Annotated in this window: 51 protein-coding genes (2 of these 51 only partly in view); 36 read left to right on the forward strand and 15 right to left on the reverse strand. The window is 68.2% G+C overall.

Going from position 1 to position 56,687, the window contains the following annotated elements; genetic code table 11:
• The 3 genes from G6N75_RS13265 to G6N75_RS13275 all read left to right on the forward strand — a co-directional run.
• Nucleotides 1–799 carry the 3' portion of a CARDB domain-containing protein gene (locus tag G6N75_RS13265; protein ID WP_165348844.1) on the forward strand. Its footprint begins 725 nt before the window's first position, so the window shows 799 of its 1,524 coding nt (coding positions 726–1,524); its start codon lies off the left edge, out of view; the stop codon is at nucleotides 797–799.
• A 4-nt stretch (nucleotides 800–803) separates the two neighbouring features.
• Nucleotides 804–1,325, forward strand: a complete 522-nt coding sequence (locus G6N75_RS13270) for a putative molybdenum carrier protein (RefSeq protein WP_165348845.1) — start codon at nucleotides 804–806, stop codon at nucleotides 1,323–1,325.
• A gap of 78 nt (nucleotides 1,326–1,403) precedes the next feature.
• Nucleotides 1,404–3,467 carry a hypothetical protein gene (locus tag G6N75_RS13275; RefSeq protein WP_165348846.1) on the forward strand — a complete coding sequence of 688 codons (2,064 nt, stop codon included), beginning with the start codon at nucleotides 1,404–1,406 and terminating at the stop codon, nucleotides 3,465–3,467.
• Between the two features lie 32 nt (nucleotides 3,468–3,499).
• Here the strand turns inward: G6N75_RS13275 and G6N75_RS15355 are convergent, their stop codons facing one another.
• Entirely contained in the window at nucleotides 3,500–6,328 is a 2,829-nt protein-coding gene (locus tag G6N75_RS15355) for a metallophosphoesterase (protein ID WP_240901133.1), read from the reverse strand.
• A gap of 372 nt (nucleotides 6,329–6,700) precedes the next feature.
• On the opposite strand from G6N75_RS15355, the gene G6N75_RS13285 reads away from it, so the two are divergent.
• Nucleotides 6,701–8,734, forward strand: coding sequence for a tetratricopeptide repeat-containing sulfotransferase family protein (locus G6N75_RS13285; protein WP_165348847.1), 2,034 nt, complete (start codon nucleotides 6,701–6,703; stop codon nucleotides 8,732–8,734).
• Here G6N75_RS13285 and G6N75_RS13290 read toward each other — a convergent pair.
• Complete coding sequence (locus G6N75_RS13290; RefSeq protein ID WP_165348848.1) at nucleotides 8,704–9,795, reverse strand: DUF481 domain-containing protein; 1,092 nt, start codon at nucleotides 9,793–9,795, stop codon at nucleotides 8,704–8,706. The two genes, G6N75_RS13285 and G6N75_RS13290, sit on opposite strands and share 31 nt — an antisense overlap.
• A 150-nt stretch (nucleotides 9,796–9,945) precedes the next feature.
• Between G6N75_RS13290 and G6N75_RS13295 the strand changes: the two genes are divergently transcribed.
• On the forward strand, nucleotides 9,946–10,314 hold the full coding sequence (locus tag G6N75_RS13295) for a DoxX family protein (protein WP_165348849.1): 369 nt from the start codon (nucleotides 9,946–9,948) through the stop codon (nucleotides 10,312–10,314).
• A 69-nt stretch (nucleotides 10,315–10,383) separates the two neighbouring features.
• Nucleotides 10,384–11,004 (forward strand): cupin domain-containing protein, encoded by a 621-nt coding sequence (locus G6N75_RS13300; RefSeq protein WP_346765544.1) that lies wholly within the window; start codon nucleotides 10,384–10,386, stop codon nucleotides 11,002–11,004.
• 6 nt (nucleotides 11,005–11,010) lie between these two features.
• Here G6N75_RS13300 and G6N75_RS13305 read toward each other — a convergent pair whose 3' ends face one another.
• Genes G6N75_RS13305 through G6N75_RS13315 form a run of 3 tightly spaced genes read right to left on the reverse strand, consistent with a single transcriptional unit; the run spans nucleotide 11,011 to nucleotide 14,836 of the window.
• Nucleotides 11,011–11,277 (reverse strand): ChaB family protein, encoded by a 267-nt coding sequence (locus tag G6N75_RS13305; RefSeq protein ID WP_165348851.1) that lies wholly within the window; start codon nucleotides 11,275–11,277, stop codon nucleotides 11,011–11,013.
• Nucleotides 11,278–11,296: 19 nt separating this feature from the next.
• Complete coding sequence (locus tag G6N75_RS13310; RefSeq protein WP_165348852.1) at nucleotides 11,297–12,163, reverse strand: SDR family oxidoreductase; 867 nt, start codon at nucleotides 12,161–12,163, stop codon at nucleotides 11,297–11,299.
• 12 nt (nucleotides 12,164–12,175) lie between these two features.
• Nucleotides 12,176–14,836, reverse strand: coding sequence for an AMP-binding protein (locus tag G6N75_RS13315; protein ID WP_165348853.1), 2,661 nt, complete (start codon nucleotides 14,834–14,836; stop codon nucleotides 12,176–12,178).
• A gap of 402 nt (nucleotides 14,837–15,238) precedes the next feature.
• On the opposite strand from G6N75_RS13315, the gene G6N75_RS13320 reads away from it, so the two are divergent.
• The 4 genes from G6N75_RS13320 to G6N75_RS13335 are packed head-to-tail and all read left to right on the forward strand — an operon-like array spanning nucleotide 15,239 to nucleotide 20,787.
• Nucleotides 15,239–16,186, forward strand: coding sequence for a hexose kinase (locus G6N75_RS13320; protein WP_165348854.1), 948 nt, complete (start codon nucleotides 15,239–15,241; stop codon nucleotides 16,184–16,186).
• A gap of 16 nt (nucleotides 16,187–16,202) precedes the next feature.
• Nucleotides 16,203–16,787: a superoxide dismutase gene (locus tag G6N75_RS13325; protein ID WP_165348855.1), complete on the forward strand. Its 585-nt coding sequence runs from the start codon at nucleotides 16,203–16,205 to the stop codon at nucleotides 16,785–16,787.
• Nucleotides 16,784–18,361: a trehalose-phosphatase gene (gene otsB, locus G6N75_RS13330; protein ID WP_165348856.1), complete on the forward strand. Its 1,578-nt coding sequence runs from the start codon at nucleotides 16,784–16,786 to the stop codon at nucleotides 18,359–18,361. Before G6N75_RS13325 ends, otsB begins: the two co-directional genes overlap by 4 nt.
• The gene (locus tag G6N75_RS13335) at nucleotides 18,358–20,787 is read left to right on the forward strand and encodes a glycoside hydrolase family 65 protein (protein ID WP_165348857.1); all 2,430 of its coding nucleotides are present in this window, start codon (nucleotides 18,358–18,360) and stop codon (nucleotides 20,785–20,787) included. The genes otsB and G6N75_RS13335 overlap by 4 nt, the downstream gene beginning before the upstream one ends.
• A 30-nt stretch (nucleotides 20,788–20,817) precedes the next feature.
• On the opposite strand, the gene G6N75_RS13340 is transcribed toward G6N75_RS13335, so the two are convergent.
• A complete protein-coding gene (locus G6N75_RS13340; protein ID WP_165348858.1) occupies nucleotides 20,818–21,528 on the reverse strand; it encodes a Crp/Fnr family transcriptional regulator in 711 nt (236 codons plus the stop codon).
• Between the two features lie 148 nt (nucleotides 21,529–21,676).
• On the opposite strand from G6N75_RS13340, the gene ppsA reads away from it, so the two are divergent.
• The 5 genes from ppsA to G6N75_RS13365 all read left to right on the forward strand — a co-directional run bounded on the left by ppsA (nucleotide 21,677) and on the right by G6N75_RS13365 (nucleotide 30,405).
• On the forward strand, nucleotides 21,677–24,079 hold the full coding sequence (gene ppsA / locus G6N75_RS13345; protein WP_165348859.1) for a phosphoenolpyruvate synthase: 2,403 nt from the start codon (nucleotides 21,677–21,679) through the stop codon (nucleotides 24,077–24,079).
• On the forward strand, nucleotides 24,076–25,092 hold the full coding sequence (locus tag G6N75_RS13350; protein WP_240901134.1) for a hydroxyacid dehydrogenase: 1,017 nt from the start codon (nucleotides 24,076–24,078) through the stop codon (nucleotides 25,090–25,092). The genes ppsA and G6N75_RS13350 overlap by 4 nt, the downstream gene beginning before the upstream one ends.
• A gap of 6 nt (nucleotides 25,093–25,098) precedes the next feature.
• Nucleotides 25,099–27,768, forward strand: a complete 2,670-nt coding sequence (locus G6N75_RS13355) for a cation-transporting P-type ATPase (RefSeq protein WP_165348860.1) — start codon at nucleotides 25,099–25,101, stop codon at nucleotides 27,766–27,768.
• Nucleotides 27,769–27,855: 87 nt separating this feature from the next.
• Nucleotides 27,856–29,541, forward strand: a complete 1,686-nt coding sequence (locus G6N75_RS13360) for a PAS domain-containing protein (protein ID WP_165348861.1) — start codon at nucleotides 27,856–27,858, stop codon at nucleotides 29,539–29,541.
• Nucleotides 29,542–29,631: 90 nt separating this feature from the next.
• Nucleotides 29,632–30,405, forward strand: a complete 774-nt coding sequence (locus G6N75_RS13365; protein WP_165348862.1) for a BON domain-containing protein — start codon at nucleotides 29,632–29,634, stop codon at nucleotides 30,403–30,405.
• 17 nt (nucleotides 30,406–30,422) lie between these two features.
• Here G6N75_RS13365 and G6N75_RS13370 read toward each other — a convergent pair whose 3' ends face one another.
• Both G6N75_RS13370 and G6N75_RS13375 read right to left on the reverse strand, forming a co-directional pair.
• Nucleotides 30,423–30,851, reverse strand: coding sequence for a CBS domain-containing protein (locus tag G6N75_RS13370; RefSeq protein ID WP_165348863.1), 429 nt, complete (start codon nucleotides 30,849–30,851; stop codon nucleotides 30,423–30,425).
• A 124-nt stretch (nucleotides 30,852–30,975) separates the two neighbouring features.
• Nucleotides 30,976–31,626, reverse strand: a complete 651-nt coding sequence (locus G6N75_RS13375) for a response regulator transcription factor (RefSeq protein WP_165348864.1) — start codon at nucleotides 31,624–31,626, stop codon at nucleotides 30,976–30,978.
• 183 nt (nucleotides 31,627–31,809) lie between these two features.
• On the opposite strand from G6N75_RS13375, the gene atpD reads away from it, so the two are divergent.
• The 11 genes from atpD to G6N75_RS13430 all read left to right on the forward strand — a co-directional run bounded on the left by atpD (nucleotide 31,810) and on the right by G6N75_RS13430 (nucleotide 39,918).
• Nucleotides 31,810–33,207 carry a F0F1 ATP synthase subunit beta gene (gene atpD, locus G6N75_RS13380; protein WP_165348865.1) on the forward strand — a complete coding sequence of 466 codons (1,398 nt, stop codon included), beginning with the start codon at nucleotides 31,810–31,812 and terminating at the stop codon, nucleotides 33,205–33,207.
• Entirely contained in the window at nucleotides 33,197–33,619 is a 423-nt protein-coding gene (locus G6N75_RS13385; RefSeq protein ID WP_206203125.1) for a F0F1 ATP synthase subunit epsilon, read from the forward strand. Before atpD ends, G6N75_RS13385 begins: the two co-directional genes overlap by 11 nt.
• Nucleotides 33,612–33,911: an AtpZ/AtpI family protein gene (locus G6N75_RS13390; protein ID WP_240901135.1), complete on the forward strand. Its 300-nt coding sequence runs from the start codon at nucleotides 33,612–33,614 to the stop codon at nucleotides 33,909–33,911. The genes G6N75_RS13385 and G6N75_RS13390 overlap by 8 nt, the downstream gene beginning before the upstream one ends.
• Nucleotides 33,904–34,200, forward strand: a complete 297-nt coding sequence (locus tag G6N75_RS13395; protein ID WP_165348867.1) for an ATP synthase subunit I — start codon at nucleotides 33,904–33,906, stop codon at nucleotides 34,198–34,200. Before G6N75_RS13390 ends, G6N75_RS13395 begins: the two co-directional genes overlap by 8 nt.
• Nucleotides 34,197–34,874, forward strand: coding sequence for a F0F1 ATP synthase subunit A (locus G6N75_RS13400; RefSeq protein WP_165348868.1), 678 nt, complete (start codon nucleotides 34,197–34,199; stop codon nucleotides 34,872–34,874). Before G6N75_RS13395 ends, G6N75_RS13400 begins: the two co-directional genes overlap by 4 nt.
• A gap of 16 nt (nucleotides 34,875–34,890) precedes the next feature.
• Nucleotides 34,891–35,160 carry a F0F1 ATP synthase subunit C gene (locus G6N75_RS13405; RefSeq protein ID WP_165348869.1) on the forward strand — a complete coding sequence of 90 codons (270 nt, stop codon included), beginning with the start codon at nucleotides 34,891–34,893 and terminating at the stop codon, nucleotides 35,158–35,160.
• Nucleotides 35,161–35,162: 2 nt separating this feature from the next.
• Entirely contained in the window at nucleotides 35,163–35,924 is a 762-nt protein-coding gene (gene atpF, locus G6N75_RS13410) for a F0F1 ATP synthase subunit B (protein ID WP_165348870.1), read from the forward strand.
• Nucleotides 35,921–37,450: an alternate F1F0 ATPase, F1 subunit alpha gene (locus G6N75_RS13415; RefSeq protein ID WP_165348871.1), complete on the forward strand. Its 1,530-nt coding sequence runs from the start codon at nucleotides 35,921–35,923 to the stop codon at nucleotides 37,448–37,450. The genes atpF and G6N75_RS13415 overlap by 4 nt, the downstream gene beginning before the upstream one ends.
• A 2-nt stretch (nucleotides 37,451–37,452) precedes the next feature.
• Nucleotides 37,453–38,373: a F0F1 ATP synthase subunit gamma gene (locus G6N75_RS13420; RefSeq protein ID WP_165348872.1), complete on the forward strand. Its 921-nt coding sequence runs from the start codon at nucleotides 37,453–37,455 to the stop codon at nucleotides 38,371–38,373.
• The gene (locus G6N75_RS13425) at nucleotides 38,370–39,107 is read left to right on the forward strand and encodes a DUF72 domain-containing protein (protein WP_165348873.1); all 738 of its coding nucleotides are present in this window, start codon (nucleotides 38,370–38,372) and stop codon (nucleotides 39,105–39,107) included. The genes G6N75_RS13420 and G6N75_RS13425 overlap by 4 nt, the downstream gene beginning before the upstream one ends.
• A 166-nt stretch (nucleotides 39,108–39,273) precedes the next feature.
• Nucleotides 39,274–39,918, forward strand: coding sequence for a hypothetical protein (locus G6N75_RS13430; protein WP_165348874.1), 645 nt, complete (start codon nucleotides 39,274–39,276; stop codon nucleotides 39,916–39,918).
• Between the two features lie 68 nt (nucleotides 39,919–39,986).
• On the opposite strand, the gene G6N75_RS13435 is transcribed toward G6N75_RS13430, so the two are convergent.
• On the reverse strand, nucleotides 39,987–40,235 hold the full coding sequence (locus G6N75_RS13435; RefSeq protein ID WP_165348875.1) for a hypothetical protein: 249 nt from the start codon (nucleotides 40,233–40,235) through the stop codon (nucleotides 39,987–39,989).
• 177 nt (nucleotides 40,236–40,412) lie between these two features.
• On the opposite strand from G6N75_RS13435, the gene G6N75_RS13440 reads away from it, so the two are divergent.
• Both G6N75_RS13440 and G6N75_RS13445 read left to right on the forward strand, forming a co-directional pair.
• Complete coding sequence (locus G6N75_RS13440; RefSeq protein WP_165349173.1) at nucleotides 40,413–40,586, forward strand: DUF1328 family protein; 174 nt, start codon at nucleotides 40,413–40,415, stop codon at nucleotides 40,584–40,586.
• Nucleotides 40,587–40,620: 34 nt separating this feature from the next.
• Nucleotides 40,621–41,256: a BON domain-containing protein gene (locus G6N75_RS13445; protein ID WP_165348876.1), complete on the forward strand. Its 636-nt coding sequence runs from the start codon at nucleotides 40,621–40,623 to the stop codon at nucleotides 41,254–41,256.
• Here the strand turns inward: G6N75_RS13445 and mdoH are convergent.
• Nucleotides 41,240–43,402 (reverse strand): glucans biosynthesis glucosyltransferase MdoH, encoded by a 2,163-nt coding sequence (gene mdoH, locus G6N75_RS13450; RefSeq protein WP_165348877.1) that lies wholly within the window; start codon nucleotides 43,400–43,402, stop codon nucleotides 41,240–41,242. The genes G6N75_RS13445 and mdoH overlap by 17 nt on opposite strands.
• On the reverse strand, nucleotides 43,392–44,939 hold the full coding sequence (locus G6N75_RS13455; protein ID WP_165348878.1) for a glucan biosynthesis protein G: 1,548 nt from the start codon (nucleotides 44,937–44,939) through the stop codon (nucleotides 43,392–43,394). The genes mdoH and G6N75_RS13455 overlap by 11 nt, the downstream gene beginning before the upstream one ends.
• A gap of 193 nt (nucleotides 44,940–45,132) precedes the next feature.
• Here G6N75_RS13455 and G6N75_RS13460 point away from each other — a divergent pair, with 193 nt between their 5' ends.
• Together G6N75_RS13460 and G6N75_RS13465 are read left to right on the forward strand one after the other, a co-directional pair.
• Entirely contained in the window at nucleotides 45,133–47,112 is a 1,980-nt protein-coding gene (locus tag G6N75_RS13460) for a calcineurin-like phosphoesterase family protein (protein WP_165348879.1), read from the forward strand.
• A gap of 125 nt (nucleotides 47,113–47,237) precedes the next feature.
• The gene (locus tag G6N75_RS13465; RefSeq protein WP_206203127.1) at nucleotides 47,238–49,058 is read left to right on the forward strand and encodes an EAL domain-containing protein; all 1,821 of its coding nucleotides are present in this window, start codon (nucleotides 47,238–47,240) and stop codon (nucleotides 49,056–49,058) included.
• Here the strand turns inward: G6N75_RS13465 and G6N75_RS13470 are convergent.
• Nucleotides 49,039–49,386, reverse strand: coding sequence for a cytochrome c (locus G6N75_RS13470; RefSeq protein ID WP_165348881.1), 348 nt, complete (start codon nucleotides 49,384–49,386; stop codon nucleotides 49,039–49,041). The genes G6N75_RS13465 and G6N75_RS13470 overlap by 20 nt on opposite strands.
• 221 nt (nucleotides 49,387–49,607) lie before the next feature.
• Here G6N75_RS13470 and G6N75_RS13475 point away from each other — a divergent pair, with 221 nt between their 5' ends.
• The 5 genes from G6N75_RS13475 to G6N75_RS13495 all read left to right on the forward strand — a co-directional run bounded on the left by G6N75_RS13475 (nucleotide 49,608) and on the right by G6N75_RS13495 (nucleotide 52,758).
• The gene (locus G6N75_RS13475) at nucleotides 49,608–50,150 is read left to right on the forward strand and encodes an outer membrane beta-barrel protein (protein ID WP_165348882.1); all 543 of its coding nucleotides are present in this window, start codon (nucleotides 49,608–49,610) and stop codon (nucleotides 50,148–50,150) included.
• A 2-nt stretch (nucleotides 50,151–50,152) separates the two neighbouring features.
• Nucleotides 50,153–51,160 (forward strand): sodium-dependent bicarbonate transport family permease, encoded by a 1,008-nt coding sequence (locus tag G6N75_RS13480; RefSeq protein ID WP_165348883.1) that lies wholly within the window; start codon nucleotides 50,153–50,155, stop codon nucleotides 51,158–51,160.
• Nucleotides 51,161–51,197: 37 nt separating this feature from the next.
• Entirely contained in the window at nucleotides 51,198–51,512 is a 315-nt protein-coding gene (locus G6N75_RS13485) for a hypothetical protein (RefSeq protein WP_165348884.1), read from the forward strand.
• Nucleotides 51,513–51,614: 102 nt separating this feature from the next.
• Nucleotides 51,615–52,055 carry a universal stress protein gene (locus G6N75_RS13490; protein WP_165348885.1) on the forward strand — a complete coding sequence of 147 codons (441 nt, stop codon included), beginning with the start codon at nucleotides 51,615–51,617 and terminating at the stop codon, nucleotides 52,053–52,055.
• A 43-nt stretch (nucleotides 52,056–52,098) separates the two neighbouring features.
• Nucleotides 52,099–52,758: an outer membrane beta-barrel protein gene (locus tag G6N75_RS13495; protein ID WP_165348886.1), complete on the forward strand. Its 660-nt coding sequence runs from the start codon at nucleotides 52,099–52,101 to the stop codon at nucleotides 52,756–52,758.
• A gap of 93 nt (nucleotides 52,759–52,851) precedes the next feature.
• Here G6N75_RS13495 and hemP read toward each other — a convergent pair whose 3' ends face one another.
• From hemP to G6N75_RS13510, 3 genes are all read right to left on the reverse strand, one after another.
• Complete coding sequence (hemP, locus tag G6N75_RS15360) at nucleotides 52,852–52,962, reverse strand: hemin uptake protein HemP (protein WP_240901136.1); 111 nt, start codon at nucleotides 52,960–52,962, stop codon at nucleotides 52,852–52,854.
• Nucleotides 52,963–53,033: 71 nt separating this feature from the next.
• Nucleotides 53,034–55,190: a TonB-dependent receptor gene (locus tag G6N75_RS13505; protein WP_165348888.1), complete on the reverse strand. Its 2,157-nt coding sequence runs from the start codon at nucleotides 55,188–55,190 to the stop codon at nucleotides 53,034–53,036.
• Between the two features lie 212 nt (nucleotides 55,191–55,402).
• Entirely contained in the window at nucleotides 55,403–56,221 is an 819-nt protein-coding gene (locus G6N75_RS13510) for a DUF2470 domain-containing protein (protein WP_206203128.1), read from the reverse strand.
• A 119-nt stretch (nucleotides 56,222–56,340) separates the two neighbouring features.
• Here G6N75_RS13510 and hutW point away from each other — a divergent pair, with 119 nt between their 5' ends.
• Nucleotides 56,341–56,687 carry the beginning of a heme anaerobic degradation radical SAM methyltransferase ChuW/HutW gene (gene hutW / locus G6N75_RS13515; protein ID WP_165348889.1) on the forward strand. The gene runs 1,096 nt beyond the window's last position, so 347 of the gene's 1,443 nt are visible here — the first part of the coding sequence; the start codon lies at nucleotides 56,341–56,343; its stop codon lies beyond the right edge, outside the window.

A 56,687-nucleotide genomic window follows, 5' to 3' on the forward strand; every position in this document is an offset into this window, starting at 1 on the left:
GCACAACAACGGCGCCGGCGGCAGGCTGCAGTATCGCTTCATCGTGGACGGCAAGCCCGCCGGCGGCTTCCAGGAGGTCCAGGTGCCCGCCGGCAACAAGGCCTTCCAGATTCCCTACACGGTGGCGGCGACCGCCACGCCCAAGCCCCAGCCACAGCAGCCCCAGGGGCTGCAGAAGCAGGGCCAGGGTCCGCAGCCGCTGGGCGGGCTGCAGGTCGCTCCGGACCACGAGTTGCGCATCGAGGTGAAGACCAACCGTCAGAACTTGAGTGCCGAGGCCGACTACGCCGTGACCTGCAAGACCCTGCAGGCGACGGTCATCACTCCGACGCCGAAAGGCCAGCCCGACATCACGGCGCTGCCACCGGTGGCCATCGGGACCCAGATCGCACAATGGGCTGACGAGATCGTCCTGACGGACCAGGACGCGAGCGCCACCACCCCGCGGGGCTGCCAGTATCGTTTCGCCTACACCGCGGTCAACGCCGGCGCCGCCGATGCCGGCCCCTCTGTGGGCCGCCTGCGGGACGGACAGGGCGTGACGCTGCACCAGCAGCCGGGCATGGCCATGGCCGCCGGCGCCCAACGCAAGGTCAACGGCATGTTGACGCTGGCGCCCGGCCAACACCTGCTCGGCCTCGGCCTGGACGACGACCAGAAAGTCGCCGAGAGCAACGAGGGCAACAACGTGTTCCGGCTGTCGGTGATGGTGCCCGAGTCCTGCGGCGGTGGCGGCGGCGCGCAACGCCCCGAACCACGGCAGGTGCCGCGGCCGGCACCAAGGCCGCGACCGCAGTGAGCTAGTGGCCGGTCCCGAGGGGAAGCTCCACAGGATCGTCTCCGGCGGGCAAACCGGCGTGGACCGGGGCGCGCTGGAAGCCGCCCTGGCCGCCGGCTTTCCCTGTGGCGGCTGGTGTCCCGAGGGACGGGTGGCCGAGGACGGCGTCATCCCGGAGCGCTACCCGCTGCGGGAGCTGCGTGGCGGCGGCTACGCGGAACGGACCGTGGCGAACGTACGCGACTCGGACGGGACCCTGGTCGTCCACTTCGGTCCGGTGACCGGCGGCACGCGGCTGACGGTCGAGGCCTGCGAGCGCGTGGGACGCCCCTGCCTGCTGCTCGATGGCGCTGAACTGGATCCTGAATTGGCTGGCGAACACGCCGCCGCCTTCGTCCAGGGCAGGAACATCGAGGCGCTCAACGTGGCCGGGCCGCGGGAGAGCGGGGCCCCTGGCGCCGCGGGATTTGCCCGGAAAGTCGTGGCGGTGATGCTGGCAAGACTGGGGACCTCCCGATCCGGCGGGAGCACCCGATCCCCGGGGTAGTCCGGATTGCGCCAGGGTGCATCTTGTTCTATGACGATGAAAGAGATCGTTGCCCAGTCGAGAGGCTCGACCATGCCCATGCAACAGCACGTTATCACCTGGGCCGCCGTCGCGGGACTGGCCATGGCCGCAGCCATGCTGGCCGCCTGTGGCGACGGCGGGGGCGGGGATGGCTCGTCATCGACTTACCTGGTCGACACCCTGCTCGACGATGACACGGCCCCGCCCGGGGCGGTGACGCTGCGCTCTGCGCTGGCGGATGCCGTCAGCGGCGCCACCATCCGCTTCGATCCCGCGCTGGACGGGGGCACCATCGAACTCACCATCGTCGGCGAGGAACACACCGTCCTGAAGGGCGAAGTGATGGGCATCCGGGACGAGCCGAGCGGCCCGGTCTCCTACCTCGTCGGCTATTTCGAGCGGGATTACGGCCGCTCCGCCCTCTACGCGCGCAAGCACGTCATCATCGACGCCTCGAACCTGCCGTCGGGGATCACCATCGCCTGGACGGGCGGGATGCAGGATCCCGCACGCGTGCTGGCGGTCTACGGCGACCTCACGCTGCGCAAGGTGTCGATTACCGGCGGCGTGAACATTGCGGAGGACATTGCGACCGGCAACCCCGACGACCAGCCCTGGACGCTGGCCCGGGGCGGCGGCGTGGCCGTGTGGGGCCGGGCGCGGCTCAGCGACTGCCGGATCTACGACAACCACGTGCAGGGCGATTTCGATCCCTCGCGGGACCGGGGCGCATTCGGCGGCGGCGTGTATGCCGATATCGTGGAGATGGAGCGCTGCGTGGTGAGCGGGAACTCGGTGCTCGGCGGCGGCGCGGCCGGCGGCGGCGTGTTCTCGGTCGGCGGCCGGGAGGCGGCCTCGGACACGTCGCTGATCGAGGCGTCGGCGGTCACCGGCAACCGCATCAGCGGTCTCTTTACCTATGGCGGCGGTATCTACTCCGATGGTGGCGGGATCGGCGAGCGCAACCTGTTGCACGTGCGCAACACCACCGTGGCGCAGAACCTGGTCGAGCCGGCGCCGGGGCTGCCGCCCTTCGTGCTCGCCACCGGCTACTGGCGCGGGGGCGGGGTCTACGTCTCCAACGGCTACCTGGCGCTCGAGGGCATGACCATCGTGGAGAACGAGGTCTACGGCGTCGCCCGCACGGACGACCTCGGCAAGCGGAACCTCGCCGGCGGCGTGGCGGCCACCATCGGCAACGCCCACGGCATCGAGGATATTTTCATCGGCCACTCGATCATCGTCGGCAATACCGTGCACGAGATCGGCGGCGCCAGCTATCCCCACGACGTCTTCACCGGGTCGGCTTTCTACTTCCGCAGCCTGGGCTACAACCGCATCGGCGTGATCGATTTCAGCCAGATGCTGGTACCCGTCGGCGAGCCGACCTGGGCCTCCCTGTCACGCAAGCACTACCCGCAAGTCGGCGACGCCGACGGCGTCACGCTGGACGACGTGGTCGAACGGCCTTCCGGCGTGGCCCGCTCCAGCTTCATCCGCTCGGTCGGGGTGGATACCGGCGATTTCGCGGTGCTGCACTACCAGCCCTGGAACCTGGCCGTGGACCAGGTCCCGACCGGCCGCTACGTGCTGGACGAGATCGTCGGCGAGTACTCGGTGGCGCCCGGGGCCGTGGACAACTTCCTGGCCATCCTGCTGGCCCGGATCGAACTGAACTTCGGGCTGCCCGGCTTCGCAGGCGGCTTCACGACGGCGTTCGAGGACTTTCTCGCCGGGGTCGACCTCGACCCGGCGACCCCGGGACTGCAGCCCTACCTGGACCCGGAGGGTGATCCCATTCTCACGCTGGCCGATACCCACTGGTTCGGCCCGGCGGTGACCTGGCCGCGGGAACTGTACAACTACCCCTACATCGAGTTCTGGCACCGGCTCGATGCCGCACTGCTCGAGGCGCAGGTGCCGGGGATGGGTCCGGAAACCATCGGCGATGGCGCCTGGGACCAGCTGTTCTCGACCGGACAGCTGGCCGAAAACCCAGGCATCACGCTGCTGCTGGCGCGGCAGCAGCGCCTGGCCGCGGAACTGGCGGCGAGCGACCAGCTCGGCACGCCGCGGCCGGCCGGGGTGCTGGGTGATATCGGCGCGATCGAGGCGCCGTAGCGCCGGAACGCTACGGCAGCGCCGCACGGACGCTACGGACTGAGCGAAAAACGGTAGGCGTGACGGTCCAGCGGACGCGGCCGGCCGGCCTGGTAGGTATCCACCAGCACCTCGCCGCTCGCGGTCACCGTGAAGACCCGGAACATCGGCGTGTGCTGGGTGGCGTCCGGAATCTTGGTACGCTCCAGGGCCGGAATGTGCAGGTAATGCACACGGCCCAGCTGCTTGGAGTGCTCGACGCGGTCCATGTCCATGTGGAGGTCGCCGGAGATCACCGCCGCCAGGTTGGGCTGGGCCACGACCTCGGCGAAGGCCGGGTTGGCAACGCCCTTGTCCGGGTTTTCCGGGTAGACGCCCGCCTGGGCGCCGTGCACCACCAGGAACACCGGCCTCGGGTACGCGGCGCGCACCTGCGCCAGGACCCAGGCTACGCCCTCGTCGTTGAAGTCTCGCCCATGGTCCGGCGAGGCGTGCACCATGACCAGGGGCCCCAGGTCCCGCGTGTAGCGCGGCCCCGGGATTTCGGCCTGGCCGTTGTTCCAGCGGTTGGCGAACTCGAGAAAACGTTCCGTGGTGCTGTCGTGCTCCTCGTTGCCCATGATCGGATAGAAGGGCAGCTCGAGTTGCTCGAGCACCGCCGCGGCATTCTCGTACTGGACCAGGGTTCCCTTGTGCGCGATGTCGCCGACCCCCACCACGAAGTCCAGCCTCCCATCGGCCGCCAGCGCGTTCACGTCGCTCACGGCCGCCGCCAGGTTGGGGAATTCGGGCTCCGGCTTGGGCTCGGCGTCGCCCAGGACCGCAAAGCGCAACACCACGGGTTCGCCGGCAGGTTCCAGCACCAGCTCGGCGTACCGGTTCATCCCGGCGCCGCCCTCGCTGCCGGCATCGTAGACGTAGCCGTACACCAGGGCGCCGTCGTCCCGCCGGTAGACATTGCCGCGCACCCAGGCGCCCCGAATGCCCTCGACCTGCAGTGCCGGCGCCTGCCATCCGTCGCCCCGGTTCACGGTCGTGTAGACGGAGCGGTCCACCTGGTCGATGAACGCGACCACGATCCCGCCGTCCCAGCCGGCCGCATCCGCGCCTGCCTGCTGCGAGTCGACGGCGTGCTGCACCACCGGGAGAGCGGCGACCAAGGTGGCAGGGGAGGCGGGCGAGGTGCCCGTGATCCGGCGTTCGTAGAGCCGGCCATCGGCACGTCGATACAGCACCACGAGCGTGTCGTTTTCCGGCCGGTAGACGAGTGGGAGCACCGCTCCGAAATGATCCTCCCCCACCGCGGCACCGTCATCGAGCAGCTGCGCCTCGGTCAGCGTGTCGTCGGGCAGCAGGCGGCGATGCCAGATCGTCCCGTCCAGGCCGTAATAGGCGAGATGCACGATGCCCCCGGCGCCCAGGACGGCTTGTGGTCCCGCAGTCTCCAGGCCGTCGTGATCGAGCACGACTTCCGGGCTCCACTCGCCAGCGGTCGAGCGAATGCTGTAGCCGATGGTGTCGCCCAGGTGGAGGGCGACCATCGTGCCGTCCGGCCGCACTACCAGCGTCGCCATCTGCGCCCGCGCCGTGACACTCGTGGCCGGCTCGTCCGTGACTGCCCAGGTATCCGGCGCGTCCGCGTGACCCGAGGTGCGGAAGGCATGGTAGAAGGTCGCTTCCGTCACCTGGTGCAGGATATGGATGGTGTCGCCGACCAGTCTGGCGTCCACCGCCTCCAGGTCGCCGGTGGCCGGTCGGTTCGCGCCGTCGACTTCCTGCCAGCTGCGGCCGCCGTCGGTCGATTTCACCATCATGAAGAGGTTGTCGCTCTCGGCCGGCTCCATGATGAAGTACAGGTCGCCGTTGGCGGTGCGCCAGGGCCCGACCCGCCCGGGCGTCTCGACGAAGGTGCCGCCGAGATGCCCCGCCGGCACATCCAGGGTCACGATGGAAATCGGCGTGCCCGCCACGGCCCGGCCGGCGCTGTCCGCCAGGCGAAACTCGAACACGTCGCCGGGCTCATTGGTCACGGCGCCGTCGGCGAAGCGGCGGATGACCAGGGGCCATTCCAGCTCGGCGTGCGCCCCGGCAGCCAGTGACAGGGGCGCACATGCGGCGAGGCTGACGCCGCTGCCGCCGCCATGCGGCGCCGCGATGCCCGCCAGCAGGTCCGCCGTCGGCGCCCCGTCCTCGTAGGTGCCGGCGGCCACGACACTGACCCGCGGCGAACGCGGCTCGCCTTCGATGACGAAGGAGCGGAACTCGGCGGCGCCGGGCGCCGGGAGCAGGAAGCCGAACTCCCGCGCCGGCAGGCTCGATGGTGCCGGCAGGCTGAATTCCACCGCGTCGTCGTTGAAGTTGATCTCGAGCAGGCCCTCTTCGAGCTTCACCTCGGCCTGCTGCCATGCCCCGGCGCGCACGGCGGCCGGTTGCTCGGCGACCAGCTGCGCGGTGCCGCCCACGACCCGCACGACCCGGACGCGCCCGGCCTCGGCGTCGAGGGTCAGGCGCCAGTGATGGTCGGGATCTGCGTAGCCGAACACGAGGCTCGCGTTCCCGGGACCGGCGGGGTCGAGCCGGTACTCGGCCGCGAAGGCGAAGGCGTCCTCGACGTTCCACGGTGCCGGGTACAGGGCCAGCAGCGGCTCCTCCAGCGAGGCGGCCCGCCAGCCCGGCGGCAGCCGGCCGTCGGCGCGCAACGCGAACTCGAGTTCGAGTTCGCGCAGGGGGTAGGGGAAGTCATGGGCCTCGACCGCTGTCCAGGGGCCGCCATTGCGGCGATACTGGAGGCGCACGCAATCCTCGTCGAGGCCGTCCGGCGGCGCCGCCTCGAAACGGAGCCGGAAGGGGTCATCGGCCCGGACGGTCGCAGTCTCCGACAAGCCGGCCGACCATCCCGTGTCGGCGTTCAGTGGCGCCTCGCGTCCGGCGCGAACCCGGTAGGCAGGGGCAGGGGCAGGGGCAGGACCGACATCGGGTGCGGTCGCCATCGGCGCTGGAGCTTCGGGCCGGTCGGCGCAGGCCGCGAGACAGGCGAGGCCCGCAACCGCCAGCACGAGTGTCGAAGCTTTCATGGGCACCACGCTGTATTGCTGCAAAACACCTTAAAATACTGCGCTATTGTTACAACAGGATGATCGCCAGGCCGCCGGTTGCGGTCCCGCCCCCGGGGCCTTGAGGCCCGGTGGCGAGGCTTCCAATAGCATGGCCGATCGACCAGAATGCGCGGCTTTGCGTGACACACGATGGCGACGATGTCTTCGAATCCCATCCTGGATGATGCCAGGCAGCTGATCGCGGCCGGCCGCAGCGCCGAGGCCATGGCATTGCTGCAGGCCCACGAGGCGGACCGGGCCTGCGCCGCCCGGCTGCGCGAGCTCTGCCTGGGCGAGCGGCTGCGGGAACAGGCCATGGCGGTCAGCCGGCAGCTCGCCGCCGGGCAGGACGCGGAGGCGGCGGTGAGCCGCTCGGCGATCGCCCTGCTGCAGGGCGACCCGCAGCGCGCGCTGTTCGAGGCCGGCATCGCCATCGAGATCGATCCGCGTCTCGCCGCCGGCTACAATCATCGTGCGCGGGCGCTGCACAATTCCGGGCAGTCCCTGCAGGCGGTGTCGGTATTGCGCAAGGCCGTCGAGCTGGAGGAGAACTACCCCGAGGCGTGGGCCAACCTCGGCCTGGTCCTGCGCGCGACCGGGGCCAGGGGGGAGGCCGTCAGGGCGTACCGGCGCGCCGTGGAGCTGGCGCCCGGCTTCGTCGGCGCCGAGCTGAACCTCGGTATCTCGCTGCTGCTGATCGATCATATCGACGAGGGCCTGTTCTGCCTGCAGTCGGTCCTGAAGCGCGATCCGCACAACCAGGAGGCGCTGGTCAACGCGGGGCTGGCCCTGCACCTCAAGGGACAGCTCGACCAGGCGCGGCAGTACTTCGAGCGCGCCATTCAGCTGGATGAGAACAATCCCCTGGCCTGGTGCTATCTCGGGATCCTGCTGCACGAGTGCCACGAGCCGGCGAAGGCGCAGCAGGCCCTGGAACGGGCCGTCACCCTGAACCCTATGGAAGTCGAGGCCTGGGTCGAGCTGGCCGGCATCCACGAGAAGGCGGGCCGGCTCGACGAGACGGCCGCGGCGCTGGGGCGGGCGCTCGAGATCGATCCCGATAATCCGGCCGCGCTGCTGGAACTCGCCCGGCTCAGGCGCCGGGAGGGCCGGCTCGACGAGGCGCTCGAACTCTTGCAGCAGCTCGGTGAGCGGCCGTTGCCGGCGCGGCTGCGCCAGCAGGAACGCTTCGAGGTGGGGATCGCGCTCGACCGGGCCGGTCGCTATGACGAAGCCTTTGAGGCGTATCGCCAGGGCAACGAGTTACTGGCGCGCAATATCCGGCGGCGTGAGGTCGATCCCCGGGCCTTCGGCCGGGAGTGCGAGCGGCTGGAGCGCTGGGCAGACCGCGGCGCGCCAGGCGCGCGGCCGCAAGACGGCGATCCCGTGGACGACAGCGGCGCGGACCTGTGCTTCCTCGTCGGGTTCCAGCGCTCCGGTACGACCCTGCTCGAGACCATGCTGAATGCCCACCCCGAAGTTGTCTCGATTGATGAGCAGCCGACGCTGGAGCGGGTGATCGATACCTTGCGCGCCGGCGAACCCGGCTATCCGGAAGCGCTGGACACCCTCGACGGGCCGCGGCTGTCCGAGTTGCGCCGGCGGTACCGGGCCGAGACTGAACGCTACCTCGGCGCTCGCAGCGCGGGCCTCGTGGTGGACAAGCTGCCGCTGCGCTTCATGCACGCGGGGCTGGTCAGCCGCTTGTTCCCGGAGGCCCGCATCCTGTTCGCGCTGCGTCACCCCTGCGACGTGGTGCTGAGCAACTTCATGCAGGCCTTTGCCGTCAACGAGGCGTCGATCCACCTCGATTCGGTGGAGAGCAGCGCTGCGGCCTACGCCCGGGCCATGGGCCTGTGGCGCCGGCTGGAGGCACTGCTGCCGCTGCGCCTTCAGTACACGCGCTACGAGGACCTGGTCACGGACCCGCAGGCGGAAATGGCCTCGGTCTGCGCCTTCCTCGGGATCGAGCCGGTGCCCGCCATGTTCGACGCAGCCGCCCGGCTGGCCGGCAGGACGCCGGTGCGCACCGCCAGCTACCAGCAGGTCGCCGAGCCGATTCACCGACGCTCGGCGGGGCGCTGGCGAAATTATTACGCGCGGCTCGAACCCTGCCTCGAAGTGCTGCGGCCCTTTGCCGAGCACTACGGCTACGACCTCGCTCAGAACTCCCAGCCCAGCCCGACCACGTAGCGCCAGTCGTCCCGCTCGGGCTGCACGCCGTCAGCATCGCGCTGCGGTTCCTGGATCCGGTCCCAGATTACCGAGAAATCGAGATCCAGGCTGTCCGTCAGCTCGATTTGCAGGCCGCCCATCATGTGGTGATTGTACTTGCCCGCGTCCGAGCTGGTGAGCTGGAAGCCGTACTCGTACTTGAAGTCGATCCAGTCGGTCAGCTCGCGCTCGTAGAAGGTGCCGAGCACCAGGGCGGCGCTGCCCACCGAATCGTCCTCCCCGAACTCCACTTCGTCAAACCGGGTGGCCTGGTAGGCGGGACCGGTAAACACGTCCCAGGACTCGTCGCCGGTGTCGATGAGCTGCCAGCCGAAGCCCGAGCCCACCCAGACCCGGTGGGCGACGTTCTGGAACGGATCGCGGAAGTACTCGCCGAACACCGGTCGGAGGAAGAACCGGTCGGTGAGGAAGCGGTCCCAGGAGAACGTCGCCCGGTGGTTGTTGGTGATCTCGACATCGTTGGTCTGGGCATAGTTGGCCAGGTAGTCGAGCCGCACCCGGTTCTTGACCGTGCGCCGCGTCGCGCTCGCCCGGGCGTAGAAGTCCCGCTGGTCCGAGTTGCCTTCACGCACGGTGGCGCCGGCGGACAGCCTGGCCGCCCAGAAATTGATTTCCTTCGGTTCCCCGGCCGTGATGCTGATGATCTCGCCCTGGGCGATGGTCGTGCCGGTGGCCAGGATGGTCAGCTCGCCGTCCTGCAGCACTACCTGACCGGTCGCGATCCGGTTACCGTTAGCCCGCACCTGGAGGATCTCGGCCGTCCGAAGCTCCTTGATGTCCCTCCAGTCGAGCATGACGACGCCGAGCTCGTCGCTGTCGAATTCGAGTTCGTTTTTGTACATCGCCTTGACCTGGCCCTTGAGCCACTCGTCCGAGGGCAGGCGCACCCAGTCGTAGTCTGCGGGTACAGGCGAGGCGTCCGGCCAGTTGAGCTGGGCCGGGGCCGGGCCAGCTGCGCACAAGGTGAGGCCGACGAAGGTGGACAGCACGATGGCATGTCGCCAGATCCATGCGGGCATCGGCTACAGTCTCTGTGACGGTCAAGGGCGGTGCAGGAGCGTAGCAGAAAGCAGCCTGTGGCACGATCCGCAGCTGCCTGGAATGCAATCTTCGGGCGTCTTCCGGCGTCATCCCCGGGAGATCCACACGCGTACCGAGGAGTATTCGACATGGCACTGGCGTTACGACTGGCGACAACGCTACTTGTACTGGTTTTCTTTGCATCCGGCGGCGCCAAGCTGATTGGGCTGCAGTTCGAGATCGAGGCCTTCACCCGGTGGGGCTACCCGCTGTGGTTCATGTACCTGGTCGGCGTCATCGAGGTGGGCGGCGCGGTCCTGCTGCTGGTGCCTCGGCTGACGGCGCCCGTCGCCGGCGGACTGGCCGCCTTCATGCTGGGCGCGGTCGCCACCCACGTGGTGCATGCCGAGTGGGGTATGCTCGTCGTGGCCACGACCATTCTGCTGCTTGCGGCGTGGCGGGCCTGGGCCGGGTTGCGGATCGGGCGTAGCCTGCCCGAGCTTTATAGTCAGGTTTAATTAAGTTACGTAAGATATAGAAAAATAATAACTTTGAGAATCAGGGCGGATTATCGAGAGCGGGCAGTGGTGCGACCGGGTGACGAGTACTTCGTGCCCTCGCCGCTCCCCGGCGTGGAGCGGCTCATGCTCGATCGCGAGGGCGGCGAGGTCGCGCGGGCCACCAGCATTGTGCGCTATGCGCCGGGTTCGAGTTTCTCCACGCACACCCATGGCGGGGGTGAGGAGTTCCTGGTGCTGGAAGGGACGTTCGCCGACGAGCTGGGGGTCTACCCGGCCGGGACCTACGTCCGCGATCCGCCGGGATCCTCCCATGCGCCTTGGAGCGAACCGGGCTGCACCCTGTTCGTGAAGCTGCTCCAGTTCGACGCGGGGGACCTGCAACGCAAGGTCGTCGACACCCGCGCGGGCCAGTGGTTGCCGGGGCTGGTCGAGGGGCTCGAAGTCATGCCGCTGCATGAATTCGGCACCGAGCACGTGGCCCTGGTGCGCTGGGCGCCCGGCACGATATTCCAGCCGCACACGCACTACGGCGGCGAGGAAATCCTGGTCCTGGCGGGGACCTTCGAAGACGAGCACGGCTCGTATCCCGCCGGCAGCTGGCTGCGTTCGCCGTCGTTGAGCCGGCACCGCCCCTTTACCCGCGAGGGCTGTACGATCTACGTGAAGGTCGGGCACCTGCCGGCCTAGCTCGGTTCAGCGGCCGTCGTCCGGTCCCGTGTCCTCCATCTCCTCGCCGATCGGCCTGCGCTGCCACCGGCCCTCCGCATCGCGGCGGAACTCCTCTTCCACCCTGAGCATCGCGGCCTGGTGGGCCTCTGCGGCGACGTCTTCCTCGCTCCGCGCCTTGGCCATGGTGGCCTTCTCGACCACGCGGTTGTAACGGGCGCGGTACAACTCCTGCGCCTCGGTCGGCAGCTCGGCACGAATCGTCGGCGGCAACTGTTCGATCGATTTGAACATGCTATGACCCTAGCATGCCTCAGCCGGCGACGGTGTCGCCGCCGAGGATGGGCAGCACCTCGCCGCTGATGAAGCCGGAATCCGCGTTGCTGGCCAAGAAGACGTAGGCGGGCGCGATCTCCTCCGGCTGGGCCGGCCGGCCGCGCGGCGTGCCGGCGCCGAAGTCCTCGACCTCCTCGGCGGGGCGCTCGGCGGGATTCAGCGGCGTCCAGACGGGCCCCGGAGCCACGCAGTTGACCCGTATCCCACGCTCCACCAGGTTGCGCGCCAGCGACTTGGTGAAGGCATGGATCGCGCCCTTGGTGGCGGCGTAGTCGAGCAGGCCGGGGCTCCCTTCCAGGCCCGTGATCGAGCCGGTGTTGATGATCGCGCCGCCGCGGCCGAGATGGGCGAGCGCGTAGCGCGCCATGAAAAAATAGCCGTCGATGTTGGTGCGGAAAGTGCGGTCCCACTGTTCCAGCGAGATGTCTTCGATGTTCCGGCGATGCTTCTGGAAGGCGGCGTTGTTGACCAGGATGTCGAGCCCGCCGAGCGCTGCGACGACTTGCGCCACCGCTGCCCGGCAAAACCCCGCGTCCGACACGTCGCCGGGGACCAGCAGGGCGGTCCGGCCTTCCTGGTGAACGGCGGCCCGAGTGGTTTCGGCGTCGGCTTCCTCTTCCGGCAGGTAGATGATGGCGACATCCGCCCCCTCGCGGGCGAACAGCACGGCCACCGCGCGGCCGATGCCCGAGTCGCCGCCGGTGATCAGCGCTTTCATGCCCGCGAGCTTGCCGGCCGGCCTGTAGGCGGGGGCCTGGTAGCGCGGTTTCGGCTCCATGCGAGCTTCCAGGCCGGGCGGCGAGATCGGCTGCGGCGGGAACGGGGGCTCGGGTCGCTTGTTCATAATGGCTCCGGGTCAGGATGGATGCAGGGCCTCGAGCTCGCGGCGCAGGCCGTCGAGCAGTCGCTGGCGCTGGTTGTCGCCCTCGCCCTGGGCCTCTAGTTGGCGCGCGCTGCGATGCTCGCCGAGATGGACAGTGATCCGGTGCGGCCGCGGCACCAGCCGCCCGACCGGCAAGGCGTCGAACGCGCCTTCGATCCAGACCGGCAGTACGCGCACATTCGGCGAGTTCTCCAGCAGGACGCCGATGCCTGGCCGCAGCGGGCCCAGTCGCCCGTCTGTCGAGCGCTGGCCCTCGGGAAACCACACCAGGCTCCGGCCCCGGTCGAGTACGGCCTTGGCGAAAGCCAGTTCCGACACCATGCTTCGTTCCGGGTCGATGGGGATCACCCGGCCGAGGCGGCTGAAGACGGTGAACACGCGGTTGCGATAGGCCCAGCCCGCCAGGCCGCCCCAGAACAGCTCCCGCCGGCGATCAGGCGGCAGGGCCGCCGCCAGCGCAAAGGGGTCCAGCAGGCTGGCGTGGTTCGGCGTGATGACCAGCGGCTCGCGGCCGGCGGGCGGCGAGCCTTCGCGCCGGACGCGAAATACGACTTGCATGAGCCCGCTGTTGAGCCGGTACAGGGCATTCGTGGCCGCTGCGCTGGCCCATGAACGCGGCTCGAGCCAGGTTTTCTGGTCCTCGCTCAGCCTGGCCTCGGGATCTTCGAGAGGGTCCTGCAGCTGCTCGGGCGACGGCTCCTCGCCGGCGACGACCTCGAGCAGGTCCCGGACGGTGTCGATGCCGGCGATATCGTCTTCCCGCAGTTCGACGCCGGTGGCCCGCATGATGTCCGTGCTGAGGTCCAGCCAGCCGAGCGAGTCGAGCCCCAGCGCGAGCCGGAAGCTGGTGTCCGGGCGCACCCTGGCGCCAGGAAAGCGCCGGCCGATCAGCTCCCAGGCCTGCCGGGCCCGGTCGTTGGCCAGGAGCTCGCGGTCTTCGGGCGCCATGTCCTCGATGGCCATGGGCTCCGGCTCGGACTCCGCCTCCTCGGCGCCGAGCGACTCGTAGCGTTCCTCCAGCTTGCCGCGACGAATCTTGTCGAGCCGGGTGCGGTCCAGCGGCTCGCGGGTGATCCGGAACCCATCGATGCGCTGGTGGGACGGCAGCTTCTCCGAGCATTCACCGACGGCGGCGCTGATCGTATCCTCCAGCGAGTCGGCGTCGTCACGCAGGGCCTCCGGCGCCGGGTGGATCACCGCCACCAGGCGATCGTCGTCCTTGAGGATGCCGATCTCGGCGATCTGCGGATGCGCGGCATAAGCCTCCTCCAGGGCCTCGGTGCGGATGTTCTCGCCGGAAGCTGTGACCAGCATGGTGCTCTTGCGCCCGAGCACGTGCAGGAAGCCGTCGTCATCCAGCCAGCCGAGATCGCCGGTCCTGAACCAGCCTTCTGCGGCAAAGGCCTCTTGCGTTTCTTCGTCCCGGTCGAGGTAGCCGTCGAAAACCCCGGGGCCGCGCGCGAGGATCTCGCCGGCTTCCTCGTTGCCGTCGGATTCCACGCTGCGGTCGATGCGCAATTCCGTGCCCGGCACGACCCGGCCCACCGAGTCCGCGCTGCCATCGCCCGGGAGCTTGATGGTCAGGAGCGGCGCGGTCTCGGTCAGTCCGTAGCCGATGGCCACGTCCCAGCCGATGCCTCCGAGGCGCCGGGCCACGGCGGGATCCAGCGGTGAGCCGCCGGAGGCCAGCATGCGCAGGCGGGGCCCGATACGTTGGTGCAAGGGACGCAGCAGCCAGCGGCCCGCATTGAGGCCGGTGGCCGCGCGCAGGGCCGTGCTTGCGCGCAGCATGCCGCGGGCGAGGGCCCGGCCGGGAGCGGGCAGGGCGTCGATCCGTCGGTCCACGCCGGCCAGCAGCGCCGCGTAGAGGCCGGGCACACCAAGCACAATGGTCACGTCCTGTGCGCGGATAGCCCGAACGAGACCCGGGCCGGTCAGGGCCGCCGGCAGGACGATGGGCACGCCGAGGGCCAGGGGCAGCATGACGCCGATCACCAGCGGATAGACGTGGTGCAGCGGCAGGGGCTGGAGCATGCGGTCATCCGGCTGCACGAGCCCCGCCTCGTCCACCGCTTCGACCTGGTAACCGAGGTGGCGGTGCCGGAGCGGCACGCCCTTGGGCGGTCCGGTGGTGCCCGAGGTATAGAGAAGCACGGCGACATCGTCCGGACCCGGCATGGCCGGCAGTTCGCCTTCGTCCTTGAGCCAACGCTGCCAGGTTTCGTCGGCATCGTCGTCCAGGAGACCAAGTACCGTGCCGTCGTAATCGAGTTCGTCGAGCAGCCGGCGGCGGGGCGCGTCGGCGACGACATATCGAATGCCGGCGTCGGTGAGGATCGTGACCAGGTATTCCGCTTCGAGCTGGGTATCCAGCGGCACTACGGTCACCCCGGCCCGCAGCAGGCCGAGGAACAGCTCGATCCAGGCCGTTCCGGGCGGCGCGAGGAGGGCGATGCGCCGCTCGCTGCCAAGGTCGTTGAGCGGGAGGCCGCGGGCAACGCTTTCGGCGCGCGCCGCGAGGCGCCGGCAGGAGAGAGCATGCGCCTCTTCCTCGTCGAGTTCGATGAGGGCGGGCTCCCGGTCACGACGCCCGAGAGTTGCGAAGATTCGCTCCAACGGCAGCGCGTCGTTCATGTCGGCTCTGGTGTCAGCTGTTGGCGAGCCAGCCTCTCCGGGTCGGTTGAGCAGGCGGCAATGGTGCCATTGATGATCAGGCGGGTATCCGGCGGCCGGCATTGACGTTGCGCAATGCATCCCGAGGGCCCGGCCCGGAGACTGCTGCCACGAACGGATTTTCTCAATGGGCGGCGGCGCGGTGCTCGCGCTCGTGGCAGGCCAGTCACACCCGGGCTAGCAGCCCTGGCTCCCCGTAACGACGGCCGCTACGAGGCAGGCTGCGCCGCCGGCCACCAACCAGCCGGCACCGGCGCTGTTTATCCGACGACGACGACGTGGAAAGATCCGTCGGCTTGATCGAACGCAATGCTGCGGCGCGTCGCAGCCGCTTACCCTTGGCGGCAACCGTGGAGCAGGGCCTTGGACAACGTAGTCACCCTGACAATGAACCCGACCATCGACGTCGGCCTGAGCATCGATCGACTGGTCCCGGACGCCAAGTTGCGCAGCGACAGCGTGCGCCGGGAGCCCGGCGGCGGCGGCATCAATGTCGCCCGCGGCATCCACAAGCTCGGGGGCGAGGTCTGCGCGCTGTTCAATGGGGACGAGGTTTACGGCGGGCTGCTCGAGACCTTGCTCGGCCAGGAGGGCGTCCCCTGCCGGCGCCTCCCCATCGCTAACCGGGTACGGGAGGGCATCTCCCTGGAGGTCCGGGAGGCAGGCGAGCTCTATCACCTGGTCCTGCCCGGTCCCGAACTGACTGACGGCGAGCTGGAGCAGGCGCTCCAGGCCGTCGCCGGCCGCAAGCCGACGCCTGCCTACCTGGTCGCAAGCGGCAGCCTGCCGCCCGGGGGCGCCGACGACTTCTACGCCAGGCTCGCCCGCGTGGCCCGGGACCTGGACATCCGCTTCGTCCTCGACAGCCATGGCGGCCCCCTGCGCGCGGCGCTGGCCGAAGCGGTGTTCCTGATCAAGCCCAACGTCCGCGAGTTCGCCGAGCTGGCCGGCGAGGAACCGGCCGACGCGAGGCATGCCGCGGAGCTGTCGCGCGCGGTCCTGGATCGTTATCCGCTGGAAATCCTGATCGTGACCCTGGCCGAGCGGGGCGCGCTGATGACGACCGCAGAGGGGCAGGTATACATGCGGCCGCCGCGGACGGAAACGGTAAGCCCGGTCGGCGCCGGCGACAGTTTCGTTGCGGCCTGTATTCACCAGCTGGCAGCCGGGGGCACGCCGCGTGAAGCACTGCGCGCCGGCGTGGCCGGCGCCGCGGCCGCGGTGACTACGCCCGGCACCGAGCTGTTCGAGGTCGACAGGTACCGGGAGATCCTGGAGCAGACGCGGGAAGCCGACTTGCAAGCCAACTGAACCTGAGGAAGAACTGATGAAACATGAACTGCCCGACCTGCCCTGGCCGAAGGACGCGCTGGAACCCCACATCTCGGCCGAGACGCTGGAGTACCACTGGGGCAGACATCACCGGAAATACGTCGAGACGCTGAACGAACTCATCGCGGGCACGGAGTTCGGGGACCGGACGCTGGAAGAAATCGTGGCCTCGGCCGGCGAAGGCAAGCTCCGCAACAACGCTGCCCAGGCCTGGAATCACGACTTCTACTGGAAGTGCATGGCGCCGGACGGCGGCGGCAAGCCCGGCGGAGCCCTGGCCGACGCCATCGAGTCGAGCTACGGCTCCTTCGATGCCTTCAAACAGGAGTTCTCGGACGTCGGCAGGGCGCTGTTCGGTTCCGGTTGGGTATGGCTGATCGACGCCGGCGAAGGGGTCGTCTCGATCGAGCCGTTGCCGAACGCCGAAAATCCCCTGATGTGGGGCCGCATCCCGCTGTTGACGTGTGACGTGTGGGAACACGCGTATTACATCGACTACCGTAATGACCGCGGCAGCTATCTCGACGCGTTCTGGAACCTGGTCAACTGGGATTTCGTCACTTCACGACTGGCGGCGTGAGCGAGCGGACCGACAACGCCCTCGATCCCCGGGAACTCGACGGCTTCGTTTTCGACCTGGACGGCGTGCTGACGCGCACCGCGGAGCTGCATGCCGAGGCCTGGAAGCGCGCCTTCGACGAATTCCTGCAGCAACGGGCGGGCAACAACGGTGACAGCCACCGTCCCTTCGAGATCGATCCCGAGTACTACCGCTATGTCGACGGCAAGCCGCGCTACGACGGCGCCGCCAGTTTCCTCGAGTCGCGCGACATCAGCATCCCGCGTGGCAGCGAAGACGACGAGCCGGGAGCCGAGACCGTCTGCGGCATCGCCAACCGGAAGAACGAGCTCTTCCTGGAGCTCCTCGAGAATGGCGGCGTGCAGACCTACGAATCATCGGTCCGGTTCATCGAGGGCCTGCGCGGAGAGGGCCTGCGGACCGCAGTGGTGTCCTCGAGCCGCAATTGCGTGCCGGTACTGGCTGCGGCGGGTCTGCTCGAGCTGTTCGACACCAAGGTGGACGGACGTGATATCGCGAGCCGGGGGCTGACCGGCAAGCCGGCCCCGGACATTTTCGCGGAGGCCGCGCGCGAGCTTCATATCCGTCCCGCGCACAGCGCTGCCGTGGAGGACTCGGGTGCCGGCGTCGAGGCGGCCCGGGCGGCGGGCTTCGGTCTGGTCATCGGTCTGAACCGGGGCGGCGCCGAGCAGTCGGCGGCGCTGCGCGAGCATGGCGCCCATCGGGTGGTCGACGACCTGGCCGAACTCGGCTTCCGCGGCGGGGCTGCAGCCGCCGGCGGGGCCGAGCCACCCGAGGCTGCCCTGGACGTGCTGACCGAGCGGCTGGCGGACCGGGCCCCGGCCGTGTTCCTGGACTACGACGGTACGCTGACACCCATTGTCGATCGCCCCGAGGACGCGCTGCTGTCCACGGACATGCGCAACGTGTTGGCCCGGCTCGCCGACGCCTGCGTGACGGCGGTGATCAGCGGCCGCGACCTCGACGATGTGCGGGAACTCGTCGCGCTGGACAACCTCGTCTATGCAGGCAGCCATGGTTTCGACATCCGGCTGCCCGACGGCCGCAGCGAGTCGCCGGCCGCGGCGCGGCAGGCGCAACCGGCCCTGGAGCAGGTCGCCGGCGAATTGCAGCGGCGTCTCGAGCGCATCTCCGGCACGCTGGTGGAGCACAAGCGCTTCGCCGTCACGGTCCATTTCCGGCTCGTCGCCGACACGGACATGGAGCACGTGGAGGCCGTGCTGGACGAAGTGGCCGCCAGCCATGGGGAGCTGCGCCGGCGCGGCGGCAAGAAGATCGCCGAGTTCCTGCCTGACCTGGACTGGGACAAGGGCGCTGCGCTCGAGTGGCTGCTCGAGGTGCTCGGGCGCGACGATCCCTCTTGCTACGCGCCGGTCTATTTGGGTGACGACACCACCGACGAAGACGCCTTCGCGGTGCTGGATGAGCACGGCATCGGCATCGCTGTCGGTCGCGGGCCGGGCGAAACCGCGGCGCACGCCACGGTGGCGAGTACGCGCGAGGTCAAGGCATTGCTGGAGTGGCTCTGTGAGCGCGCGGCGGAGGCCGCGTGAGCGCCTGGCATCTCGTCTACCCCGACTGGCAGCCCGCGCAGGAACGGCTGCGCGAGGCGCTCTGCACGACCGGCAACGGCTATTTCGCCACCCGCGGCGCGGCGCCGGAGGCGGTGGCGGATGAGCACCATTATCCCGGCACCTACGTGGCGGGACTCTACAACCGCCTCGCCACGGAAATCGCCGGCCGCAAGCTGGTCAACGAGTCGCTGGTCAACGTGCCGAACTGGCTGCCGCTGGACTTTTGCATCGAGGACGGCGACTGGTTCCGCCTCGACGAGGTCGATCTGCTCGACTACTGCCAGGTGCTGGACCTGCGGCAGGGCGTGCTGCGCCGCGAGCTGACCTTTCGCGGCGCGGGCGACCGGGAGACGCGGCTCGAGCAATGGCGCCTGGTGCACCTCGACCGGATTCACCTGGCGGCGCTGTGCACGCGCCTGGTCGCCCGGAACTGGTCCGGCCGCATCCGGGTGCGCAGCGCCCTGGACGGAAGGGTCCGGAACGAGGGCGTCGAGCGCTACAGCGAGCTGAACAGCCGGCACCTGGAAACCCTGGAGCGGTGGGTGCTCGGCCCCGACACCGTCGCGCTGTATGCGAAGACCAATGACTCCGGCGTCCTGGTTGCCGAGGTCGCCGCCACCCGCCTGTACCGCGCCGGCGAGCGCCTGGACGCGACTCCGGCGATCACCGAGCGGAGCGACTATATCGCGCAGACCTTCGAGCTGGACCTCGAGCAGGACCAGCCGCTGGATATCGAGAAGACCGTCGCCCTGCACACCAGCCGGGACAGGGCGGGGTACCGACCCGACCTGGACGCCCGCCGGAACCTGGCTGCCGCGCCGCGGCCCGACGACCTGCGGCGGGACCATGCGGTGCTGTGGGACCAGTTGTGGCGCCGGTTCTCCTTCTCGCTGGATCTCGGGGACGAGGCGGAAGAGGAGCGGACGCTCCGGATCCTGCGCCTTCATGTTTTTCACCTGCTGCAAACCTGCGGGCCGGCCGCCATGGACCTCGATGTCAGCGTGCCCGCGCGGGGCCTGCACGGCGAAGCGTATCGGGGTCATGTGTTCTGGGACGAACTGTTCATCTTTCCGTTCCTGAACCTGCGCATCCCCAATATCACCCGGGCGCTGCTCAAGTATCGCTACCGGCGCCTGGAGGAGGCGCGGCGAGCGGCGCGCGAAGCCGGCTATCACGGCGCAATGTATCCGTGGCAGAGCGGCAGCGACGGGCGGGAGGAAAGCCAGCGGCTGCATCTCAATCCGCGCTCGGGCCGCTGGATTCCGGACCACTCGCGGCGCCAGCGGCACGTCAACGTGGCGATCGCCTACAACGTCTTCCAGTACTTCGAAGTGACGCAGGATCGCGAGTTCCTCGCCTATGTGGGCGCCGAGATGCTGCTGGAGATCGCCCGTTTCTGGAGCAGTATCGCCGAGCTGAACCCCGAGCGGGGCCGCTACGAGATTCGCGGCGTGATGGGCCCGGACGAGTACCACGATGCCTACCCGGGCCGGGACGGCGGCGGGCTCGACAACAATGCCTATACGAACCTGATGGTCGCGTGGGTGCTGGGGCGCGTGCTGGATCTGCCGGACATGCTGGGCGAGCAGCGCTGGAACGAGTTGTGCGAAATGCTCGAGGTCTCGGACAGCGAAGTGGAGCGCTGGTACGACATCACCAGGAAGATGTTCGTGCCGTTCCATGACGGCGACATCATCAGCCAGTTCGAGGGCTACGAGGCACTCGAGGAGTTCGACTGGGAGGCCTATCGGCAGGAATACGAGGACATCCAGCGGCTCGACCGGATCCTGGAGTCGGAAGGCGACACGCCGAACCGCTACCAGGTGTCGAAGCAGGCCGACGTGCTGATGCTGTTCTACCTGCTGTCGGCGGAGGATCTCGAGCAGCTGTTCGACCGGCTGGGTTACGACTTCGACCCGGAGATCATTCCCAGAAACATCAACTACTACCTGAGCCGGACTTCGCACGGGTCGACCCTGAGCCGGGTGGTGCATTCCTGGGTCCTGGCCCGTTCCAGCCGGGAAGGCGCCTGGAAGCTGTTTTCTGATGCGCTGGAGAGCGATGTGGCCGATATCCAGGGCGGCACGACCTCGGAGGGGATCCACGCCGGCGCCATGGCGGGCACGGTCGATCTCATGCAACGCTGTTTCACCGGGATCGAGACGCGCGGCGGCGTCCTGTGGCTGAACCCGCGCCTGCCGGATCGCCTGCGCCGGCTGGAGCTGCAGATCCATTACCGCCAGCAGGTGCTGACCCTGTCGATCACCGGGGAGACGCTTTGCGTTGCGTCGGAGCCCGGCGACGCGGCGCCCGTCCGGATCGGCTTCGACGGCGAGACCGAGTCGCTGGCGCCCGGACAGCGGCGCGAATTCGAACTCGGGCCCGCCACCGCGCGCGCGGATTGACTTGCTCCGAGGTCTTGGACCACGACCGCCTCAGGTCGAGGCAAGCTCCCGGAGGCGCTCGAGATCGCAGCGGAAATGCTCCTTCCGGTCCTCGGCGACCGGTACCAGCAATCCCGTGCGCTTCAGGCCCGCGATGACCCGGCTGACGCTTTCCGGCGTGACACCGAGGATGTCGCCCATGTCCTGGCAGGTCAGCAGCGCGACCACGCCCGGCTCGAGATCGTGCTCCAGCTGTTCCAGGAACAGGACCAGGCGGGCTACCCGGCTCTTGATGCGGCCGGTGGAGAATTCGGCGATCCAGAGATCGGCCTGGCTCAGGTGCTCGTAGAGGCATTCGAGCAGCTCGATGTAGCGCTCCGGCCGCTCGTCCCGCAGGCGCTTGAGCTGCCGTCCCGGCCAGTACTCGGCGTCCACCGGCCCGACGGACTGGGCGCTGTGCGGATTGGTGGCGCCCGGCGTGGCGTTGGGCGGCGCGCCGAGAAGCGTCCCGGGCCCGAACAGGCCGACGATCCGGGCGCGGCCGTTGGGCAGGTGGCGCACGAGTTTAACCAGGCCGTCGCGTACCAGGTAGACGCGCTGGTGATCGCCGCCCTGGCGGAAGAGGGTGGCGCTGGCAGGATAATGCCGGTAGACGGCCCGGGGCTGGCCGGGCCGCTGGGCGGTCCCGAACAGTGCCCGCTCACCCTGGAGCGGCCGCGGGGCAATGTCGTGCAGATTGATCCGCCTGGCGTTGGTTTCCATCTGTGTTCCTCCCTGATTAAGTCAAATACTGGCCCGGAGCCCCACCTGCTGGCTATCCCGTTTTCGGGGTATTCGGCTGGCAGGAGCCGGGTAATGCGGTTGCGAATCCGCAATGCGCCCGGCAGGCCCGGGCGGGCATGGTAAGTGCATGAATTCGCCGGCCCTGGTCCGTAGTCTCGACGCCGTGGGAAGCGCCGATACCGCCTCGGTGGGCGGCAAGAACGCCTCGCTGGGCGAGATGATCGCCAACCTCGCCGAGGCGGGGATCCGGGTGCCGCCGGGCTTTGCCACTACCGCCGACGCCTACTGGGACTTCCTCGAGCACAACGAGCTCGAGGAGCGCATCGCCGGGCGCCTCGAAAGCCTGAAGCAGGAAGAAATCTCGCTCGATCGCGCCGGCCGCTCGATCCGCCAGATGATCTACCAGGCGAAGTTCCCGCCGGAGCTGGAGGAGGCGATCGGTGCGGCCTACGAGGCGCTGGGCGAGACCGCCGGCCGGCAGGACCCGGCGGTGGCGGTGCGCAGCAGCGCCACGGCGGAGGACCTGCCGGAGGCCAGCTTCGCCGGCCAGCAGGAGAGCTTCCTGAACGTCACCGGCCGGGAGGACCTGCTCAAGGCCTGCCGCCGCTGCTTCGCCTCGCTGTTCACGGACCGCGCGATCGCCTATCGCGAGAAGCACGGCTTCGAGCACATGAAAGTCGCGCTGTCGGTCGGAGTCCAGCTCATGGTGCGCGCGGACACGGCCGGCGCCGGCGTCATGTTCTCCATCGACACCGAAACCGGCTTCGAAGACGTGGTGCTGATCAATGCGGCGTGGGGCCTCGGCGAGGCTGTGGTCGGGGGCCTGGTCGATCCGGACGAGTACATGGTGTTCAAGCCGCTGCTGGACGCCGGGGACTGCTGCCCGATCATCGAAAAGGAACTGGGAAGCAAGCGCAAGCGGGTGGTCTACAGCGACGGCGGCGACTCGCCGACCCGCCAGGAAGCCACGCCGCCCGAACTGCGGCAGCGCTTCGTGCTGGACGACGAGGAGATCTGCCGGCTGGCGCGTTGGGCCATCGCGATCGAGGATCACTACGGCCAGCCGATGGATATCGAGTGGGCCAAGGACGGGGAGACCGGCGAGTTGCTGATCGTCCAGGCCCGGCCGGAGACAGTGCAGTCGCAACAGCAGGCCGCCTCGCTCAAGACCTACTCGGTGCGCAACCCGGGCAAGAAGCTGCTGACGGGACTCGCCATCGGGGACGGCGCGGCGGCCGGGGCAGCGCGGGTGCTGACCGAGCAGGTGCCTCGCGAGGCATTCCCCGAGGGCGGCATCCTGGTCACGACCATGACCGACCCGGACTGGGTCCCGATCATGCGCCGCGCCGCGGCCATCGTCACCGACCGGGGCGGCCGCACCTCTCATGCGGCCATCGTCAGCCGCGAGCTGGGCGTGCCGGCCATCGTCGGCGCGGGCGATGCCACCAGCACACTGGAGGACCGCCAGGCGATCACGGTCTCCTGCGCCGAGGGTGACCAGGGCGCCGTCTACCAGGGCGAGGCCGACATTGAGGTCGAGGAGGCGGATCTGGAGGACATCCCGGCTACCGACACGCTGGTGATGCTGATTCTCGCCAACCCGGCGGCTTCGCTGCGCTGGTGGCGGCTGCCGAGTGACGGGGTGGGGCTGGCGCGGATGGAGTTCATCATCAACAACGCCATCAAGATCCATCCGCTGGCGCTCGCCGGCTACGACGAGCTGGAGGACGAGTCGCTGCGGGAACGGATCGACGAGCTGACGCCCGGCTGGGACGACAAGGCCGGCTTCTTCGTCGACCGGCTGGCCCGCGGGATCGCCCGCATCGCCGCCAGCCAGTACCCGGAGCGCGTGGTGGTGCGCCTGAGCGACTTCAAGACCAACGAGTACGCCCAGCTGGTCGGCGGCGAGGCCTTCGAGCCCGAGGAGCCGAACCCGATGCTGGGCTGGCGGGGCGCCAGCCGCTATTACAGCGAGGAATACCGGCCCGGCTTCGAGCTCGAGTGCCGGGCGCTGGTCATGCTGCGCGACGAGATCGGCCTCGACAACGTGACCGTGATGGTGCCTTTCTGCCGGACGCCGGCCGAGGCCGACCGCGTGCTGGAAATTCTCGCGGAACAGGGCGTGACGGGCGACGAAACCGGGACCGAGGTCTATGTCATGTGCGAGGTGCCGTCGAACGTCATCGAGGCCGAGGCCTTCGCCCAACGCTTCGACGGCTTTTCCATCGGCAGCAACGACCTGACCCAGCTGGTGCTGGGCATCGATCGTGACTCCGAACGCCTGGCCGGCCTGTTCGACGAGAGTGAGCTTTCCGTCCGGCGGATGATCGCCAGCGTGATCGAGCAGGCGCATGCCCGCGGCCGGCCGGTCGGGCTGTGCGGCCAGGCGCCCAGCGACGACCCCGAGTTCGCCCGTTTCCTGGTCGAGGCCGGCATCGACTCGATTTCCGTCAGCCCCGACAGCTACCTCGCCGTCAAGCGGGTCGTCGCCGAGGCCGAGGCGCAGCGGGACACGCGGGAGCAGGAATGAGCGAGCGGATGAAAGTCGTGATGTTCGAGATGGAGCCGTGGGAGCGGGACAGCTTCGCCGACCTGGACGACCAGTTCGAGCTGGAGTTCGTCCGCGAGCCGCTTGATGGCGACAACGTCGGGCACTATCGCGATGCCGAGGCGGTGTCCGTGTTCATCTATTCGCAGCTGGAGCGGGAGGTGCTCGAGCAGCTGCCGCAGCTGCAGCTCGTCACCACGCGCTCGACCGGCTACGACCACATCGACTGCGACTTCGCGGCCGAGCAGGACATCGCGGTGTGCAACATTCCCGCCTACGGCGACAACACGGTGGCCGAGCATGTTTTCGCGCTGTTGCTGGCGCTGAGCCACCGCCTGATCGAAGCCGTCGACCGGACCCGCCGGGGCGACTTCAGCCCGACCGGGCTGACCGGCTTCGATCTCGAAGGCAAGACCATGGGCATTATCGGGACCGGGCGCATCGGTCGCCACGTGGCGAAGATCGCGCGCGGCTTCGGCATGCAGGTGGTGGCGCACGACGTCGCCCCGGACGAGGAGCTGGCCCGCGAACTGGGCTTCAGCTACGCCTCGCTCGAGGACCTGCTGCAGGCCAGCGACGTGGTCACCCTGCATGTCCCCGCCAACGACGAGACCCGCCACCTCATCGGAGAGCGCGAGTTCGGCCTGATGCGCGACGGCGCGGTGCTGATCAATGCGGCCAGGGGCGAGGTGGTCGAGGTGCAGGCGCTGGTCCGCGCGCTGGGCGAAGGCGGGCTCGCCGGCGCCGGCCTGGACGTGCTGCCGGAAGAGCCGGTCATCCACGAGGAAGCGGAATTGCTCAGGTCGGTGTACAGCAAGGAGCATGACCTCTCGACCCTGCTGGCCAACCACGTGCTGCTGCATCTGCGCAATGTGGTGATCACCCCGCATTGCGCCTTCAATACCCGCGAAGCGGTCAGCCAGATTCTCGACATCACGCGAGACAACCTGCTCTCTTTCCGGGCCGGCGAACCGCAAAACGTCGTCGGCGACTGAGGGCCAGTGGACCAGCCCTGGACCGCCTCGGTCGACGACGTCCTCGCGGAGCTCGAGAGCTCGCTCGACGAGGGACTGAGCGCCGAGGTGGCCCGGCGCCGGCTGCGGGAGCACGGACCGAACCGCCTGCAGCGCCACCAGCGCAGGCCCTGGTGGCGGATCGTGGTCGACCAGTTCAAGAGCACCGTGGTGCTGTTCCTGGTGGCGGCGGCCGTGGCTGCGGCGGCGTTCGGCCGTGAAGTCGAGGCCATCGCCATCGCCGCTGCGGTAGTGGTGAACACCATCATCGGCTTTGCCATGGAGTGGCGCGCAACCCGCTCCATGGAAGCGCTGCGGCGGATGGGCGCGGCGGAGGCGCGCGTCCGGCGCGCCGGCAGTGAACAGGTGATCGAAGCGGCCCGGCTGGTGCCCGGCGACGTCTGCCCGCTGGAGCCCGGCCACGTCGTGCCGGCGGATCTCAGGCTCGCCGAGACCAATCGGTTGCGCTGCGACGAGGCCTCGCTGACCGGCGAATCCGAAGCCGTCGCCAAGGAAGCGGAGGGCACCCTGGCCGCCGACACCGCGATCGGTGACCGGAGCAACATGGCCTGGAAAGGGACCGCCGTGGTCGACGGCTCCGGCCTCGGGATCGTCGTCCGCACCGGGACCGACACGGAGCTCGGGCGGATCTCCGAGCTGGTCGAGTCTGCCGAGCCCGAGGCCACCCCCCTGGAGAAGCGGATCGGACGTCTCGGTCACCTGCTGGTCTGGGGCACGCTCGGGGTGGCGGTGCTGATTGCGCTGGCAGGCATTGCGGCCGGCAAGGACCTGATGGTGATGGTCGAGACCTCGATCGCGCTGGCCATTGCAGCCGTGCCCGAGGGGCTGCCCATCGTGGCAACCCTGGCGCTCGCCCAGGGCATGCGGCGCATGGCGCGGCGCAACGCGCTGGTGAAGCGCCTCGCGGCCGTCGAGGCGCTCGGCGCCGTCAACGTCATCCTGACCGACAAGACCGGCACGCTCACCGAGGACCGCATGACCCTGCGCTGCCTCGCCCTGGCCGGGACGACCATCGAGCTGGAGCCGGCCGGGGACGACGGGGTGGAGGCCCGCGTCGACGACGAGCGCGCCGACCTGGATGAACTGCCTGCCGCGCGCGTGGCGCTCGAGATCGGTGCGCTCTGCACCAATGCCGGCTACGAGGAGGGCGAGCCGGTCGGGGACCCGACCGAGGTGGCCCTGCTCGCGGCCGCGCAGGCGCTGCATCGCTCGCGCGAGGCGCTGGTCGAGCAGCACCCGGAGGAGCGCGAGGAGAGCTTCGATCCGGAAGTGAAGATGATGGCCACCTACCACCGGGTGGACGACGGTTTGCGGGTGGCCGTGAAGGGTGCGCCGGAGGCCGTGCTCGAGCATTGCAGCCGGGTCCATAAGGGGGAGGGCGAGGCCCGGCTGGATGACGCGGGCAGGTCTGAGTGGGCGGAGCGGGCGGATACGCTGGCGGGACGTGGCCTGCGGGTCCTGGCCCTGGCGCAGAAGACCGTCGGCGAGGCAGGGGCGGAGCCGTACGCCGACCTGACGCTGGTTGCGCTGGCGGGGCTCTATGACCCGCCGCGGGCGGACATCTACGAGTCCATCGCGGCCTGCCAGCGGGCCGGTATCCGCGTGGTGATGGTGACCGGAGACCACCTGGTGACCGCCCGCGCGATCGCGGCGGAAATCGGTCTCGCGGCCGCGGATGCGCCGGCCATGGAGGCGGGAGAGATGGGCGACGCGGACCAGGGGAACCTGCTGGAGCAGGCGGTCTTCGCCCGAATCAGCCCGGAGCAGAAGCTGGATCTGGTCGATGCCTACCAGGACGCCGGCAATATCGTCGGCATGACCGGGGACGGGGTCAACGACGCGCCCGCACTGAAGAAGGCCGACATCGGCGTGGCCATGGGCCGCCGGGGGACCGAGGTCGCAAGGGAGACCGCCGACATCGTGCTGCTGGACGATGCCTTCAGCACCATCGTCGCGGCCATCGAGCACGGCCGGACCATCTTCGTGAACATCCGCCGCTTCATCGTCTACCTGCTGTCGGGAAACCTGGCGGAGATCATGGCGGTGTCGCTGGCCGCGGCGCTGGGGGCCCCGCTGCCGCTGCTGCCGTTGCAGATCCTGTACATCAATTTCGTCTCCGACGTAATGCCGGCCCTCGCCCTCGGGCTGGTGCCCGGCACGCCTGACGCGCTGGAGCGGCCGCCGCGGGCCGCCGGCGAGCCGCTGATGACCGGGCGCCACTGGGCGGCAGTCGCAGCCTGGGGCGCGCTCGTGGCCGCCACCGTGCTGGCCGCATTCTGGTTCGCGCTCGAGCCGCTGGGCCTGGATCCCGGCGAGGCCGTGACCCTGTCTTTCCTGTGCTTCGGCTTCACCCGGCTCTGGCATGTGTTCAACATGCGCAGCCGGCGCGGCGGGGTCATCGGCAACGCCATCGTGCGCTCGCCGGTGGTATGGGGCGCGATCGGCATCGGGGTCGTCCTGCTCCTGGCCGCCGTCTGGGTGCCGGGGCTCAACACGGTGCTTGGAACCCGGGTGCCGGAGGTGCGGGGCTGGCTGCTGATTCTCGGTTTCTCCCTGGTACCGCTCCTGGTTGGCCAGGCCCTGGTGGCGGCGGGCTGGCTCGGCCCGGAGCGCGGCCTCGGGCGGCATCGGCATTGACAACGGTCAATGTGGCGTCTACCCGTTAGGGGTATCGAGGTCGGATAAGCGGCCCGCAATAGGCGGGCGCAAGGGGAGCCAGCAGCAATGAGTGAAGGAAGAGAGCCGGAGGCCGCTCGCGATATGGCGGGAGCGGGTGCATTCCTGGCGGGGCAGGCCGCAGCCCGCACCATGCGGACCGAATCCCAGTGGGAGAATCTCCGCCTGCTGGCGTTCCTGCCGTCCCGCGACACGCAGCCGGACATGGGTCTCAAAGCGCTGGACGACGCACAGGTGGAGCTGGATGCGACCAGCGACCCGGATGAGCTCATCGCAGGTATGGTCACGGGTGCTGCCGCGGTGCTGCTCGCCGAGGAGTCCCTGGATGCGGCGTTGCTGGATCGCATCGGGGCCGTCTATCTCGCGGCGCCGGTCTGGTCGGCCTTGCCGATCATCGTGGTGAGCGGGGCGCCGGAGCCGCAGCGCGAACGGCTGGCAGCGATGCTGCGGGCGATCGGTGTCGAGTTTGCGACGGCCTTGAGCCGGCCCGTCAATCCCGAGGCGCTCCTGGTGGCCGTCTACACGGCGCTCAGGGCCCGCCGGTTGCAATACCGCTTTCGCGATGCGCTGCGCCAGAGAGAGCCGCTGGCCGGCATCGACCTGGCCGTGCGGGAAGAGCCGGGCGAGGAGCTGTTTACGACCTACGACACGGCGCCGGTCGGCCTGTGCCTGTTGGACCGGGAGTTGCGCTATCTCCGCGTCAACCAGCGGCTGGCCGACATCAACGGCCTCCCGGTGGCGCAGCACATCGGGCGGCGCGTCGGCGAGGTAACGCCCGGGCTCGAGTCGGCGGCCGTCGATGCGCTCGAGACGATCCTGCGCACCGGCGAGCCGAAACTGGACCAGGACTTCGTCGGGCAGACCGCGGCGCGACCCGGCGAGGACCGGACCTGGGTCGAGCAGTGGTACCCGTTACGGGATTCGCGCGGCCAGATCGTCGGGGTCAACGTCATCGTGCAGGACGTGACAGAGAAACGGCAGGCCGAGGAAGCGCTGGAGTGGTCGTATCGTTTCGAGCAGCAGATCAACGAGCGCATGGCGGCGCTGCTCAAGGACTATGAAAAGAAGGTGCGCCGGCAGATGGAGGAGCTGCGCCGGCTGGCGCAGGCCCTTTCGAGCGCCGAACACGACGAGCGCGAGCGGATCGCCGGCCTTCTGCATGGCGGGCTGCAACAGACCCTGGCGGCGGTGCGCATGCAATTGCAGTCCTATGCCGACACCGAGGGCACTTCCATGCCTGACTCGATCGACGGATTGCTGGAGGACGCCATCGAGATGACGAGGACCCTGGTCAGCGACGTGAGCGCGACGACGGTGCCGGGCGCGACGCTGCGCGACGAGCTGGAATGGCTGCGGACCTGGTCGAAAGATCGCTATGCGCTGGATCTGGGCTTCGAGTGCGACGAGCTGGCGCGGGAGCCGGAGGGAAGCGACCGGTTGTTCCTGTTGCAGTGCCTGCGTGAGCTGTTACTAAATGTCTCCAAGCACGCCGAGACCGGCGCTGCCCGGCTGTCGCTCAGCCAGGACGACCAAGGTATCGTCGTTCGGTTCGAGGACGAGGGGGCCGGTTTCGATCCGGATTCGGTTTCACGCGGCTTGGCGAACTCCTTCGGCCTTGCCTCCATCCGCAGCCGCGCGGCCGCTCTCGGCTGGGATTTCAGGCTCGAATCCCAGCCCAACGCCGGCACCCGGATCGAGCTGCATATCCCGTCCTCCCCGGGGACTGAGAATTGACAATGCGGCTGGCGGGCCACGGTTCCATATTCATCGACTGACCCAGACTGCCGGCCGCGCCGCGGCCGCCCGCGACAGAGGGAGAAGGAGATGGAACAGGGCAGGGCAAAGAACCTCGCCGAACTGGCGGACCAGATCATCCGGGAGCTGTGGCAGGACCAGCGCGTGGATCTCGAGCATGCCGCCATCAGTTTTGCCGCCGAGGACGGGCAGCTCCGCCTCGAAGGCGAGGTCCCGGGCCTCGCGGCCAAGCGCATCGTCGCCAACATCTCGCAACAGCTCGCCGGGGATAGCACGGTCGTTGAAGACCGGCTCTGCCTGCAGGCGGACGTGGCGAGCGACGCCGACATCGCGCGCAAGGTCGCCCGCTATCTCAGTGACGAGCCGGAATTTCGCGCCTGTTCCATCGCCGTCCACCACGACCGCGAGAGCCGGATCGTCCAGCAGCATGATCGCAGCGACTATCGCCTGCACGCCCGGGTCGACCAGGGAGTCATCAGGCTGACCGGCGACGTCGGCTCACACACGCACCGGCGCTTCGCCGAGGTCCTGTGCTGGTGGGTGCCGGGCTGCGTACGGGTCGACAACTGGCTCGAGGTCCGGCCCTACGAGAGCGATTCGGACAACCTGCTGACAGACGCGATTCGCATCGTGCTCGAAAAGGATCCGTTCGTCGATGCCACCCAGGTGCGGGCTGCAACCGCGGCCGGGATCGTCGAGCTGCGCGGGCTGTTGCCGACAGAAGAAGCGCACCGGCACGTGGTGCGCGATGTGTGGGCCGTTCCCGGCGTCTGGGAGGTTTACGACCTGACACACACGGGGCAGCCAACCGCGGCGAACGACGGCTGGTCGCCCCGCGGCTGAGCCGCGGCGTCGTTAACTCAGGCAGGCTCGGGCGGTGCCCCTGCGATCTCGCCCAGCGCCTCGCCGGCTTCGGCCGCCGCGCCGTTCAGGCACAGGTCGCCGAGCGAGACCAGGCCGACGAGCTGGTTGTCGCGGTTGAGGACGGCCAGCCGGCGGACGCCGGATTCCGCCATGGTCGCGGCCACTTCGCGGGTGCTCTGGTTCTCGTAGCAGTAGTGCACACCCTCGCTCATGAGTTCGCGGGCGGAGATGCCCGCCGTGTCGCGCCCGTCGGCCAGGCCCCGCACGACGATGTCCCGGTCGGTTACCACGCCGATCAGGCGATCGTTATCGAGTACCGGCAGGGCTCCGACGTGCTCGTCGCGCATGCGGCGGGCGATCTCGGGAATGCGGGTGTCGGGGGTAACGACCTTGACGCCCTTGGTCATGATTTCAGAAACCTGCATGGCTCCTCCGGAGAATGTCGGTTGAATGGGTGCGGTGACGCAGTTGCGCCGCTACCCACGATGCTGATTCCGGAGAGGCGGGGCCGCATTGCGCTCCGTCAATGAAGGACGCTGCCGGCGGGACTCAGGTGTCGACGCGAGTCAAGCCTTCACGAATGGCGTAGCGGGTCAGTTCGACCACATTGTGGATATCGAGCTTGCGCATGATATTGCGCCGGTGGGTCTCGACCGTGCTCGGGGAGATGTTGAGCCGCTCGGCAATCTGGGGTCCGCTCAGGCCCTCGGCGACCAGCTGGAGGACCTCGCGCTCGCGGCTGCCGAGCAACTCGTAGACGGAGCTGCGCGGCACTGCGGCTTCGCGAATCATGTCGCCGGCGATGGGGACGACCGCGGGACAAAGATAGGTCTCGCCCTTGCAGACGTGATCGATCGCCTTGCGCAACTCGCCGTAAGCCTCTTCCTTGAGCACATAGGCCAGCGCGCCGGCGCGGAGCATCTCGGCCAGGTAGCGGCTGTCCTTGTGGCTGGACAACCCGACGATGCGAACGTCGGGCTGCCGGGCCAGGATCCGGCGGGTCGCCTCGATGCCGTTTATTTCGCCCATGACCACGTCCATGATCACCACATCGGGCTCCAGCTCGAGGCACAGGCGCACGGCCTCCAGGCCCGAATCCGCCTGGCCGACGATCTCGATGTCCCGGTCACGGGACAGGATGACGACGAGCCCCTCGCGCATCATTGCGTGGTCGTCGACGATCAGGACACGAATGCCCATGCAGACCCCCCCGCCGTCCTTGCGTCAAGGCAACAAACATCCACTCACCCTGCCTGCCCTGTCAAATTGCGACGGAAGATGGTCCGGCGGGCCGAGCCGTGACCGGCTGCGAATTCGCAATGACGCGAGGTTCCAAGTTCCTGATTCTCAATGCTGTAAGGATCGAGGGAGCACAGGGCGCATATGCAACAGGACCGGCCCCGGGGCGCTGTCCGCGCCGTGCGCGGGAATGTCGTCGACGTGCGTTTCCCGCCGCCGCTGCCGCCGATGCGGCAGGAACTCAGGGCCGGCCGCGCAGGCCGGGTCGTCCTCGAGGTGCACGAGCACCTCGACGAGGCGACGGTCCGGTGCATCGCGCTGAACTCGACTCATGGCCTCGGCCGCGGGATGCCGGTCGAAAACTGCGGCGCCGGGTTGTCGATGCCCGTCGGCAAGCCGCTGCTCGGCCGCATGCTGAACGTCTTCGGGGACGTCATCGACAAGGGCGATCCCGTCGAGGTCGAAGAGCGCTGGCCGGTGCATCGCGCGCTGTTGCCCCTGTCCCGGCGGGCCACGAGCACCGAGATCTTCGCGACGGGCATCAAGGCCATCGACCTGCTGGCGCCACTGGAGCGCGGCGGCAAGTCCGGGATGTTCGGCGGCGCGGGCGTCGGCAAGACGGTCTTGATCAACGAGCTGATCAACAACATGGCCGAGCAATACGAGGGCGTGAGCCTGTTCTGCGGCATCGGCGAGCGCATGCGCGAGGCCGAGGAGATGTACCGCGCCTTGCAGGAGTCCGGCGTGCTCGAAGACGCGGTGCTGATCTACGGCCAGATGAACGAGCCGCCGGGGGCGCGCTTCCGGGTCGGCCACGCGGCGCTGACCGTCGCCGAGCACTTTCGCGACGTCGAGGAGCGCGACGTGCTGCTGCTGATCGACAATATTTTCCGTTTCGTGCAGTCGGGCACCGAGGTGTCGGGCCTGATGGGGCGGATTCCGTCCCGCGTCGGTTACCAGCCGACCCTGGCCAGCGAACTGGCCGCACTGGAAGAGCGCATCTGCAGCAGCAGCGCCGGCAGCATCACCTCGGTGCAGGCCGTCTACGTGCCCGCCGACGATCTGACGGACCCCTCGGCCACGCATATCTTCGCCCACCTCTCGGCCTCCATCGTGCTCTCGCGCAAGCGCGCGAGCCAGGGCCTGTATCCCGCCGTCGACCCGCTGCAGACGGACTCGAAAATGCTCACCCCGGGCGTCGTGGGCGAGGCGCATTACCGCGTGGCCCAGCAAGTGCGCCAGACGCTGGCCGAGTACGAGGAGCTGAAAGACATCATTTCCATGCTGGGCATCGAGGAGCTCTCGCGCGAAGACCGCGCCACTGTCGGCAAGGCGCGGCGGCTGGAGCGCTTCCTCACCCAGCCCTTCTTTTCGACCGAGCAGTTCACCGGCAAGGCCGGCCGCCTGGTGAGTCTCGAGGACACCGTGGAGGGCTGCCGGCGCATCCTTGAAGGCGAATTCTCGGATTACCCGGAACAGGCGTTTTTCATGATCGGCGCCATCGACGAGGTCGAGAGCGGGAAAGAGGAAGATGAGTCCTGAGCGCGCCAGCGAGGACTTGCGGCTCCGCGTGCTGCTGCCGACCCGCGTCCTGCTGGACGAGCCGGTGCGGAAAGTCGTGGCCGAGGCAGTCAATGGCAGTTTCTGCCTGCTGCCGCGGCACCTGGACTTCGTCGCGGCCTTGGTGCCCGGGATCCTGGTGTTCGTCGATGCCGACGGCCGGGAGCGCTTCGCCGCCATCGATGAGGGCGCCCTGGTCAAATGCGCCGAGACCGTCACCGTGTCGGCGCTGGATGGCGCCGTGGGCGACGCGCTGGAGGAGCTGCAGGCACTGGTGGACGAGCGGTATGCGGCACTCGACGAGCAGGAAAAGAAAGCCCGCTCGGCGGTGGCGCGGCTGGAGGCCGGCACGCTGCGGCGTTTTCGTGAGTTGCAGGAGCAGGCGCTTGATTGAGCAACGCGACCAGCGCCGGCGCGGCCTCGGCCGGGAAGTCGGGCGCCGGGCCGAGCGCAAGCTCGAGGCCCGCCGCCGGCCGGAGCGCAGCGCCTGGTTCGGGCTTGGCATGTTCGGCCTGGTCGGCTGGTCGGTGGCGATCCCGGCCCTGGCAGGGATCGCCCTGGGCCTGTGGCTGGACCGCGAGTTTCCCGGCCAGGCGTCGTGGACGCTGACCGGGCTGATCCTGGGCGTGGCGCTGGGCTGCCTCAACGCCTGGTTCTGGATCCGGCAGGAGCGGGACCGTGACTGATGCTCCCGTCATGCTTGGCGTCGCTGCCGCTGCCGGCCTCGTGGTGGGACTGGCCTTCTATGGCGCGCTCGGCTGGACCGCGGCGCGCCTGGCGACCAGCCCGAACCCGGGGCGCCTGATGCTGGCCAGCATGCTCTTGCGCTTCGCCTTCGTGCTCGGCTGCCTATACGCGGTCGCGATCGCCGGCGGCTGGACCCACCTGCTGGCTACCGCGGGCGGGCTCGCCGTCGCCCGCCTGGCATTGCCCCGGCTCGGCCCGGCCCGCCTCAGCCCGGGAGGCGGCCCATGACCATCAGCCCCGACAGCATCATTCTGCTGCAATGGGGACCGCTGCACCTGACGGCGACGGTCGCTTATACCTGGCTGGTGATGGCGCTCCTGGTGCTGGTCTCGTGGCTGGTGACCCGGCGGCTCAGCACGGGCACGGGGATGTCGCGCTGGCAGAACCTGGTCGAGGTGCTGGTGACCGGGATGCGGGACCAGATTCGCCAGGTCAGCCGCCAGGATCCAGGCCGCTACCTGCCATTCGTCGGTTCGCTGTTCATTTTCATCGCCACGGCCAACCTGCTGAACGTGGTGCCGGGCTACATGGCGCCGACGGGTTCGCTGTCCACGACGACGGCGCTCGCCATCTGCGTGTTCGTGGCGGTGCCGCTGTACGGGGTGGTCTACGAGGGGCCGGTCCGTTACCTCCGGCACTACGTCCGGCCGACCTGGCTGATGCTGCCGTTCAACGTGATCGGCGAGATCTCCCGCACCATCGCGCTGGCGGTGCGCCTGTACGGGAACATCATGAGCGGGACGGTGCTGGCCGGGATCCTGTTGAGCCTGACCCCGTACTTCTTCCCGGTCGTGATGCAGCTGCTCGGGCTGCTCACCGGGATGATCCAGGCCTACATCTTCGCGGTCCTCGCCATGGTCTACATCGCTTCGGCCACTTCGGCGCACGAGGCCCAGAACTGACACCAGGAGACGACATATGGATGCGGCAACTCTCATCGGCATGGTCTCGGTCATCACGGCCGGGCTGACCATCGCCATCGGCTCGATCGGGCCCGCCCTGGGCGAGGCCCGCGCGGTCGCCCGCGCGCTGCAGGCCATCGCCCAGCAGCCGGACGAGTCGGCCACCATCACCCGCACGCTGTTCGTCGGCCTGGCGATGATCGAGTCGACGGCGATCTATTGCTTCGTCGTCGCGATGATCCTGATTTTCGCCAACCCGTTCTGGAATAGCGTCACCGGCGGCTGAACATGCAGATCGACTGGATCACAGTCTCGGCGCAGATCGTCAACTTCCTGCTGCTCGTCTGGTTGTTGAAGCACTTCCTCTATGGCCCGGTGATTCGCGCCATGAACCGACGCGAGGAGCGGATCTCGGAGCGGCTCGACGAAGCCCGGGAGCGGGAAAAGGAGGCGCAGCAGGAAGCACGCCGCTACGAGCAGAAGACCGCCGAGCTCGAGGCGCAGCGCGAAGAAATGCTGGCGACCGCGCGCCAGGAGGCCGAAGAAGAAAAGAAGCGGCTGCTGGACGAGGCCCGGACCGAGGCGCACGAGGCCCGGGACGAATGGCGGCAGGAGGTCGAGCGGGAGCGGGTGGATTTCCTCGACGGTTTGCGCCGGCACATCGGGCGGAACTTCCACGACCTGGCGCGCAAGGCGCTGGGCGAGCTGGCCGACGCCAGGCTGGAAGCGCAGGTGGTCGAGGTTTTCATCGATCGCCTGAAGTCCCTGGACCAGGAAGATGCCCGGGCGCTAGCGGCCGATACCGACCGGCTGGCGGTGGCAAGCGCCTTCGAACTGGACTCGGCGACCCGCAGCCGGCTGACCCGGGCGATCCACGATGAGCTCGGCAAGAACCTCGACGTGGAGTACCGACAAGCGGAGGAAGTGGTCTGCGGCCTGGTGCTGGCCGGCGGCGGTGTGCGGATCGGCTGGAACCTGGCGCATTACCTCGACGACCTGGCGGCGGCGGTGGAGGAGACCCTCGCCGCGCCGGAGGCGGCGCGCGAATGAACGCCGTGCTCGGGCAGTTGCTGGACGAAACCGGGCAGGCACTGGGCGACGCCATTCGCCGCACGAGCCCGCAACTCAGCGCGCAGGAAGTCGGTGTCGTCGTGGAGACCGGGGGCGGCATCGCGCGCCTACGGGGCCTCCCCGGCATTGGCGCCAACGAGCTGTTGCGCTTCCCCGGCGGCGTCCTCGGCATCGCCATCAACCTGGACCCGGAGGAGGTCGGGGTGATGCTGCTCGGGGCCGGCGAGCAGCTCAGCGCGGGGGACGAAGTCAGTGCCACGGGCCGCGAGGCCGATGCGCCGGTGGGTGAAGAACTGCTCGGCCGGGTGATCGACGCAACGGGCCGGTCGCTGGACGGCGGCAAGCCGCCGCGCATCGCCGAGCGCCGCCCGATCGAGCGGCCGGCGCCGGAGATCATGGACCGGGCGCCGGTGAGCACGCCGCTGGAGACCGGCATCAAGGCCATCGATGCCCTGATCCCCATCGGCCGCGGCCAGCGCGAGCTGATCCTCGGCGACCGCCAGACCGGCAAGACGTCGGTGGCGGTGGACACGATCATCAACCAGCGCGACAAGGGCGTGATCTGTGTCTATTGCGCCATCGGCCAGCGGGGCACGGCCGTCGCCCGGGTCGTGGACACCCTGCGCCGCCACGACGCGCTGGCCCACACCATCGTCGTCTACGCGTCCGACGACGACCCGCCCGGCCTCCGCTTCGTTACCGCCTATGCGGCAACCACCATGGCCGAGTATTTCATGGAGCAGGGCCGCGATGCGCTGGTCGTCTACGACGACCTCACCCGCCATGCGCGGGCCTACCGGGAGCTGTCCCTGCTGCTGCGCCGCCCGCCGGGCCGCGAGGCGTTCCCCGGCGACATCTTTTACATCCACTCCCGTCTGCTCGAGCGGGCCACGCACCTCGGCGATGACCGGGGCGGCGGCTCGATGAGCGCACTGCCCATCATCGAGACCCAGGCCCAGGACATCTCGGCCTACATCCCGACCAACTTGATCTCCATCACGGACGGCCAGGTCTACTTTTCGCCGCGCTTGTTTCACAAGGGGCTGCTGCCGGCGATCGACGTCAGCGAGTCGGTGTCCCGGGTGGGAGGCAAGACCCAGTACCCGGCGTTCCGCAGCGTGGCGTCCGAGCTGCGGCTGTCGTATTCCCAGTTCGAGGAGCTCGAGACTTTCGCCCGCTTCTCGACCCGCCTCGACGAGGATACCCGCAAGACCATCGAACACGGGCGCCGCGTGCGGGAAGTGCTGAAGCAGCACGAACACCAGCCGTTGCGGGCCAGCGCGCAGATCGTGGCGATGAAAGCGGTCGATGCCGGCCTGTTCGCCGATCTGCCCGTCGAAGACATCCGCGCCGCTGAGGAGCAAGTCCGGGAGCATGTCCTGGCGGCCGAGCCCGAGCTCTGCGAGCGCATGGAACAGGGCGAGGAGCTGGACGAGGACGACTGGGAGCAGGTCCTGGCTGCCGCCCGGGAAACACTGGGGTCGTCCCGGGACGCGGAGGACTGAGAATGGAGTCGCTGGAACGCCTGGAGGGAAGGCTGGGCAGCCTGCGGGAGCTCAGGACCATCGTCAAGACGATGAAGGCCCTGTCCGCGGCCAGCATCCGCCAGTACGAGAACGCGGTAGAGTCACTGGCCAGCTACGACCTCAACATCGAGCTGGGGCTCTACGTCGTGTTGCAGGAGCTGCCGGCGGGGAGGCTGGAGCGCTCCGCTGCCGGCGCAGGCCGCCATGCAGGGATCGTGTTCGGCTCCGACCATGGCTTGTGCGGCCGCTTCAACGAGGCCGTGGCTGAGTATGCCGTGGGGCGCGCGGATGGCAGCGACGGGCCGCCATCCCTCCTGGTCGCGGTAGGCGAGCGCGTTGGCGCCACCCTGCTTGGCCGCGGTGCCGAAATTGCGGCGACGTGGGGGGTGCCCGGCTCCGCCGAAACAATCGTCGGCCTGTGCGAACGGCTGCTGGTGCTGGCGGAGCGCTGGCGTCGGGACGAGCAGATCGGGGCCGTGACCGTCTACTTCAATCATCGCACCCAGCAGGGCGGCTACAAGCCCGATTCACGCCGGCTGCTGCCCGTGGACCTCGCCCGGCTGGGCCGGCGCCCGGCCGACGGCTGGCCTTCGCGACGGCTGCCGGCGTATTCCATGCAGCGCGAACGACTGTTGCGGCGCCTGCTGCGGCAGCACCTGTTCGTGACGCTGTTCCGCGCCTGCGCCGAATCGCAGGCCAGCGAGCACACCAGCCGGCTGCGGGCGATGCAGTCGGCTGAGCGCAACCTCGACGAGCGCCTTGACGAGGTCACGATGACTTACCGGCGCGCCCGCCAGGGCGCGATCACCTCGGAGCTGCTCGACGTGGTATCGGGTTTCGAAGCCCTGACCCATGCGGGCGACCGCGCAGGGTCGGCGCCTGAGCCGGCGCGGCACCGGTGAGTGCTAATACGGGCACCATCCGGATCGGCACCTCGGGCTGGGCCTACGGCCATTGGCAGGGCGCCTTCTACCCGGAGGACCTGCCCGACGAACGGCGGCTCCCGTTCTATGCGCGGCACTTCGGCACGGTGGAGATCAACAATTCTTTTTACCACCTGCCGGCCGAGGACACGCTGCGCCGCTGGCGGCAGGCGGTGCCGGATGAATTCGTGTTCGCGGTCAAGGCCAGCCGCTACATCACCCACATGAAGAAGCTCAAGGATCCGGCAGACTCGACGCGGCGATTCTGTGCGCGGCTCGACGCGCTCGGCGACCAGCTCGGTCCGATCCTGTTCCAGCTGCCGCCGAACTGGGGCTTTGATGCCGGGCGGCTGGCCGGCCTGCTGGAGACGCTCGGCAAGGGTCGGCGTTATGCGCTGGAGTTCCGCGATCACAGCTGGCACCGGCCGGAAGCACTGCAGATCCTGGCTGACCACGGTGCGGCCTTCTGTATTTTCGACCTGGACGGCTTTACGTCCCCGAAGGAAGTCACGGCCGACTTCACCTATCTGCGCCTGCATGGTCCGGACGGTGCTTACGAAGGGAGCTACAGCGACAGCGCGCTGGCGGGCTGGGCCGGGGCGCTGTCCAGCTGGGCCGGGCAGGGGGTCGATATCTTCTGCTACTTCGACAACGACGACCAGGGCTATGCCGCGCGAAATGCGCGGCGCCTGCAGGAGATGCTCTCTGCCTGAACGGACTGATCATGGTCGAACTGCGCTGCCGCGGCACAGCTTGAGATATTTCAATGCCTGCCCGGCGTGAATCCCCGAGGATGAGTGACGAGGTGCTGGAGCCTGCCGGCCTCGGCCGGTGCTCGCATCTTGGAAAACTGCCAGCTTTCGGACATGGAGGTAACTCATGAAAACTACTCGTCTCAGGACCGGCACAGTCGTGCTGGCCGCCAGCCTGCTTACCACGGCAGGGGCCATGGCGGCCACGCCCGATCCCTACGCCAAGCCCGACCAGGCCTGGATCAGCATCAGTGGCACGGTCGACAGCGTGACCCCGGACGCCTTCCTGCTCGATTACGGCGACGGCATGATCACCGTCGAGATGGACGACGGCGACCGCGATGCCGATGCCTACAAGCTGCTACAAGGCGACAAGGTCACGGTCAATGGCCGGATCGACGACGACTTCTACCAGACCACGACCATCGAAGCCTCGAGTGTCTATGTCGAGAAGCTGGGCACCTACTTCTTTGCCAGCGCGATGGATGAAGAAGCGCCCTATCACTGGTATGTCTATAGCGTGCCGGTGATCGAAGGCAATACGATCGTACAGGGTACGGTGAGCAACGTGGGTGAGGACGAGTTCATAGTGAGCTCCGGCCCGATGGGCGTCGAGGTCGAGGTGGACCAGATGTCCTACAACCCGCTCGACGAGACCGGCTACCAGAAGATCGAGGCCGGCGACGTGGTGCGCGTGTCGGGCAAGATGGACAGCCAGGTGATCAACGGCCGGGTCCTGAAGGCCTCGGCCATCGTCACTCTCGCCGACTGAACGCAATCAGGTCCCCCTCCGCGCGGAGGGGGGCTCCGGACTTTGCGATGCCAGTGCCGGTCGAGTGGTCAGTCAGGGGCGCCAAAGCGCGACATGGCGCGCTCCACGGCCTGCTGCATGTCGTCGTAATACGACGACGCGTCCCGTGGCCGGCCGGCCCGGCCATGACGCTGGTGGAATTCCGGCGCGACCAGCTCTTCCCGCGCCTCCCGATGCCGCCTGAGCAACTGTTCCAGTTCGGTATCGAGGTCGTGTTGCGCTGCAGCCGGCAGGGCATCGCGACGGTCCTGAAGGCGATGAATCAATCCCAGCAGCATGTCCAGCTCCTGCTGTCGCTGTTCCCATTCCCCGGGATTCATCCGCGCTCGCGGGCCTGGCCTATGCATGGTTGTGCCTCCGTGGGGAACCTGGGGTCGTGCCAGGAGCCTGCCTACCTTGATTCTGCTTCCCATACCGCCGCGAGACATTGCGGTTTTTCAACGGAGGAATTGATGATGATTGCCTGGATCCTGACCTTCCTGGTCATTGCCCTGATCGCCGGCCTGCTCGGCTTTTCCGGCATCGCCGGCGCTGCCGCCGGCATCGCCCAGATCCTGTTCTGGATTTTCCTGGTGCTCCTGCTCATCGCGCTGGTGGCCCGCGCCGTGCGTGGCCGGCCGCCGGTCTGAGCATCCGGAATCCGGCCGCTATGGGAGAGCATCGATGAGACCACAGACCACAGGCGCCGGGCGCAGAGCCCTCTCGTACACGGGCGCCCTGGCGCTGCTGTTGACGCTCAGCACCGGCCTGGCCGCCGAGCGGGAAGGCAAGTCGCAAGCCTGGCAGGGCGAGATGCATGACGCCTGGCTCGACGGCAAGATCGAGACGTCCCTGACGCTCAACCGCTACCTCAATCCTTTCGCCATCGATACCGACGTCCAGGACGGGGTAGTGACGCTTTCTGGCATTGTCGAATCGGAAGTCGACAAGGAGCTGGCGGGTGAAATCGCGCTCGGGGTCGACGGCGTGAAGAAAGTAGAGAACAAGCTCGAGGTGCGGACGGGCGCGGCCGAGGCCGGGGAATCGACGGCGACTGCGGGAGCGGCGCCGGATCAGCAGGGCCGAGATTTCGCTGCCCGCTTTGACGATGCGACCACCACCGCCCGGGTGAAGTACGCCTTGCTGACGCATGACGGCACCGATGCTCTCGACATCGATGTCGATACCGTGAACGGCGTCGTGTTCCTGACAGGGCGCGTGAAATCCGGCGAGGAACGCGACCTCGCAGGTGAGCTCGCCGCCAACACTGAGGGTGTGGGCAACGTGGAAAACAAGCTCGAAGTCACTGGCCGGGAGTGACCATCGACAGCTGGCGATCGCCCAGTTGCTGAATTTGCTCCAGGCCGCTCGGCCGGTTGATCAGCGCCAGGGTCTCGGCGGGGTTGAGCCAGTGGCCGAGTTCGTCGAGCGTGGCAGCGTGCTCGGCCTTCCAGCCGGCGGTCACCGCCGGCGCATTGAAGTCCGCCAGGGCCGGCCGTGCCGGGGTAGAGGCCAGCTGGGCCCGATGCCAGGCCAGCAGGCCCCGGTCCCGGGCGAGGCGCCGCAGCGCGGGCTCTTCGCCGGGGTCCGGCATCGCGCCGAGTTCGTCCTGGAGCCGTGCCAGCACCGGCGCAGGCTGTTTTTCCTCCGGGGCGCGCAGCAGCCCCAGGCGTGCGAATATCCTGCCGCGGCCGGCGCCGCCGCTGACCCAGCTCAGCGGTACGGCCAGGACCAGCCCGAGCGTGATGGGCAAGAGCCAGTAGAACAGGTACTCATCTACGGACCAGGCGATCAGTGCCAGCGTCGCGCCGACCAGCACCTGGCCCCGATGGGCCCGCAGGGCCGCTCCCCATCCGAGGGCGCCGTCGTCGCGGCGCTGGGTCTTCCAGCCGGTGTCGCTGCCCCGGAGCACGGCCCAGATGACATGAGCCTGCGCGAACATCAGGATGGGCGCGTACAAGGCCGACAGCAGGGCCTCGAACACGGTGCTGAGTGTCAGCAGGATCGGCCCGCCGAAACGCAGCGACAGTGGAATCCTGGCCAGGGCCGAGAACCAGCCGAGGACCTTCGGTGCCACGACTACCGCCATGGAGATCACGAACAGCTGCAACGCCCGCTCGGCGTCGAACACCGGCCAGGTCGGGAACAACGACGGCTCCGCGAAGTACTCAGGGCGAACGAACTTGGCCTGCACCGCGATCAGGAGACCGACCAGCGCCAGTAGCAGCCAGAGGGCGGCGCTGGCGTAAGCCATGATGCCGGTGAGCAGGTGCAGCCGGCTGGTCAGCGTGAGGCCCCTGGCAAACAGGAAACGGCTGTGCTGCAGGTTGCCCTGGCACCAGCGGCGGTCGCGTACCAGCACGTCCACCAGCGAGGGCGGGGCCTCTTCCCAGCTCTGCTGGAGATCGACGTCGAAGCGCACGCCCCAGCCGGCGCGTCGCAGCAACGCGGCTTCGATGAAGTCATGGCTGAGCACCGCGCCGCCGAGGGGCGGCCTGCCCTTGAGCAGGGGCAGCGAGCAGGAGCCAGCGAAGGCGCGTGTGCGGATGATCGCATTGTGACCCCAGAAATTGGACGACAGCCCGTGCCAGGCCGCCAGTCCGCCGGCATAGATTGGCCCGTAGCACTGGTTGGCGAACTGCTGCGCGCGGCCGTAGAGGCTGCGCGCCCGCACGATGCGCGGCAGGGTCTGGATCAGCCCGATCCCGGGCGCCGCGGCCAGCCGGCGGCTTAGCTTCACCAGGGTGCCGGGGCTGATGATGCTGTCGGCGTCGAGCACGATCATCGCCTCATAGTCGCCGCCCCAGCGCCGCACCCAGTCGGCGATGTTGCCGGCCTTGCGCTCACGATTGTCGGCGCGGCGCCGGTAGAACACCGGGCAGGCGGCGTCTTCCGGGACGACGACCTCACGAAAGACGGCTTCCTCGGCCACCCAGGCGTCGGCCTGGTTGGTGTCGCTGAGAATGAAGAACGCATACTTCCCCGGCTCCCGCTCGGCGAGCTCGGCGCGCATGGCGATGATTGCCGCCGCGATGCGCTGTGGCGACTCGTTGTACACGGGGAGCAGGATGGCTGTCCTGAACGGCAGTTCGCCCTGGTGCTCCGGCACGCGCCATAGCCGCGGCAGGAGGCTGCGGACGAAGCCCAGGGTGGCCAGGGCGAAAGCGAAGGAGATCCAGGTGAAGTTGATGCTGAACAGCCCCAGGAAGACCCACTGCAACGGGGTGATCGAGATGGTGCTCAGCACGCCGTACATTTCCCGCGTGCCGTAGCCGGCCAGCGCCAGCGTGGACCCCAGCACATAAACGCGTGCCAGGATGATTCTCAGCCGGGCGCCCCACGATACACGGGCGCGCAAGGGCTGGCGCGGCTCGTGCAGCGAACGCCGCGGCATCGCCAGCGGGCTTTCGGCCGGCAAGGCCCGGCGGGCCGCGTGCGCGCGCGCGGCGCTGAGCTCAGAAGTCATCAACCCAGCGGTACAGCCAGGTTTCGGCCAGCGGTTCATCGTCGCGCTTCAGGTCCACGCGTATTTCCGCGCTCTCCGGGCCGTCCGTTTCCAGGCTGAGGAATACCCGCGCCCCGTTCACGGCGGGGTTCGGCTGGACGCGGGCCTCGACCACGCGCCCCCGGGAGATCGCGGCGTGCACCACGCTCTCGGCCACGTGTTCCGGACGAATGCCGGCATAGTCGATCATCACTTCCTGCAGGTCGCTGAACAGCTTGCGGCCGCCGGCGCTGCGCACGACGGGCGCCAGCTGGCGGCCGGGCGACACATCGTCGGGCCAGGTCAGGCGGTAGGCGTAGGCGAAGGGTTCGCCCTTGCGCAGGCCCTGGTCCGGGCGCCAGTAGGCGACGATGTTGTCGTTGCCCTCCGAGTCCGACGGGATCTCGACCAGGTGCACATGGCCCTTGCCCCAGTTGCCCAGCGGTTGCACCCAGGCAGACGGCCGCCGCTCGTAGCTGGCTTCCAGGTCCTGGTAGTGTTCGAAGTCGCGGGTGCGCTGGACCAGGCCGAATCCCGCCGGGTCTTCGTCGACGAATGCACTGACCTGGAGTTCTCGCGGATTGGCCAGCGGCCGCCAGATCCGCTCGCCGTTGCTGCGCCGGATGGCGAGGCCCTCGGAATCGTGCACGGCGGGCCGGTAGTCCGGCACGTCGGCGTGATCGAGCGGGCCGTGCATGAACATCGAGGTCAGCGGCGCAAGGCCGACGTGAGCGATATCTTCGCGCGGGAACAGCGTGGCTTCGACGTCCATGCGCAACGGGTTGCCCGGGTAGATGCCGAAGCGGTAGGCCCCGGTCACGCGCCGGCTGTCGAGCAGGGCGTGCACTACCATCGAGTCCTGGCTGCTGGACGGACGTTCCAGCCAGAATTTGCGAAAAATCGGATGTTCCTCGCCCCTGGGACCTGCCACGTCGATCGCCAGGCCGCGCGCCGACAAGCCGTAGAACTGGCCCTCCGACACGCCGCGGAAATAGCTGGCGCCCTGGAACACCATAAACTCGTCGGCATAGTCGGGCCTGTTCAACGGGTAGTGGAGCCGGAAGCCGGCGTACTTGCCGATCTCCGCCAGTACCTGGCCCAACCCTGGATCGGGCACCTCGAACGAGTTCTCCGACAGTTCCAGCGGGCGGCTCCTCCCGTTCTCAACGATCTCGATATCTACGAGGTCCCGGTAGAGGTAGCCGGGCGCGAAAAACTGCACCGAGAAGCGCGTCGGCGTACCGCCCCAGACGGCCTCTTCCTGCTGGTAGTTGATCTGGCGGTAATCTGAGTAATCGAGCCGCCCCAGCGATTCCGGCACCTGCGCCGGACGCACGAAGGGCTGTTGCGACAGGCGTCGGGCCTGTTCGATCACGGTTTCCCGGGAGAAGGTCTCGGCAGCTGGCGGGACAGGCTCGGGTTGGGCCGATACGGCGCCGGGACCGACGGCACCCAGGCCCAAGATCAGCGGCAGTACGCGCCAGGGAAACGACGCCTCGCTGCCCCGCAGGCAACTCATGGGCACGATGAGATCAGCCTCGCTGGTATTAGTTTCAGCGCCTGGGCGCGGACTCCCAATTCTAGTCGAGCCGGGGCCGGGCAGCACGCAGCGCGAGAAACGCCGCCTGCCGCCGCCAGGAAGGGCGATACGGCTGCTGTAATCCCCCTGTTAGAAAACCCTCGTAATCTCGTGGTCCTCCAGGAGGTGCTCGATGCGATCGTACTGCGCGGCCGCGCTGCTGCTCGCGGCCAGTCCCGGTTTCACCACGCCCGCCCCGGCGTCCTTCGACTACGTCGCCGGCGTCCACGTGGTGCCCGGGGCCGACGCCGAGGCCGAGGCCGAGGCCGAGGTGGCGCGCGGCAGCGTGTTCCATGATCTTTCCCGCGACGGTATCCGCCAGCCCCACGAGCCGGGGCTCGCGGGGGTACTCGTTTCGAACGGCCGGGAAGTCGTCCGGACCAGCGCCGACGGCAGTTGGGAACTCCCCGTTCGCGACGACATGACGGTCATGGTGACGAAGCCCGCGGGTTACGCCACGCCCACGACCGCGGACGGGGTGCCGCAATACTTCTATCATCACAAGCCGGCCGGGACGCCCGGCACCTTCCGCTACGGCGGCCTGGCGCCGACCGGGCCGCTGCCCGCCGGGATCAACTTCCCGCTGGTCGAAACCTCAGAGAGCGAGCGCTTCTCATGCATCGCGATGGGCGACACCCAGCCCTATTCGAACGATGAGCTGGGCTACGTTCGCGACGGCGTGCTCGATACGATCCTGTCGCGTGATCTCGCCGGGGCGCGCTGCATGATCATGCTGGGCGACGTGATGGGCGACGACCTGGGGCTGCTGCCCCGGTTCATGGACGTCATGGGTACGGCCGGCCTGCCGCAGTATTACATTCACGGCAACCACGACTACGACTTTGACGCGACCTCGGACGACGACAGCGCCGACAGCTGGCGGGCAATCTACGGCCCCGCCTACTACAGCTTCGAGATCGGGCGGGTGTTCTTTGTCGCGCTCGACAACGTGGTCTTCCCCTGCGGTCCGAAGGACGTCGCGCCCGGCGACCGGGAAGCCTGCCGGGACCCGGCCGGCGCCGCCTACAACGGGCGGGTGACGGACACCCAGATGGCGTGGCTCGAGAACCTGCTCGCTGAGGTGCCGGAGGATCGGCTGATCGTGCTGATGCACCATATCCCCTTCGTCTCCTTCGTCGCCGCGAGCGCCGGGCGCCACCAGACCGACAACCTGGCTGCGATCCATGCGCTGGTGGGCGCGCGGCCTGCGCTGTCGCTCTCGGGGCATACGCATACCTTCGAGTTCCTCGCTGCCGGGGAGTGGTTCGCGCCCTGGGCAGAGCGCGTCGGCGTGACGCGGCTGCCTTTCGACCACATCGTGGCCGGCGCCCCTTCGGGCAACTGGTTCATGGGCGACATGGGCTTCGACGGGGTGCCGCTGGCCTTCGCCCGCGACGGCACCCCGCCCGGTTTCACAGTGCTCGACTTCGACGGGGCGGATTGGCGGATCACCTTCCATGCCGCCAACCAGCCTGCCGACCGGCAAATGGCCCTGTCGTTCAACACGCCCGGCTTCCGGGAATGGTTCCGGCCGCTCATGGCGTGGACGGAGGCCCGCGAAGACGCCGGCAAGGCGGGCCTGCCTCCGCTCACCGCCAACGACCTCGGAGACCTGCAGCTTTTCACCCGCCAGGACCTGGAACAGGGTGTATGGCTCACCGCGAACGTCTGGAGCGGGGAGCGCAACACCCGTGTCACGGTGGAGATCGCGGGGGTCCGTTACGAGATGGAGCGCACGCAGCCCGGCAACGGCGAAGACGTGCGGGCGGGTGCGGAATGGGTCGACCCCTTCGCCGTGCCGCGGCAGATGACGATCGGCCGGTTCGCCTGGCAGAGCGGCTCCGGCGAGCCGCGGGCGCAGGGCTTCGAGACCTGGCAGGGCTCGACCTTCGGGCCGGCGAGCCCGCAACCGGCCGAGGCCTGGATGATCGCCGACAGTTCGTCGCATCTCTGGCGGCTCAGGCTGCCGGCCGAACTCCCCGAGGGAGCGCAGGTCGCGACGGTCACGGCGGTCGATCGCTGGGGCCGGGCGTGGACGGACCGCATCGTCTTCGAGGTCCGGACCGAGCGGCCCCCGCGGTACTGGCGGCGGGAACTCTGGCCGTCGAATTAGCGCCGCTGCCAGCCGCTGTATAAGAAAGTGATCATGAATTTTTCGTGACAATGTCCCAGCAGGCCTCAATGCCGGGTCGGCCGCCGCCGATAAGCAGACGGTGACCAGACCAGGCGGAAGGGCGATTGGGACAGACTAATGCAGTGGAGGATGCCGTCCCCGCCGCGTTGCGGCGGCCTCCGGACGTGCCGCCCGGTACCACGCTGCAGGTCGGCGGTCCCGGCAGCACGCAGCTTTCCCTCGCCAGCATCGTCGAGCGTAGCCGCAGTATCGCGTCCAGCACCCTGGCGCTGGAAGCGCTCGACCTGTTCCTGACCAATGGGGATCTGCGGGTGATCCCGGTCGTCGACCGGCGCCGGCCGGTGGGACTGGTCAGCCGGCAGATCCTGGTCGAAACCTTCAGCCGACCGTTCCGCCGCGACCTGTTCGGGCGCCGGACGGTCAGCGACTTCATGGACCCCAATCCGATCGTGGTGGGCATCGACACCGATATCGACGAACTGGCCCAACGGCTGGTCACGGCCGGGCTGCAGCAGATGCTCGACGGCTTCCTGGTCGTCGACGCGGCGCAACGCTATGCCGGGATCGGCAACGTCCAGGCGCTCCTCAACGAGGTCACCAAGCGCCAGCAGGAGCACCTGCACCGCCTGGCCCACTACGATGCGTTGACCGGGCTGCCGAACCGGGTCCTGTTCCGCGACCGGCTGGCGATGGCGCTGGGCCAGGCCAGGCGCAACGGCAGCCAGGTCGCGCTGGCCTTCATCGACATCGATCACTTCAAGCGGATCAACGACGCGCTCGGCCATCCGGCGGGAGACGAGCTGCTCCAGGTGGTGGCGAGGCGCCTGCAGGGCGTGCTGCGCGGCCCCGATACCCTGGCGCGCATGGGCGGCGACGAATTCACGCTCGTACTCACTGATCTCGATGGCCCGGCCGACGCCGTTCACGCGCTGCGCCGGCTGCGGGAGCGCCTGACCGACCCGATTCCCCTCGAGGGCCACGCGACCGTGGTGACCGCCAGCATCGGCGTCGCCCTGTATCCCGACGATGCCCTGGAGATCGACGAGCTGGTGCGCAAGGCCGATATCGCCCTGTACGCCTCCAAGCGCGCCGGGCGCGACACCGCCAGTTTCTTCGATGCGACCCACGGCGCCTTCGACGGCGACAGCCTGTCGATGGAGCATGACCTGCGCCTGGCGCTGCAGCAGGGCGAGATCAAACCCGTCTACCAGGCGGTGTTCGAGGCAGCCAGCGGCAGGTTGGTCGGGGCCGAGGCCCTGGCCCGCTGGCACCACCTGGAGCGCGGCCCGGTCGCGCCCGCCACGTTCGTGCCGCTGGCCGAGGATTGCGGCCTGATCGGCCGTCTCGACCAGGCGGTGTTGCGGCAGGCCGGCGCGGCCGTGGCGGCGATGCCCGGAATGTCCGGCAAGCGCCTGTCCGTCAACACTTCGGCGATCGAGATCCGCAGCCCCGAGTTCGTCGAGGAACTGCTCGCCACGGCCGCGGAAGCAGGCGTCGCGCTCGACCGGCTGCAACTCGAGATCACCGAGCGCCTGTTCCTGGAGCCGCGCAAGGAGATCCTCGACCGGCTCCAGGGCCTGCGCGACCTTGGCATCCGCATCGCAATCGACGATTTCGGCATTGGCTCGACGTCGCTGCGGGTGCTGCACCGGCTGCCGGTCGACGTACTGAAGATCGACCGGTCGTTCATTTCCGGATTTTGCGAGGACCCCCGGATCGACGCGCTGGTGCGTGCCGTCATCGACATGGGCCATGCGCTCGAACTGGAGATCGTGGCCGAGGGCGTCGAGACTGACGAGCAGGCCGAGCGCCTGCGCAGTTACGGCTGCGACCTGCTGCAGGGCTACCTGCTCGGCCGGCCGCTGCCCGCAGCCGAGTTCGAAGCGTGGCTGGCGGCCGGGTGCATTACTCCGCCAGGCTCCTGATGTAGGCGACGACGTTGGCCAGTTCCTTGTCGCTGAGACCACGCTGGGCCACCATCAGGGGCGACAGGCCGACCGCAGGGCCGCCTTCCCGGATGACCTTGCGCAGGTATTCGTCGTCTACTGAGGCCTGCCAGCCGGCATCGGACAGCACCCGCGGCTGCGGGTCAAGTGCGGCGGCCGTCGGCGAGTCGGCCTCGCCAGTGGGTCCGTGGCAGATGGCACAGTGTTGCTGGAATGCCGCCTTTCCGGCGTCGACGTCAGCCGCCTGGGCCGCGAAGGAAAGCAGCGAAAGAGCGGTAGCGGAAACCGCCGCGAACAGCCAATGCATAGTGCCTGATCCTCGAATCTGAACCCGCTGAGAAGATACGACGAACTGGCCGTGAACTTCCAGCTCTGAGCATCCCCGAAAATTCACAATCAGCGAGTATAGTAGGCACGATGAGCGTCACGCCGGCCCGAGCCCGGCTGATACAGGTTCTCCCCCGCACTGGAGTTGCACGCATGGAAACCAGAGGAACGATTGATTCTTGCCGCCGGGTGGGCACGGGTATGGCAGCGCTGCTTTGTGCGTCCCTGTTGGCTGTCCCCGCGACAACCTACGCGGACTCCGGCTTTTACCTCGGCGGCAGCATCGGCCGCTCTCTTCTCGAGGCCGACATCTCCGATCCCGGCACGGGATCGCTCGATTTCGACGACGGCGACTCGGCGTGGAAGGCTTTCGGCGGCTTCAACATCGACGCGTTCGTCATCGACCTGGCGATCGAGGGCGGCTATGTGGACTTCGGCCAGCCGACCGACCGGATCGCGGGCAACGACGTGGAACTCGACCTGACCGGCTGGAACCTGTTCGGCCTGGCCGGCCTCGAGCTCGGACCGGTCGGCGTGTTCGCCAAGGCCGGCTTCATGGACTGGTCCGCGGACACTCGGCTGAACGGCGCCCGGATCGGCAGCGACGGCGGCACCGATGCCGCCTACGGCGTGGGTGCGCGCTTCAGCCTGTTTTCGGCGGAGGTGCGGGCCGAGTACGAGTATTTCGATGTCGAGGACATTGACGTGTCGCTGGTGAGCGTCGGGGTGGTCTGGACCTTCTGACCTTGGAGCTCGTACTCGACTTCCTCGGCCGCTTAGTCACGCAGTTCCAGTCACCGTCGCTCGCTTTCCTGCTCGGCGGCATCGTTATCGCCGCCCTCGGCAGCAAGCTCGAGATTCCGGACGCGATCTACAAGTTCTGCGTCTTTATGCTGCTGATGCGGATCGGGATCGGTGGCGGCATGGAAATCCGCGCGGCGAATCTCACCGACATGCTGCTGCCGGCCGCGCTCGCAATAGTCATCGGCGTCGCCATCGTCTTCATCGGCCGGGTGACGCTGGCGAAGCTGCCCGGCGTCCGGGTAGACGACGCCATCGCCACGGCGGGCCTGTTCGGGGCGGTCAGCGCCTCTACGCTGGCGGTGGCCGTGGTCGTCCTGGAGGAAGAGGGCATCGCCTACGAGGCCTGGGTCCCGGCGCTCTATCCCTTCATGGACATTCCCGCACTGATCGTCGCGATCGTGCTGGCCAGGATTCACCTGTCGCGGCAGAAGTCCGGGAAACGCGCGCCGGTGAAGATCTGGCCAATTGTGGCGGAGAGCCTGCAGGGCTCTGCCCTGACGGCGCTCCTGCTCGGCCTCGTGCTGGGGCTGCTCACCGATGTCGAGGCGGTGTTTGCCGGTTTCTATGACCCGCTCTTCCGCGGCTTCCTGTCCATTCTGATGCTGATCATGGGCATGGAAGCCTATGCGCGACTTAGCGAGCTGCGCAAAGTCGCGCACTGGTATGCCGTGTATGCCGTTGTCGCGCCGCTGGCCCACGGGCTCCTGGCGTTCGGCCTCGGCTATGTCGCTCACTTGCTCACTGGCTTCGGCCCCGGCGGCATCATCCTGCTCGCGGTCATGGCCGGCTCGAGCTCCGACATTTCCGGCCCGCCGACCTTGCGCGGTGGCATTCCTACTGCGAACCCGTCCGCCTATGTCGGCGCCTCCACGAGCATCGGCACTCCAGTCGCGATCGTGCTCGGAATCCCGCTGTACGTTGCCCTCGCGCAGGCGCTGTTCAATCCATGAAGGCTCGACGTCGCTACGGCGGCAGGAGGAGAGGGGCGTGACCCACAAGGCGACCAAGGTCGTAATCATCACCGAGAAGCTCGTGCTCCGTCAGGTCACCGGTATCATCGAGGCCGCCGGCGCAACCGGCTATACGATCGTCGCCGCCGGTGGCAAGGGCAGCCGCGGCATGCGTTCGACCAGCCGCCCCTCGGTCGTCGACGAATTCGGCAATGTGAAAATCGAGGTCATCACGAGAAGTCGCGAGATGGCCGACCGCATCACGGAGGAGGTTGCCGCGCGGCTGTTCGAGAACTATTCCGGCATCACTTACCTGGAGGAAGTCGAAGTCCTGCGCTCGGCCAAGTTCTGACAGCACCTGCATAGTGCGCGCCTGGGAAGTCGGATTGCGGGGGCGGCCGGTTTATACTTGCACCGAGCATGCCACATCTGCCTTGGCCGGGAGTAGGACTGGATGAGAATCGTTGCCGCCGTTGATCGTTCCGAGTTCGCCGACCTCGTGGCGGATATGGTGCGCCGCCTCGCTGCCGCCGAAACGACCGAAGTGCTGCTGCTTAACGTAGCGCCCCGCGAGGCCGACATGCTCGGCCGGCAGCTGTCCCGCAAGGTGGTGCAGGACCCGGTGCCCGAGGAGCTGCGCGACCGGCGGGAACTGCTGGATCGGCTGGCCGCGGACCTGGCAGCGAGCGGCATTCGTTGCTCCACGCTGCTGCTCAGGGGCTTGCCCGCCAAGACCATCATCCAGGAGGCCGGTCGCTGGTCGGCCGACCTTATTATCGTCGGCTCGCAGGGGCGCGGCATGCTCTATCGCCAGCTCCTCGGCAGCGTCAGCGAAGAGGTGCTGGCCGCGCGCCGCTTCCCGGTCCTCGTGGTGCCTCGCCCGGCCGATGACTGACCGCGGGTTCCGCGCGCGCCCTACTGTTCTGGAGGAGTCACCCATGTATCGCTTGTTCGCGTTGTGCGCGGTATTGCTGGTCCCCTCGGTGGCGGCGGCACAGGTCCATCACAGTCAACCCGAGTGGGATTTCGCCATCGCCGCGATCTACCAGGACGGCCAGTCGGCAACCGGCCGCAATGGCTCGAGCCTGTCCGCCGACAGCGCATTGGGCTTCGGCATCTCCCTGAACTACAACCTGAACGCGCGGTTCGCGCTCGGGGTGGATTTCGACTGGCTGCGGCCTGATTACAGTGCCGACCTGGTCAATGACGAGAACCCGCTCGATACCCTGTTCGTGGACCACCGGGCGACGCAGGTGAACACGCGTTTCAAGGGCACCTACAATTTCGTCCCCTGGGGGGCGCTGGTGCCGTATGCGCAGCTCGGCTTGGGCTGGACCTGGCTCGATTCCAATGTTGCCAGCGGCCCGCCCGTCACCGGGTGCTGGTGGCATCCCTGGTGGGGGTACATCTGCGAGAACTTTTTCCAGACCTACAATTCCACCGAGTTCAGCTACGGGGGCGCGCTCGGTCTGCGCTATGACCTGCAGGGCGGCTCGTTCATCAGCTTCAGCTTCGACTACTGGGAACTCGACACCAGCGGCAGCCGTGCCAATCCGAAGCTGGAGAGCTTGCGCCTGCAGTACGGCTGGCGGTTCTGAATAGCGCCATCGGCGAGGGCCGGTCGCCGCGTCCCAATGCGCGAGCGGGCCGATGAAGCAGTGGCTCTCGCGCATCAGCCGGCTGCCAGGCGTTCACTTGGTCAGAATCAGTTTCCCCAGACGCGTCTCACGCAGTTCATAGACCTGTCCGCGGTGGCGGATGCGCAGGCGCCGGTTCTCGTCCAGCAGCTCGCGGCTGTCCATTTCCCGGGTCGGCGAGGCCGAGCCCGGCCCCCGCAGGCCATCCGCACAAGCGGGGCCTCCTCTGCTGCGGTTCAATCCAGCCATTGCAGGTCCTTCGCCACGGTGAGGCGGATGCTGCGGCCTGGCTGGTTGATCCCGTTCGGATGGATGCGGTAGTTTTTGTCGAAGACATTGTCCAGCGCCAGGCGGAGCTCGAAACCCGAGAGCAGGCCGCGATCCGGCAGCCAGTTGAGAAAGACGTCGGTCTTGCCATGGCCGGGCGTTGCCAGCGCGCCTTCCGGCACATCACGGCGGTCGCTCGAGGCAATGAGTTCTGCGCCAACGGACAGTGCGCCATTCAGCAGGTAGACACCCGCGCCCAGCGCAACCCGGTCAGGCTGAACGCTCGCCAAGTCCTGGCCGTCCGCGCTCTCGCCGTCGATGGCGGTAAGGGCAGCCTGGGCCCAGCCGACGCGGCCCTCGAGCCGCGCCGTCGCCTCGAACCCCTTGAGTTCTGCGTCGACATTGCTGTTGGTGGTGATCCCCGGGAATTCCAGCGCCTGGGTGATCGGGTTGAAGGCCGGGGGGCCGGAGATGAAAATCACGGTCTGATCAACGAAGTTCTTCACATCGCTGGTCCAGGCGGTGACATCGAGCTCCAGGTCCAGGTCGCTGCCGAACACCGAGGCGCGTCGCCAGCGCAGGCCGGCCTGGAATTGGCTTGATTCCTCGGGCAGGAGGTCTGGCGTCGGCACGAACTCGTTGATCACGATCTGGCCGGGCCCGATCGGCGCGACAAAGTGCAGGCCGTCGGCGTACAGCTCGGTCAGGCTGGGCGCACGAAAAGCCTCGGCATACTCGGTCCACAGGTAGACATCGTCGGTGGCCGACCAGCCGATCGCCAGGCGCGGCGAGACGCTGTCCTCATCCCGGCCCGGAAAAGCTCCTGCAGGGGCGTATTCGAACTCGTCGTAGCGCACGCCCGGAATCATCGAGACGCGCTCGCCGAAGGGAATCTCGGCCTGGATGAAACCGGCACGGTAGTCCACCTCGGCGTCCGGAAACTGCGGGCGGTTGGCGCCGTCGCGCGTGCCGCTCTGTTCGTCGCCGTACAGCTCGATACCGTAAGTCAGCCGGGTGCCGCCGGTGCCGCCGATGCCGAAGCGAGAGGAGTTGGTGATTTCCAGCCCGCGGGTTTCGAAGCGCGTCCGGTCCACGCGGCCATCGGTCAGGCGAAACTCGTCGGTGTCGACGTTGTTGCTATAAGCCGCCAGATCCAGGTTCAGCCAACGATTGGCCGGATCGTCGAAGCGGTAGCGGAAACGGGCGCTGTCGCGTTCCGTGCTCCGGTCCACGACATTGGTGGGCGTGGCGACGGCGTTGGCGTTGGTCGGGTTGATACCCTGGTTCTCGAAGCGGTCGAATGTCAATTCGATGCGCTGGCGGCGTCCCGGCTCGAAACCGAATTTGAACAGACCCTCGCCGATCTCATCCTGCGTTGCCGCGATTGGATCGCCCCTGCCGTCCTCCAGGTCCTCGCGGACGTCGCGCACCAGGTAGCTGCCGAGGATGTCGAAGGCGCCGGCTTGCGCATAGGCGATGGCCGAACCGCCCCACTCGTCACCGTTCGACTGGTGACTGCCCTTGAGACGGGTCCCGAATCCGCTCCGCCCCCCCGTCAGATCACGGCCATTGACGGTCTCGATAACGAAGACGCCGCCGAGCGCGCCGCTGCCGTACACGGCCGAGCTGGCGCCACGCAGGACCTCGATGGAGCGGATCAGGTCCGGGTCGAGGAGGAAGCGGCCGCCATGCGCCTTGTTGAAGTTCTGCCGTGTGCCATCGAGCCGGATGACGACTTGCTCGTCGGCAAAGCCCCGGATCGCCGGCTCCTCGGCAATGCGTCGCGGACCGCCCTGGACATTGATGCCGGGAATGGTCTCGAAAACGTCCTGAAAACCGTAGGGCTGGGTACTCTGAATACCTTCGCGCGAAAGCAGCGACACGGCCGCCGGGGTGGTGAACTGTTCGCGCTCGGTGCGCGTGGCTGAAACCACGACGGCACCGAGCGTCACGACGCCGATCGGCGGCGCCGCGACCGCGGCATCGCTTTGAGCCGAGACAGCGGCGTCGGTTTCCGCCCGAGTGGTGGCGGGGGAGGAGAGAGCGAGGACGGCGAGAACGGTTTGCGCAGTCCTGGCGAGGCGAGGGCCCGGAGGGCGGACGGCATTGACGGGCGGACAGAACATTGGATGCACCCCTTGAGCTGTTGCGAATCCAGGGAGTCGATCGTCTGGATGTCCTGGCTGGCGGGGGAATCCGCGGGCTGGGGCGGTAAGCAGTCGCTTGGAAGCAAAGCAAGCAAAGGGAAGCTAACACGAATGAGAATGATTCGTAAATAGGGGTTTCAGTACGGACCAGGTCCAGCGCCGGTGGCTGTTCCTGAACGCGTGGACCGGCGTCAGAGGTCGCTAGCGTGGTTCCGGCGGTCTCCGGGTGTCTCGTGCTGGTCGCCGGCGGCTTGTTGCCGCGCCTCGCGGACGAGGTCGACGAGCCGCGGGCGAAGCTCCTGCGCCCGGGCGAGCGGTGCCGGGTACGTATAGCGGCGGTGGTCATCGCGGGAGGCGAGGTCGATACCCTCCGGATCCAGCCCCGTCACGCGCCAGTCGCCGTCCCCGGCGCCGCAGAGTCCAATGGCATAGAGCCGCGTGGCGTCCCGATGGTCTTCGTTCATGTGCGCGACGGCGCCTGCTTCCATGGCATGCCATTCCGGCCAGTCGGCGTAACGGGTCTCGAGGTCGGCGCGGTCCAGCGCGTAGGCCTTGCCGAAGCCCGCGACGTAGGCCGCCGTGGCGATCTCGAAGCGCCACAGTGAGAAATCCGCGAAGTCGATATAAAGCGCTGCCTTGGGATGCCGCGCGAGGTAGCGGCGCCGGCATCGATCATGCGTGGCGCCGGCGAGGCGTTGGACCGTACCTTGCAGGGAGAGCCGGGCATGCGCGAGTGGATCACCGCCGCCTGGCTCGCCCAGCAGCAAGGCCGCCCGGCCGTCGCGCGTCATCGCTTCGGGGCGGCCGGAGAGCGAAGAGGTCGGGAAGACGGGCATGCCGTCGGTATCGGTGGCGAGGCCGACCCGGGACACGCTCGGGCCGTGTGCACTGGCGTCGATTATCGCCAGAGCGCCATGGCGCGCAGTCCGCACCAGCGTCCTGGCGGCTTTGCGGACTGCATCGTCCACTGGGTGCAGGAGAGAACCTTCGTTGCGCTGCATGTCAGTCATATGGAGTGACGCTCATTCGGGTGCGAAGGAGGGGGCGGGCCTGGCGTCCCCGCCTGGAATTTCACGAAAGCCTAATACGAATCGTTCCCATTCGCAATCAAGTCTGGCATAGTTGCGGCATGACCGCCGTTAACCCACTTTCGACGCCAGCGCGGCAACATGGGGGCGTCCCCGAAGCAGCAACGCCTCCCGACCTTGCCGAGCCGCTCGCGGGTTTCATGGCCCGGAGCAGCGGAGATCCGCTGCGCTCGGCGTTCGGCGACCTGCGGCGTGCGCACCCAGGCAGCCTCGCGGCTCCGGTGCCCGCGGAAGAGTTCGAAAACCTCTGGGCTGCCATGTCGCAATCGCCCCGGTCGAGCCCCGGTACAGCGTATGTGCACGTGCCTTTCTGCGAGACTCATTGCCTGTTCTGTGGCTTCTATAAATACCACTGGCGGAAACGCGATGGCGCGCCTTACGTAGACAG

Origin of the sequence: Thioalkalivibrio sp. XN8, assembly GCF_011058255.1 — a bacterium.
GTDB lineage: Bacteria > Pseudomonadota > Gammaproteobacteria > Steroidobacterales > XN24 > XN24.

Bases quoted from the DNA above. Each gene is read 5' to 3' on its own strand.
- G6N75_RS13285 (WP_165348847.1), top strand. From the start codon at position 6,701: ATGTCTTCGAATCCCATCCTGGATGATGCCAGGCAGCTGATCGCGGCC.
- G6N75_RS13420 (WP_165348872.1), top strand. From the start codon at position 37,453: ATGGAGTCGCTGGAACGCCTGGAGGGAAGGCTGGGCAGCCTGCGGGAG.
- G6N75_RS13360 (WP_165348861.1), top strand. From the start codon at position 27,856: ATGAGTGAAGGAAGAGAGCCGGAGGCCGCTCGCGATATGGCGGGAGCG.
- G6N75_RS13340 (WP_165348858.1), bottom strand. From the start codon at position 21,528: ATGGAAACCAACGCCAGGCGGATCAATCTGCACGACATTGCCCCGCGG.
- G6N75_RS13440 (WP_165349173.1), top strand. From the start codon at position 40,413: ATGATTGCCTGGATCCTGACCTTCCTGGTCATTGCCCTGATCGCCGGC.
- G6N75_RS13455 (WP_165348878.1), bottom strand. From the start codon at position 44,939: ATGAGTTGCCTGCGGGGCAGCGAGGCGTCGTTTCCCTGGCGCGTACTG.
- G6N75_RS13510 (WP_206203128.1), bottom strand. From the start codon at position 56,221: ATGACTGACATGCAGCGCAACGAAGGTTCTCTCCTGCACCCAGTGGAC.
- G6N75_RS13325 (WP_165348855.1), top strand. From the start codon at position 16,203: ATGAAACATGAACTGCCCGACCTGCCCTGGCCGAAGGACGCGCTGGAA.
- G6N75_RS13315 (WP_165348853.1), bottom strand. From the start codon at position 14,836: ATGAACGACGCGCTGCCGTTGGAGCGAATCTTCGCAACTCTCGGGCGT.
- G6N75_RS13505 (WP_165348888.1), bottom strand. From the start codon at position 55,190: ATGTTCTGTCCGCCCGTCAATGCCGTCCGCCCTCCGGGCCCTCGCCTC.
- G6N75_RS13290 (WP_165348848.1), bottom strand. From the start codon at position 9,795: ATGCCCGCATGGATCTGGCGACATGCCATCGTGCTGTCCACCTTCGTC.
- mdoH (WP_165348877.1), bottom strand. From the start codon at position 43,402: ATGACTTCTGAGCTCAGCGCCGCGCGCGCGCACGCGGCCCGCCGGGCC.
- G6N75_RS13460 (WP_165348879.1), top strand. From the start codon at position 45,133: ATGCGATCGTACTGCGCGGCCGCGCTGCTGCTCGCGGCCAGTCCCGGT.
- ppsA (WP_165348859.1), top strand. From the start codon at position 21,677: ATGAATTCGCCGGCCCTGGTCCGTAGTCTCGACGCCGTGGGAAGCGCC.
- hemP (WP_240901136.1), bottom strand. From the start codon at position 52,962: ATGGACAGCCGCGAGCTGCTGGACGAGAACCGGCGCCTGCGCATCCGC.
- G6N75_RS13275 (WP_165348846.1), top strand. From the start codon at position 1,404: ATGCAACAGCACGTTATCACCTGGGCCGCCGTCGCGGGACTGGCCATG.
- G6N75_RS13435 (WP_165348875.1), bottom strand. From the start codon at position 40,235: ATGCTGCTGGGATTGATTCATCGCCTTCAGGACCGTCGCGATGCCCTG.
- G6N75_RS13495 (WP_165348886.1), top strand. From the start codon at position 52,099: ATGTATCGCTTGTTCGCGTTGTGCGCGGTATTGCTGGTCCCCTCGGTG.
- G6N75_RS13305 (WP_165348851.1), bottom strand. From the start codon at position 11,277: ATGTTCAAATCGATCGAACAGTTGCCGCCGACGATTCGTGCCGAGCTG.
- atpF (WP_165348870.1), top strand. From the start codon at position 35,163: ATGCAGATCGACTGGATCACAGTCTCGGCGCAGATCGTCAACTTCCTG.
- G6N75_RS13430 (WP_165348874.1), top strand. From the start codon at position 39,274: ATGAAAACTACTCGTCTCAGGACCGGCACAGTCGTGCTGGCCGCCAGC.
- G6N75_RS13385 (WP_206203125.1), top strand. From the start codon at position 33,197: ATGAGTCCTGAGCGCGCCAGCGAGGACTTGCGGCTCCGCGTGCTGCTG.
- G6N75_RS13445 (WP_165348876.1), top strand. From the start codon at position 40,621: ATGAGACCACAGACCACAGGCGCCGGGCGCAGAGCCCTCTCGTACACG.
- G6N75_RS13400 (WP_165348868.1), top strand. From the start codon at position 34,197: ATGACCATCAGCCCCGACAGCATCATTCTGCTGCAATGGGGACCGCTG.
- G6N75_RS13295 (WP_165348849.1), top strand. From the start codon at position 9,946: ATGGCACTGGCGTTACGACTGGCGACAACGCTACTTGTACTGGTTTTC.
- G6N75_RS13310 (WP_165348852.1), bottom strand. From the start codon at position 12,163: ATGAACAAGCGACCCGAGCCCCCGTTCCCGCCGCAGCCGATCTCGCCG.
- G6N75_RS13490 (WP_165348885.1), top strand. From the start codon at position 51,615: ATGAGAATCGTTGCCGCCGTTGATCGTTCCGAGTTCGCCGACCTCGTG.
- G6N75_RS13475 (WP_165348882.1), top strand. From the start codon at position 49,608: ATGGCAGCGCTGCTTTGTGCGTCCCTGTTGGCTGTCCCCGCGACAACC.
- G6N75_RS13470 (WP_165348881.1), bottom strand. From the start codon at position 49,386: ATGCATTGGCTGTTCGCGGCGGTTTCCGCTACCGCTCTTTCGCTGCTT.
- G6N75_RS13405 (WP_165348869.1), top strand. From the start codon at position 34,891: ATGGATGCGGCAACTCTCATCGGCATGGTCTCGGTCATCACGGCCGGG.
- G6N75_RS13415 (WP_165348871.1), top strand. From the start codon at position 35,921: ATGAACGCCGTGCTCGGGCAGTTGCTGGACGAAACCGGGCAGGCACTG.
- atpD (WP_165348865.1), top strand. From the start codon at position 31,810: ATGCAACAGGACCGGCCCCGGGGCGCTGTCCGCGCCGTGCGCGGGAAT.
- G6N75_RS13365 (WP_165348862.1), top strand. From the start codon at position 29,632: ATGGAACAGGGCAGGGCAAAGAACCTCGCCGAACTGGCGGACCAGATC.
- G6N75_RS13370 (WP_165348863.1), bottom strand. From the start codon at position 30,851: ATGCAGGTTTCTGAAATCATGACCAAGGGCGTCAAGGTCGTTACCCCC.
- G6N75_RS13350 (WP_240901134.1), top strand. From the start codon at position 24,076: ATGAGCGAGCGGATGAAAGTCGTGATGTTCGAGATGGAGCCGTGGGAG.
- G6N75_RS13375 (WP_165348864.1), bottom strand. From the start codon at position 31,626: ATGGGCATTCGTGTCCTGATCGTCGACGACCACGCAATGATGCGCGAG.